This is a genomic window from Microvirga yunnanensis (genome assembly GCF_025460875.1).
Genome location: NZ_JAMXFI010000005.1, coordinates 1 through 57127, shown reverse-complemented (window position 1 = coordinate 57127; position 57127 = coordinate 1). Strand labels below are relative to the sequence as shown.

The 57127-nt window shown below is 66.6% G+C and carries 53 protein-coding genes and 1 tRNA gene (1 of these 54 cut by a window edge); 17 read left to right on the top strand and 37 right to left on the bottom strand.

The features are described 5' to 3' along the window. From NF876_RS04050 to NF876_RS04030, 5 genes are all read right to left on the bottom strand, one after another. Positions 1-1807 carry the 5' portion of a DUF3141 domain-containing protein gene (locus NF876_RS04050; RefSeq protein WP_262267564.1) on the bottom strand. Its footprint begins 626 nt before the window's first position, so 1807 of the gene's 2433 nt are visible here — the first part of the coding sequence; the start codon lies at positions 1805-1807; its stop codon lies off the left edge, out of view. Between the two features lie 35 nt (positions 1808-1842). Next, a complete protein-coding gene (locus NF876_RS04045) occupies positions 1843-2355 on the bottom strand; it encodes a hypothetical protein (RefSeq protein WP_262267563.1) in 513 nt (170 codons plus the stop codon). Between the two features lie 16 nt (positions 2356-2371). Then, positions 2372-3580 carry an acetate/propionate family kinase gene (locus NF876_RS04040; RefSeq protein WP_262267562.1) on the bottom strand — a complete coding sequence of 403 codons (1209 nt, stop codon included), beginning with the start codon at positions 3578-3580 and terminating at the stop codon, positions 2372-2374. A 3-nt stretch (positions 3581-3583) separates the two neighbouring features. Then, positions 3584-4561 (bottom strand): phosphate acetyltransferase, encoded by a 978-nt coding sequence (locus NF876_RS04035; RefSeq protein WP_262267561.1) that lies wholly within the window; start codon positions 4559-4561, stop codon positions 3584-3586. Between the two features lie 263 nt (positions 4562-4824). Further along, positions 4825-5274 carry a helix-turn-helix domain-containing protein gene (locus tag NF876_RS04030; RefSeq protein WP_262267560.1) on the bottom strand — a complete coding sequence of 150 codons (450 nt, stop codon included), beginning with the start codon at positions 5272-5274 and terminating at the stop codon, positions 4825-4827. A 494-nt stretch (positions 5275-5768) separates the two neighbouring features. On the opposite strand from NF876_RS04030, the gene NF876_RS04025 reads away from it, so the two are divergent. From NF876_RS04025 to NF876_RS04005, 5 genes are all read left to right on the top strand, one after another. Next, positions 5769-7415 carry an L-serine ammonia-lyase gene (locus NF876_RS04025; protein ID WP_262267559.1) on the top strand — a complete coding sequence of 549 codons (1647 nt, stop codon included), beginning with the start codon at positions 5769-5771 and terminating at the stop codon, positions 7413-7415. Between the two features lie 75 nt (positions 7416-7490). Continuing rightward, complete coding sequence (gene pflB, locus NF876_RS04020) at positions 7491-9827, top strand: formate C-acetyltransferase (RefSeq protein ID WP_262267558.1); 2337 nt, start codon at positions 7491-7493, stop codon at positions 9825-9827. 11 nt (positions 9828-9838) lie between these two features. After that, entirely contained in the window at positions 9839-10660 is an 822-nt protein-coding gene (gene pflA / locus NF876_RS04015; protein WP_262267557.1) for a pyruvate formate-lyase-activating protein, read from the top strand. A 9-nt stretch (positions 10661-10669) separates the two neighbouring features. Further along, a complete protein-coding gene (locus tag NF876_RS04010; protein ID WP_262267556.1) occupies positions 10670-12238 on the top strand; it encodes an aspartate:alanine exchanger family transporter in 1569 nt (522 codons plus the stop codon). Between the two features lie 148 nt (positions 12239-12386). Further along, positions 12387-13823 (top strand): porin, encoded by a 1437-nt coding sequence (locus NF876_RS04005; RefSeq protein ID WP_262267555.1) that lies wholly within the window; start codon positions 12387-12389, stop codon positions 13821-13823. 58 nt (positions 13824-13881) lie between these two features. Here NF876_RS04005 and NF876_RS04000 read toward each other — a convergent pair whose 3' ends face one another. Together NF876_RS04000 and NF876_RS03995 are read right to left on the bottom strand one after the other, a co-directional pair. Beyond that, positions 13882-16731, bottom strand: a complete 2850-nt coding sequence (locus NF876_RS04000; protein ID WP_262267554.1) for an SH3 domain-containing protein — start codon at positions 16729-16731, stop codon at positions 13882-13884. 198 nt (positions 16732-16929) lie between these two features. Further along, positions 16930-18015, bottom strand: coding sequence for an AraC family transcriptional regulator (locus NF876_RS03995; protein ID WP_315974999.1), 1086 nt, complete (start codon positions 18013-18015; stop codon positions 16930-16932). 374 nt (positions 18016-18389) lie between these two features. Between NF876_RS03995 and trhA the strand changes: the two genes are divergently transcribed. Next, the gene (gene trhA / locus NF876_RS03990; RefSeq protein WP_262267553.1) at positions 18390-19040 is read left to right on the top strand and encodes a PAQR family membrane homeostasis protein TrhA; all 651 of its coding nucleotides are present in this window, start codon (positions 18390-18392) and stop codon (positions 19038-19040) included. 66 nt (positions 19041-19106) lie between these two features. Here trhA and NF876_RS03985 read toward each other — a convergent pair whose 3' ends face one another. The 15 genes from NF876_RS03985 to NF876_RS03910 all read right to left on the bottom strand — a co-directional run bounded on the left by NF876_RS03985 (position 19107) and on the right by NF876_RS03910 (position 33326). Beyond that, positions 19107-19430, bottom strand: coding sequence for a hypothetical protein (locus NF876_RS03985; RefSeq protein WP_262267552.1), 324 nt, complete (start codon positions 19428-19430; stop codon positions 19107-19109). A gap of 48 nt (positions 19431-19478) precedes the next feature. Then, positions 19479-19910, bottom strand: coding sequence for a response regulator (locus tag NF876_RS03980; protein ID WP_262267551.1), 432 nt, complete (start codon positions 19908-19910; stop codon positions 19479-19481). A 158-nt stretch (positions 19911-20068) separates the two neighbouring features. Then, a complete protein-coding gene (locus NF876_RS03975) occupies positions 20069-21193 on the bottom strand; it encodes an alpha/beta fold hydrolase (RefSeq protein ID WP_315974998.1) in 1125 nt (374 codons plus the stop codon). Between the two features lie 488 nt (positions 21194-21681). Beyond that, positions 21682-22020 (bottom strand): hypothetical protein, encoded by a 339-nt coding sequence (locus NF876_RS03970; RefSeq protein WP_262267550.1) that lies wholly within the window; start codon positions 22018-22020, stop codon positions 21682-21684. Between the two features lie 101 nt (positions 22021-22121). Further along, on the bottom strand, positions 22122-23321 hold the full coding sequence (locus NF876_RS03965; RefSeq protein WP_262267549.1) for a cystathionine beta-lyase: 1200 nt from the start codon (positions 23319-23321) through the stop codon (positions 22122-22124). A gap of 143 nt (positions 23322-23464) precedes the next feature. After that, complete coding sequence (locus NF876_RS03960; protein WP_262267548.1) at positions 23465-24520, bottom strand: LLM class flavin-dependent oxidoreductase; 1056 nt, start codon at positions 24518-24520, stop codon at positions 23465-23467. Positions 24521-24541: 21 nt separating this feature from the next. Continuing rightward, complete coding sequence (locus tag NF876_RS03955; protein WP_262267547.1) at positions 24542-25510, bottom strand: ABC transporter substrate-binding protein; 969 nt, start codon at positions 25508-25510, stop codon at positions 24542-24544. A 55-nt stretch (positions 25511-25565) separates the two neighbouring features. Then, positions 25566-26480, bottom strand: coding sequence for an ABC transporter substrate-binding protein (locus tag NF876_RS03950; RefSeq protein ID WP_262267546.1), 915 nt, complete (start codon positions 26478-26480; stop codon positions 25566-25568). 20 nt (positions 26481-26500) lie between these two features. Then, entirely contained in the window at positions 26501-28297 is a 1797-nt protein-coding gene (locus NF876_RS43090) for an amino acid ABC transporter permease/ATP-binding protein (protein ID WP_315974997.1), read from the bottom strand. A gap of 27 nt (positions 28298-28324) precedes the next feature. Then, positions 28325-28864: a GNAT family N-acetyltransferase gene (locus NF876_RS03935; RefSeq protein WP_262267545.1), complete on the bottom strand. Its 540-nt coding sequence runs from the start codon at positions 28862-28864 to the stop codon at positions 28325-28327. 15 nt (positions 28865-28879) lie between these two features. Next, on the bottom strand, positions 28880-30076 hold the full coding sequence (locus tag NF876_RS03930) for a M20 aminoacylase family protein (RefSeq protein WP_373696619.1): 1197 nt from the start codon (positions 30074-30076) through the stop codon (positions 28880-28882). Then, positions 30073-31416, bottom strand: a complete 1344-nt coding sequence (locus NF876_RS03925) for an LLM class flavin-dependent oxidoreductase (RefSeq protein WP_262267544.1) — start codon at positions 31414-31416, stop codon at positions 30073-30075. Before NF876_RS03925 ends, NF876_RS03930 begins: the two co-directional genes overlap by 4 nt. An 18-nt stretch (positions 31417-31434) precedes the next feature. Next, entirely contained in the window at positions 31435-32430 is a 996-nt protein-coding gene (locus NF876_RS03920) for an MsnO8 family LLM class oxidoreductase (RefSeq protein WP_262267543.1), read from the bottom strand. Further along, entirely contained in the window at positions 32427-33026 is a 600-nt protein-coding gene (locus NF876_RS03915; RefSeq protein ID WP_262267542.1) for an NAD(P)H-dependent oxidoreductase, read from the bottom strand. Before NF876_RS03915 ends, NF876_RS03920 begins: the two co-directional genes overlap by 4 nt. A 15-nt stretch (positions 33027-33041) precedes the next feature. Then, the gene (locus tag NF876_RS03910; RefSeq protein WP_262267541.1) at positions 33042-33326 is read right to left on the bottom strand and encodes a hypothetical protein; all 285 of its coding nucleotides are present in this window, start codon (positions 33324-33326) and stop codon (positions 33042-33044) included. A gap of 496 nt (positions 33327-33822) precedes the next feature. Here NF876_RS03910 and NF876_RS03905 point away from each other — a divergent pair, with 496 nt between their 5' ends. Next, the gene (locus tag NF876_RS03905) at positions 33823-34338 is read left to right on the top strand and encodes a hypothetical protein (protein ID WP_262267540.1); all 516 of its coding nucleotides are present in this window, start codon (positions 33823-33825) and stop codon (positions 34336-34338) included. Between the two features lie 17 nt (positions 34339-34355). Here the strand turns inward: NF876_RS03905 and NF876_RS03900 are convergent, their stop codons facing one another. Beyond that, entirely contained in the window at positions 34356-36686 is a 2331-nt protein-coding gene (locus tag NF876_RS03900; protein ID WP_262267539.1) for a putative bifunctional diguanylate cyclase/phosphodiesterase, read from the bottom strand. A 745-nt stretch (positions 36687-37431) separates the two neighbouring features. Here NF876_RS03900 and NF876_RS03895 point away from each other — a divergent pair. After that, positions 37432-38631, top strand: a complete 1200-nt coding sequence (locus NF876_RS03895; protein WP_262267649.1) for an alpha/beta hydrolase — start codon at positions 37432-37434, stop codon at positions 38629-38631. 10 nt (positions 38632-38641) lie between these two features. Here the strand turns inward: NF876_RS03895 and NF876_RS03890 are convergent, their stop codons facing one another. Then, entirely contained in the window at positions 38642-39037 is a 396-nt protein-coding gene (locus NF876_RS03890; protein WP_262267538.1) for a DUF6455 family protein, read from the bottom strand. A 240-nt stretch (positions 39038-39277) separates the two neighbouring features. Between NF876_RS03890 and NF876_RS03885 the strand changes: the two genes are divergently transcribed. Next, the gene (locus NF876_RS03885) at positions 39278-40219 is read left to right on the top strand and encodes a carbohydrate kinase family protein (RefSeq protein WP_262267537.1); all 942 of its coding nucleotides are present in this window, start codon (positions 39278-39280) and stop codon (positions 40217-40219) included. Further along, positions 40216-41139, top strand: coding sequence for a pseudouridine-5'-phosphate glycosidase (locus tag NF876_RS03880; protein ID WP_262267536.1), 924 nt, complete (start codon positions 40216-40218; stop codon positions 41137-41139). The genes NF876_RS03885 and NF876_RS03880 overlap by 4 nt, the downstream gene beginning before the upstream one ends. A gap of 5 nt (positions 41140-41144) precedes the next feature. Here NF876_RS03880 and NF876_RS03875 read toward each other — a convergent pair whose 3' ends face one another. Together NF876_RS03875 and NF876_RS03870 are read right to left on the bottom strand one after the other, a co-directional pair. Next, positions 41145-42056 carry a histone deacetylase family protein gene (locus tag NF876_RS03875; RefSeq protein WP_262267535.1) on the bottom strand — a complete coding sequence of 304 codons (912 nt, stop codon included), beginning with the start codon at positions 42054-42056 and terminating at the stop codon, positions 41145-41147. A 27-nt stretch (positions 42057-42083) separates the two neighbouring features. Then, positions 42084-42974, bottom strand: a complete 891-nt coding sequence (locus NF876_RS03870) for an MYG1 family protein (protein ID WP_262267534.1) — start codon at positions 42972-42974, stop codon at positions 42084-42086. Between the two features lie 372 nt (positions 42975-43346). Here NF876_RS03870 and NF876_RS03865 point away from each other — a divergent pair, with 372 nt between their 5' ends. The 4 genes from NF876_RS03865 to NF876_RS03850 all read left to right on the top strand — a co-directional run bounded on the left by NF876_RS03865 (position 43347) and on the right by NF876_RS03850 (position 45623). Beyond that, on the top strand, positions 43347-43559 hold the full coding sequence (locus NF876_RS03865) for a heavy-metal-associated domain-containing protein (RefSeq protein WP_262267533.1): 213 nt from the start codon (positions 43347-43349) through the stop codon (positions 43557-43559). Between the two features lie 96 nt (positions 43560-43655). Next, positions 43656-44048: a CopM family metallochaperone gene (copM, locus tag NF876_RS03860; RefSeq protein ID WP_262267532.1), complete on the top strand. Its 393-nt coding sequence runs from the start codon at positions 43656-43658 to the stop codon at positions 44046-44048. A gap of 135 nt (positions 44049-44183) precedes the next feature. Further along, positions 44184-44486 carry a hypothetical protein gene (locus NF876_RS03855; protein WP_262267531.1) on the top strand — a complete coding sequence of 101 codons (303 nt, stop codon included), beginning with the start codon at positions 44184-44186 and terminating at the stop codon, positions 44484-44486. A 129-nt stretch (positions 44487-44615) separates the two neighbouring features. Next, positions 44616-45623, top strand: coding sequence for a ribonuclease Z (locus NF876_RS03850; RefSeq protein ID WP_262267530.1), 1008 nt, complete (start codon positions 44616-44618; stop codon positions 45621-45623). Here the strand turns inward: NF876_RS03850 and NF876_RS03845 are convergent. Next, positions 45620-46081, bottom strand: coding sequence for a DUF2726 domain-containing protein (locus tag NF876_RS03845; RefSeq protein ID WP_262267529.1), 462 nt, complete (start codon positions 46079-46081; stop codon positions 45620-45622). The two genes, NF876_RS03850 and NF876_RS03845, sit on opposite strands and share 4 nt — an antisense overlap. 146 nt (positions 46082-46227) lie before the next feature. Between NF876_RS03845 and NF876_RS03840 the strand changes: the two genes are divergently transcribed. Together NF876_RS03840 and NF876_RS03835 are read left to right on the top strand one after the other, a co-directional pair. Then, complete coding sequence (locus NF876_RS03840) at positions 46228-46935, top strand: L,D-transpeptidase (protein WP_262267528.1); 708 nt, start codon at positions 46228-46230, stop codon at positions 46933-46935. An 81-nt stretch (positions 46936-47016) separates the two neighbouring features. Next, entirely contained in the window at positions 47017-48273 is a 1257-nt protein-coding gene (locus tag NF876_RS03835; protein WP_262267527.1) for a peptidoglycan L,D-endopeptidase MepK, read from the top strand. Here the strand turns inward: NF876_RS03835 and NF876_RS03830 are convergent. From NF876_RS03830 to NF876_RS03790, 9 genes are all read right to left on the bottom strand, one after another. Next, complete coding sequence (locus NF876_RS03830) at positions 48254-48685, bottom strand: RNA polymerase sigma factor region1.1 domain-containing protein (protein WP_262267526.1); 432 nt, start codon at positions 48683-48685, stop codon at positions 48254-48256. The two genes, NF876_RS03835 and NF876_RS03830, sit on opposite strands and share 20 nt — an antisense overlap. A gap of 166 nt (positions 48686-48851) precedes the next feature. Beyond that, entirely contained in the window at positions 48852-49109 is a 258-nt protein-coding gene (locus NF876_RS03825) for a hypothetical protein (protein WP_262267525.1), read from the bottom strand. Positions 49110-49319: 210 nt separating this feature from the next. After that, a tRNA-Asp gene (locus tag NF876_RS03820) sits at positions 49320-49396 on the bottom strand. 317 nt (positions 49397-49713) lie between these two features. Beyond that, the gene (locus tag NF876_RS03815) at positions 49714-49938 is read right to left on the bottom strand and encodes a hypothetical protein (protein ID WP_262267524.1); all 225 of its coding nucleotides are present in this window, start codon (positions 49936-49938) and stop codon (positions 49714-49716) included. Between the two features lie 35 nt (positions 49939-49973). Then, positions 49974-50477 carry a peptide deformylase gene (locus NF876_RS03810; RefSeq protein WP_262267523.1) on the bottom strand — a complete coding sequence of 168 codons (504 nt, stop codon included), beginning with the start codon at positions 50475-50477 and terminating at the stop codon, positions 49974-49976. A 38-nt stretch (positions 50478-50515) separates the two neighbouring features. Continuing rightward, positions 50516-50911, bottom strand: a complete 396-nt coding sequence (locus tag NF876_RS03805; protein ID WP_262267522.1) for a VOC family protein — start codon at positions 50909-50911, stop codon at positions 50516-50518. Positions 50912-51402: 491 nt separating this feature from the next. After that, positions 51403-52443, bottom strand: a complete 1041-nt coding sequence (locus NF876_RS03800; RefSeq protein WP_262267521.1) for a hypothetical protein — start codon at positions 52441-52443, stop codon at positions 51403-51405. After that, the gene (locus tag NF876_RS03795) at positions 52443-55334 is read right to left on the bottom strand and encodes a penicillin-binding protein 1A (RefSeq protein ID WP_262267520.1); all 2892 of its coding nucleotides are present in this window, start codon (positions 55332-55334) and stop codon (positions 52443-52445) included. Before NF876_RS03795 ends, NF876_RS03800 begins: the two co-directional genes overlap by 1 nt. A 207-nt stretch (positions 55335-55541) precedes the next feature. Next, the gene (locus NF876_RS03790; RefSeq protein WP_262267519.1) at positions 55542-56300 is read right to left on the bottom strand and encodes an SDR family oxidoreductase; all 759 of its coding nucleotides are present in this window, start codon (positions 56298-56300) and stop codon (positions 55542-55544) included. A gap of 180 nt (positions 56301-56480) precedes the next feature. Between NF876_RS03790 and NF876_RS03785 the strand changes: the two genes are divergently transcribed. Further along, a complete protein-coding gene (locus tag NF876_RS03785) occupies positions 56481-56900 on the top strand; it encodes a DUF1236 domain-containing protein (RefSeq protein ID WP_262267518.1) in 420 nt (139 codons plus the stop codon). A 73-nt stretch (positions 56901-56973) separates the two neighbouring features. Here NF876_RS03785 and NF876_RS03780 read toward each other — a convergent pair. Further along, positions 56974-57127, bottom strand: a 154-nt coding sequence (locus NF876_RS03780; protein ID WP_262267648.1) for a DNA translocase FtsK, incomplete at its 5' end; no start/stop codon positions are given.

The following is a 57127-nucleotide window of genomic DNA, read 5'->3' as shown; positions in this document are numbered from 1 at the left end:
TGGCGTCGCGCAGGTCGCGATAGAGGTCCCAGGAGGCGGAGGTCGTGGCGGCCGTCCAGCGCTCCATGTTTGCCATCGGCCCTTCGTTGTCCCGTGGGGCCCGGTTCGCCCTGGCCATGTCGGCCATGCCCTTGAGGGGCCACAGGAAGGGATTGAGGTCCGACACCGCCCAGCGTTGCGCCCGTTGCGGGTGCAGCGCCCGCCTGACGGCCGCTCCCGTGGGCGTCACCACGGCGGATACGGCGGGATGGACGACGGTTTCGTAGGTCGACGCGAGCATCTCGGAGGTTGCTTCGACGGCCTGGAACGGCATCTCGTCCTTGCGGCCGTATTTTTGCAGGACCTGAAGGTCCTCGACCCGACGCTCGGTGAGCAGCACGTCGTAGCGCACGCTCCCGTCCACCTTCTGCTCCTCGACCTGCATGCCGTAGAGGCCGGGCGGCAGATGCTCGATGTACTCGATCAGGTCGACGATCTGGGTGTGCTCGCGCTTGGCCACCGCGCCGGAGACGAAGATGCCCAGATGGCCGACGCTCTTGTGCATCAGGCCCACGATGACCTGCCCGTTCGCCTTGAGGGCCTCCGTCGTCGGATAGAGGTCGGCGACCCAGTTGAAGGCCTGTTGCGGCGGCGTGATGTTGTCGCCGAGGGACGCGAAGACGATGATCGGCGACTGGATCGCCCGCAGATCGAATGCCCGTCCCTCGGACCACTCGGCGTCTCCGTCGGCGAGGTTGTTGCCGACGAACAGGTTCTCGACGATCCACCTGATCTCGTCCCGACCCATCAGGAAGAACCCGCCCCACCAGCGCTCGAACTCCAGGAAGCGCTCCGGCTCGGTGTCGATCTTGGAGAAGAGGGTGTAGTACTTGTCGAAGTAGGTGTTGGCCGGGTTGAGATACTCGAAGTTCTCGACCAGATGGGCCCCGTCGAACTGACCTGCTCCGAGATCGCTGGCCAACAGCGCGGGCCAGGTGCCTCCGAGCATTCCGCCGGCATAGCGCATCGGGTTCTCGCCGTCATTGCCGGCCCAATAGGACATCGGCGCCCCGTTGATCACGATCGGGCCGACCAGATCGGGCTCCAATGCCCCGACCAGCATGGAGGCCCATCCACCCTGGCAGTTGCCGATCACCACCGGCCTGCGGGTCTTGGGATGGCGCTCGCCGACCATGCGGAGGAACTCGGCCTCGGCGCGGGACACGTCCGCGAGGGTCTGCCCCGGCATCGGTTCGGGAAAGAAGATCACGAAGTAGACCGGATGGCCCGCCTTGAGCGCCACGCCGACCTGCGAGTCCTGCTTGAAGCCGCCGATCCCCGGCCCATGGCCGGCCCGGGGATCGATGATGACGAAGGGGCGGCGCTCCGGGTCCGTGGTGACGCCGTCCGGCGGGACGATGCGCACGAGGGCGTAGTTGACGGGCCGCTCGAACGTCCTGGCATCGGCGATCATCTCCCACTCGAAGTCGAGGAGCGGCGGCTTGCCGGCCTTCTCGTGCTCGAGCCAGTTGTTGCCGCGCTGGCGCAGGGTATCCCAGAACAGGATGGAGCGCTGCGTGAAGTCGAGCCAATAGGAGCCGGCATCGCGCCAGACGTCCAGAGGTGTCGCCGCACGGGCCGTACCTTGCCGCAAGGGTTCGCCGGCGACCGCCAGGGCGTCGAGGTAGTGCCGCCATGCGTTCGCGCACCGCTCGAGGTAGACCTGGGCGACCGTGGCCTGTGCCCGGGCGATCGTCTCCACACGCGCCGGGGCCGGATCGTCATCACGCCCGGTCCGGGGTTCGACCTGCTGTTTTCCTGTTCGCATCATCGCCGTCCGTACGAGAGGGTCTCAGGCGGATGTCACCGCTTGGTTTCGCCCCATTTGAGGAAGAAGCCGACATCGCCCGGCATTCCGCCCGGCCAATCGATGATCAACGCGCTCAGCTTGAAACCGGCGTCGCGGAGCTGGTCGCGCCAGAGCTCATAGGCCTGGCGCGGCCGCCCGGTGAGCGTTTCGGGCCAGGCGGGATCGCCGTTGTTGATCGCCCGCCCATGGTCCGAGCACAGGGCATTGGGGAACCGCATGACCATCAGTTCCGTCTGGCCGCGCTCAGCCGCAGCGCGCAGCTTCGCCTTCAGCGGCACGAGGATGTCCCTCAACTGCTCGGTCGTCAGTTCCAGCGGCTCGGACATCCGTTTGATCAGATCCTGGCGCGCCTTCTCGGCCCGATCCATGCCGTCCATGGACTTTGACGCCTTCGCCATCTTCATCTCGGTCATGTAGTTGCGCAGGTCCGCGGCCGACATGAACGTCTCGTCCCCAAGCTGGTCCTGGGTCTTGCCGTCGTCCGGCTTGGTTTTCAGCGTTTCCATGACTCAATCTCCCTGTTCATGATGCAAGCTGCTCCCGGGTCGCGCCGAGCACGCGAGCCGTCTGCCGTGCGATCACCAGTTCCTCGTTGGTGGGAATGACCCACGCGGCCGGCCCGGTGCCGAATGTGATCTGGGGGCCCCCGGCCCTGTTGGCCGCCTCGTGAAGGCTGAACCCAGCCCAGGACAGGCCGGCGATCACCTCGGCGCGGGTCGCCACGTCGTTTTCGCCGATGCCGGCCGTGAAGACGAGCCCGTCGATGCCGCCGAGCGCCGCCACGAGCGATCCGATCTCGCGGGTGATGCGATAGACGAAAAGGTCGATGGCGCGCCTGGCAGCCGGATCGCCTGCAGCCCTGGAGCGAAGAACCCGCATGTCGTTCGAAATGCCGGACACCCCGAGGAGGCCGGACTTGGTGTAGAGCATGCGCTCCGCGTCCTCAGGGGATAGCTTCATCTCGCGGAGCATGAAAAAGACGACGCCCGCATCGATGGCGCCGCAGCGGGTGCCCATCGGCAGGCCGTCGAGCGCGGAGAACCCCATGGTGGTCGCGATGCTGACCCCGCCCTTGAGCGCGCACAGGCTCGCCCCGTTGCCGAGATGGGCGACGACCACCTTTCCGCCGGCAATACGTGGATCGTAATCACCGAGGATGGACGCGATGTAGTCGTAGGACAATCCGTGGAAGCCGTAGCGCCGCACCCCGAGGTCGCGCATCTCCCGCGGCAGGGCGAACAGGCTCGCGATGTCGGACTGGGTCTGGTGGAAGGCCGTGTCGAAGCAGGCAACCTGCGGCAATCCGGGCAGCCGGCGGCGAACGATCCGGATCGGCTCCAGATTGTGGGGCTGGTGCAGCGGAGCCAGCGGCACCAGAGCCTCGAGCGACTCGATGACGGAATCGTCGACCTGCACCGGAGCGGAGAAGGACTGCCCGCCATGCACCACCCGGTGTCCGATGGCGGCAAGCTTTCGTCCCTCCTGGTGGGAGCGCAGCCACGACACGAGATGCATCAGGGCCTCCTCGTGCCCGATCCGGTCGCCGGAACTCCAGGTCATCTCGTCGAGGGCTGTCCCGTCCGTGTCCTTGACGACGAAGTGTGCCGATCCCCCGAGCCCCTCATAGAGGCCCTTCCAGACCAGCCTCGGCTCTGCTTCGTCCACCATGTCGAAGACCTGGAACTTGAGGCTCGAGGATCCCGCATTGAGGACGATGAGGACGGGGATCATGGCTCAGACCTCCGGGATGGCGAGCTTTGCGCGCTGCGCGTCCGCGACCAGCGAAGCGACCGCGCAGGACGCCAGTCGGGTGATCGTCGAGTCCGCCCGGCTGGTGAGGATGACCGGCACGCGGGCGCCGAGCACGATGCCGGCCGCATCGGCGTCGGCCAGGAAGGACAGACTCTTGGCCAGCATGTTGCCCGCCTCGAGATCCGGCACCACGAGGACGTTGGCCTGCCCTGCGACGGGCGACTCGATCTTCTTGATCTTGGCCGCGCCGAGGTCGATGGCGTTATCGAGGGCGAGCGGCCCGTCGAGAATGCCGCCGGTGATCTGCCCGCGGTCAGCCATCTTGCACAACGCCGCGGCCTCGATGGTGGAGGGCACCTTCGGGTTCACGGTCTCCATGGCCGACAGGATCGCGACGCGCACGGGATCGACCCGGAGGGCCCGGGCGAGGTCGATGGCGTTCTGCACGATGTGAACCTTGTCCTCCAGGGTCGGGGCGATGTTCACCGCGGCGTCGGTGATGATCAGCGCGGTCTCATGGGTCGGAACGTCCATGACGAAGCAGTGGCTGATCCGGCGGGCGGTGCGCAGGCCCCCTTCGCGACGCACGATGGCGCCCATGAGCTCGTCCGTATGCAGGCTGCCCTTCATCAGGGCTTCAGCCTGCCCGGATCTCACAAGGTCGACGGCCGCTTCTGCGGCGGCGTGACTGTGCTGGGCATCGACGATGCGCATCGCGGACACGTCCTTGCCGAGCGCCGCCGCGGTGGCCGTGATCCTGGCCTGAGGCCCGACGAGGATCGGCTCGATGAGGCCGAGATCCGTCGCCTCGAACACGGCCCCCAGGGAGGCCGCATCGCAGGGGTGCGCCACCGCGACCTTCAGCTTCGGAAGGGACTGGGCGACCGCCACCAGCCGGTCGTACTTGTCGTGCCGCCGCCGATCCTGGGACATGTCTTGGGATTGAACCGCAACCGTCATGCTGGCCTCCGCGCTCTGCTCCCGCTAGAGCCTCGGACGTGAAAAGTGGACACCACTTTTGGGATTCATCCGAGGTTCCCTCTCTTGACCGGCGCATCGGATGACGCGGCCCTCCGGGTCCGCACGATGCGCTAGACGGTCGCCTCAGGTTGCCGGAGGTGTGAGTATGGCGGCTCCATTCCCGGCTGCTTGACCTGTTGGGCCATCGTGTTGACAGTTTTGGACTGCGGTCCCGAAATGACCGGCCGTCACGTACGGCCATGTCAGGTGGGATCGCCCGTGCGGCGGCTCGAAGGAACGCCGGAATCCCGGTGGCGCCGCTTGTGGATCCGGGGCGCTTTGCGAAGACCTGGGTGATCGCTGCGCCATGCCGAAGGCGTGTGTCCCGACCAGCGCCGGAAGGCGCGCGTGAACGCGCTCAGTTCGGAGTATCTCAAGACTGCCGCGATCTGGCTCAGCGGCATGTCGGTATTTTCAAGAAGATCGCAGGCGATCTCGAAGCGGATCTCGTTCGCCACCTGCCGGAAGGCGAGGCCCTGATTGCGCAGGTGCCGGCTCAAGGTGCGCCGATGCATGGAAAAGAGACGGGCGACGCTCACCGCGGAGCAGGTGTCCCGGAACAGTTCGATCCGAAGCACCCGGCGAAGATCGTCGGTCAGGGAGTCGAGTCCAGAGGCCGAGGGCGCTTCGTCCGCCCGGCGGGTGAACGACATCTCCATCGCTCCTTCCCCTTTCCTGCACCGTTCAGCGCCGCGCGCAATCCACAGAGCACGGGCGAGATCCCATCTGGGCATTCTTGGACGCTACGTTACGGGAATGGCCGCGTTCCGCCCTGCCGGGTCGACGACGCGGAAGCATTCTAGGCCAAGGGGAGCGGGATGCTTGACCGGTCTGGACAATCTCTTGACAGTTTATGCCGCAGGCCGTCCGCGACGGCGGCATCCCGCTTCAAGCCGGGGCACCTGCCCGCACGCGCGTCGGTTCGGCCGCCGCATGATCGAGACTCCAGCTTGACTGAAGTCCGGCCTGTCCCGTCGATCGGGCATTGCACTTCTCAAAGTGTCAAGCGAATGTCCCTTTCGGTCAAGCACCGCCGCCCGGGCATCCTAAGATCATGCTCAAGGGAAGGATATCCTTCCGGCAAGAACGGAAGCGGAGACGCCCGCAGGCCCGTGGCGCCTCCAAATTCCGAACAGGAGGACGCGCCATGACTCGCTCCAGCCAGGACGACGAGCTGCTTTCCACACCGTCCGAACCCGTCAGCCCTCCCGCGGGCATCGACCGCCGGACCTTCTTCGTCCGCCATGCCGCGATCGGCGCCGCGGCCGTGATGACCGGCACCACCTGGGCGCCCGAGGCCCGAGCCCAGCAGGCCGCGACGGAAGCCGCCGCGCAGCAGGCCAAGCGGGAAGCGGCTGGCGGCGACGCCGGCCTCAAGATGAGTTCGGCACTGTCACCGGATCTCGACGTCGTCAAGTCGTCGAAGGGGCCGGTCATGACGGTGGCGGACGAGTTCTACAAGGTCGGCCCCGGTCCTTCGAGCTCCCATACCATCGGGCCGATGCGGATCACCTACGACTTCTACCAGCGCGTCGCGAAGCTCCCCGCGGACCAGCTCTCGCAGGCCACCGGCCTCAAGGTCCATCTCTTCGGCAGCCTGAGCGCCACGGGCAAGGGCCATGGCACCGAGCGCGCCGCCCTCGCCGGCCTGGTGGGCAAGGAGCCGGCGACGGTCGACCCGCGCTTCCTCGACGAGATGATCGCCAAGCCCGACCAGACCTATCCCGTGAAGGTCGGGAACAAGACGTTCAACCTGTCGCTCGCCGACATCGTCTATGATGCGACCAAGGGCGACTTCCCGCACCCGAACACCATGACGGCCCGCCTCATGGCCGGCGACAAGGTCCTGTACGAGCAGGAGTACTATTCGGTCGGCGGCGGCTTCATCGAGTGGAAGGGCTACGAGCCGCCCAAGAAGGGGGCGCCGAAATACCCCTATGCGACCATGAAGGAGCTGCGGCAGCACGCGGAGGCCAACGACCTCTCGGTCGCCGACGTCATGATGGCGAACGAGATCGCCGTGTCCGGCAGGAACGAGGAAGAGATCAACGCCTTCCTGGACAAGATCGCCAACGCGATGATCGCCACGGTGAAGACCGGCCTGTCCTACAAGGACGACGTTCTGCCCGGGCCGATCAAGCTCCACTCCAAGGCCGCCACGGTCTACGAGCGGGCGATGGACGACACCTACATGAGCGACAGGGCCATCGGTCTGGTCTCGGCCTTCGCCCTGGCGGCGTCCGAGGAGAATGCCCGCGGCCATCTGGTCATCACGGCGCCGACCGGCGGGTCGGCGGGCGTGATGCCGGCCATCGTCTATGCGCTGACGCAGAGCGGCCGGGCGGTGCCGATGGACAAGATCCGCCAAGGTCTTCTGGCCGGCCTGGCGGTCGGCTACCTGTGCAAGCACAACGCCACGCTGGCCGCCGCGGAAGGCGGCTGCCAGGCCGAGATCGGCGTCGCGTCCGCGATGGCCGCCGCGCTGATCACGCAGGTCCTGAACCAGCCGCCGCGGGTGATCGAGAATGCCGCCGAGTCGGCCCTCGAGCATCACCTCGGCATGACGTGCGACCCCGTCGCGGGCTATGTGCAGGTCCCTTGCATCGAACGCTGCGCCTTCGGGGCGGTGAAGGCCTGGGCGGCCGCCATGATCGCCACCAACGAGATCGCGAGCCGGCACCGGGTCGATCTCGACACGACGATCAAGACGCTGTCCGACACCGCCAAGGACATGAACCCGAAGTACAAGGAAACGAGCGAGGCCGGCCTCGCCCAGAACCTGGTGCTCTGCTGAGGCGCCCGGCGGCGCGTGCGAGCCGCGTGAGCGTACCGAACGATGCCGCCATAGGCATCGTGGAAGGAGACCGTCATGGCCGATGAAGCTGTTGCTGCGCAAGGATCCGCCGATACGCTGAAGCACCCCGTCGGAGAGCCGCAAGCCCCACGGGGCCGGGGCGGCGCCTCTCCGGACGACGCGGCTTCGGTGCACGGGTGGGCCGGCTTCGCGCCCGGGCGCTGGCAGACCACCGTCGATGTCCGCGACTTCATCCAGCGCAACGTCACGCCCTATGATGGTAACGAGACTTTCCTGTCCGGTCCCAGCGAACGGACGAAGGCCGTCTGGGCGAAGCTGCAACCATACTTCCAGGAGGAGATCCGCAAGGGCGTCATCGACGTCGATGCCAAGACCCCATCCTCGATGACGGCTCACGCGCCGGGCTATATCGACCGCGACAACGAGGTCGTCGTCGGCCTGCAGACCGACGCGCCGTTCAAACGCGCCATCATGCCCTATGGCGGCCTGCGCATGGTCGAAGCCGGACTGAAGGCGGCCGGCTTCGAGCCGGATCCCATCGTGCACGAGACCTTCACCAAGTACCGCAAGACCCACAACGACGGCGTCTTCGATGCCTATACGCCGGAGATCATGGCCTGCCGCCGCAGCCACATCATCACCGGCCTGCCCGATGCCTATGGCCGCGGCCGGATCATCGGCGACTATCGCCGGGTCGCTCTCTACGGCACCGACAAACTGCTGGCGGCCAAGCGTGGCGAGCGGGCGCTTCTCGACGCCAAGTGGCCGACCGACGACGTCATCCGCGACCGCGAGGAGCTGGCGGAGCAGATGCGGGCCCTGGCCGATCTCGCAGCCATGGCGAAGGGCTACGGCTGCGACGTCACGCGGCCCGCGGCCGATGCCCGCGAGGCTGTGCAATGGACGTATTTCGGCTATCTCGGCGCCATCAAGGAGGCCAATGGCGCGGCCATGTCCATCGGCCGCATCTCGTCCTTCCTCGACATCTACATCGAACGCGACCTGAAGAGCGGCGCCCTCGATGAAGCGGGCGCCCAGGAACTCATCGACCAGCTCGTCCAGAAGCTGCGCATCGTCCGCTTCCTGCGCACGCCCGATTACGACGCCCTGTTCTCGGGCGACCCGTACTGGGCCACCGAATGCGTCGGCGGCATGGACCTCAACGGCCGTCCCCTGGTCACCCGGACCAGCTTCCGCATGCTGCATACCCTGACGAATCTCGGTCCGGCGCCGGAGCCCAACATGACCGTGCTCTGGTCGAAGCAGTTGCCCGACGGCTTCAAGCGCTACTGCATCAAGGTTTCGGCCGAGACCTCGTCGATCCAGTACGAGAACGACGATCTCATGCGCCCCTATTGGGGAGACGATTACGGCATCGCCTGCTGCGTCTCGGCCATGCGCATCGGCAACCAGATGCAGTTCTTCGGGGCGCGGGTGAACCTCGCCAAGTGCCTGCTCTACGCCATCAACGGCGGGCGGGACGAGGTCAGCGGCGAACAGATCGGCCCGGCATCGACGCCCGTGACCGGCGACGTCCTGGACTACGACGACGTCATGGCGAAGTTCGACGGCATGATGGAATGGCTGGCGCGGACCTATGTCCATGCCATGAACTGCATCCACTACATGCATGACAAGTACTATTACGAGCGCCTGGAAATGGCGCTGCACGACCAGCAGATCCTGCGCACGATGGCCTTCGGCATCGCCGGCCTGTCGGTGGTGGCCGACAGCCTGTCGGCGATCAAGCATGCCGAGGTCAGGCCCGTCCGGCGCGAGGACGGCCTGATCGTCGACTACGAGATCACCGGCGCCTATCCGCAATACGGCAACAACGACGACCGCGTCGACGCCATCGCGGCCGATCTCGTTTCCGCCTTCATGAAGAAGATCCGCAAGCATCCGACCTACCGCAACGCGGTTCACACCCAGTCGGTGCTGACGATCACGAGCAATGTCGTCTACGGCCGGCATACCGGCAATACGCCGGATGGCCGCAAGGCCGGCGAGCCGTTCGCCCCGGGCGCCAATCCGATGCACGGCCGCGACAGCCACGGCTGGCTGGCCTCCTGCCTGTCGGTGGCGAAACTCCCCTATGCGGATGCGCAGGACGGCATCAGCTACACGGTGTCCATCACGCCGAGCCTCAACCGTCTCGACCAGGGCGAGAAGATCAAGCAGGCCGTGAAGGTGCTCGACACCTATTGCGGTCAGGGCGGGTTCCACATGAACCTCAACGTCCTCAACCGCGACACCCTGCTCGACGCCATGGAGCATCCCGACAAGTACCCGCAACTGACCATTCGGGTGTCCGGCTACGCGGTCAACTTCGTGCGTCTCACCCGGGAGCAGCAGATGGACGTGATCAGCCGGACCTTCCACGGTGAGTGAGGCTTGACGCCATGGCCGACGAGCCCTGGGCCCATAGTCGCTACGACCTGCAGCAGGCACGATCTCCGGATGCGCCGGAGACGGAAGGCTTCAACGATCCCAGGGGCGAATTCGGGTGGATCCATTCCTACGAGACCGGGTCCACCCTCGACGGGCCTGGAATCCGGGTCGTGGTGTTCATGAGCGGCTGCCTGCTGCGCTGTCTCTATTGCCACAATCCGGACACGTGGCATCTCAAGGACGGGACGCAGGTGTCGTTCGAGCGCGCCAGGACCGCGCTTCAGGCCTATGCCGCGCCGCTGCGCGCCATGGACGGAGGCCTGACGATCTCGGGCGGCGAGCCGCTGGTTCAACTCCACTTCACCCAGCGGCTCTTCGCGGCCGCCAAGGGGATGGGCCTGCACACGGCCCTCGACACGTCGGGTTTCCTCGGCGCGCGGGCCGACGACGCGTACCTGCGCCAGGTCGATCTCGTGCTGCTCGACATCAAGTCCTGGGACCCGCAGACCTATCGCCGCGCCGTGGGCCAGGACGTCAGGCCGACCTTGCAGTTTGCGGAGCGGCTGGCGGCCCTCGGCAAGCCGGTCTGGGTCCGGTTCGTGCTCGTTCCCGGTCTGACCGACGATCCCGCCAATGTCGAGGGCATCGCCCGCTTCGTCGCGCCGATGAAGAACGTCGAGTGGGTCGAGGTCCTCCCGTTCCACCAGATGGGCGCGTTCAAGTGGAAGGCCATGGGCCTGACCTACGAGCTGTCCGACACGCCCTCCCCGTCGCCCGCGCTGGTGGAACGGGTCCTAGGCCAATTCCGGGATGCGGGCTGTCGCGCAAGATGAGAGGACACGATGCTCGATCTCGTTCGCACCCTGCTCGAGGCCTCGCCCCTGCTGGCGCTGTTCCTCGCCATTGCGGCCGGCTACGCGCTCGGACAGATCTCGTTCGCCGGCGTCTCCTTCGGGGCCGGCGCGGTGCTGTTCACCGGTCTGATCATCGGGGCGATCGCCCCGAAGGCGGCGCCTCCCGGACTGGTCGGCACGCTCGGCCTCGTCATGTTCGTCTACGGCGTCGGCATTCAGTTCGGTCCCCAGTTCTTCTCGAGCCTGAAAGGCCCCGGCCTCAAGTACATTGCCCTCGCGACCGTATCCGTGGTCGCCTCGCTCCTGATGGCCATGGCGCTGGCAGGCCCCCTCGGCATCTCGATGGGAACGGCCGCCGGATTGTTCGCCGGCTCCGGCACCAGCACGCCGACCCTGCAGGCCGCCCTGGCGGCGGCGGGCAACCAGGATCCCGCCATCGGCTACTCGGTTTCCTATCCCTTCGGCGTCGTCGGCCCGATCATCCTGATGACCGTCATGGCCGCCTGGGTCAAACCCACGTTCAAGGCCCCGTCCCAGAGCGTCCGGGTGGCCGAGCTGACCCTCGAGTCCACATGCGAGGATCGGACGGTCGAGGAGGTCTCCGCAACCCTCCCATCGGACCTGAAGATCGTGGCGGTCCGACAGCATCACGTGAATGCGCCGCCGGTCGCCGGAACGAGACTGCACGAAGGCGACGGATTGCTTCTGGTCGGCAACCCGGCCAGCATCGAGCGGGCGAAGGCGGCCATGGGACACGAGGAGCCCGGGCGCATCAGCCGTGACCGGGCCAACTACGACGTGGCGCGGGTCTATGTGTCGAAGCCGGCCTTCGTGGGCAAAGGCGTCCACGAGATCCCGCTTCCGGATTTTCCCGTGGTCATCTCGCATGTCCGCCGGGGCGACGCCGACATCATGGCGTCGTCCGACCTGACGCTCGAGTTCGGCGACCTCCTGGTGGCGGCGGTCCCGTCGAACCGGAAGGCGGATCTCCAGCGTCACTTCGGCGACAGCATCAAGGGCAACGCCGAACTGTCCTTCGTGTCGATCGGCGTCGGCATCGCGCTCGGCCTCCTGCTCGGCATGATTCCCGTGCCGCTGCCGGGTGGCGGCACCTTCAGCCTCGGCGTCGCGGGCGGTCCCCTGGTCATGGCGCTGGTCCTCGGCTGGCTCGGCCGAACCGGCCCGCTGGGCTGGCGGATCCCGGTCGTCGCCAATCTCGTCCTGCGCAACCTCGGTCTCTCGATATTCATCGGTGCGGTCGCCATCGGGGCGGGCACTCCTTTCGTCCAGACCGTTGCCTCCAGCGGCATCCAGATCCTGCTCGGCGGCGCTGCCGTCCTTCTCACCCTGGTGCTGATCACCCTGGTGGCGGGCTACCTCCTGGGCATTCCTTTCGATGACCTGCTCGGCGTGTGCGCGGGATCGACGGGCAATCCCGCCATCCTGGTCGCGGCGGGACGCCTTGCGCCGACGGAGCGGACGGATCTCGGCTACGCGATCTGCTTCCCGAGCATGACCATCGTCAAGATCATCGCCGTCCAGGTGCTGCTGAGCTGATCCGAGCGCCCCGCATGATGCGGGCCGGCAACACCAAGCCGGATTTGCGCGCCGCCCTGGGCGAGCCCGTCCGGGTCTGCTTGACCGTTCCGCGCCCGTCTGCACAATCCTTCATCACACGGCTGGGCGTAGTCTTGGAGCTTGTATCATGGCGTCTGTGCGAACCCTGTTGCTTGGAACTGCGGCGATCATGTCCGGCGGAGCACAGGCCGCCGACCTGCCGGCCAAGAGCGCGGCTCCCGTCGAGTACGTGCGGATCTGCTCGACGCACGGCAACGGCTTCTTCTCCATACCGGGCACCGAGACCTGCCTGCGCGTCGGCGGCCGCGTGCGCGCCGAATACGCCTATTTCGAGCCGACCGACCGGGAGGACGATTCCATCGGGTTTCGCGGCCGCGGCCGCATCAACCTCGATGCCCGCACCGCCACCGCCTACGGCATGCTGCGCACCTACATCCGCTTCGAGCTGACCCACAACACCGGCGTCTATGGCGGCGACAGCGCCATCGTGAAGCAGGCCTTCGTCCAGTTCGGCGGCCTGACCGCCGGTCGGGCGGTGTCGTTCTTCACGAGCCCGGACCTGCCGGCCCCGAACTTCGGCGATCTGCGCTTCGACGATCCGGCGAACGCCGAGGTGAACCTTCTGGCCTACACGTTCTCCTTCGGCAACGGCCTCTCGGCCACCCTGTCGCTCGAGGACGGAACCGAGCGCAGCATCAACAACGAGCTCGATTTCCCGCTGTTCGGCGCCGGTGCGACCGTCCCGGTCTTCGCGCCGATCGCCTCGACCTATGCGGGCGAGATCGTGCCGGATGTGGTGGCCAACATCCGCTACAGGGGCACCTGGGGCGAAGTGCAGCTGTCGGGCGCCCTGCACCAGATCCGCGACGTGGCGGCGGGTCTCACGACGGTCGGCGGCGTGACCACGCCCGTGATCAACCCGATCACGGGACTGCCCAATCCGACCCATGCGGATACGGATTATGGGTTCGCCCTGGCGGCTCTCGGCTATGTCAACGTGCCCGCCCTCGGGGTTGGCGATACCGTGTGGATGATGGCCACCTACACGGATGGCGCGATCGGCTATCTCAACACCGGACAGACCAGCGCGATCAGCAACGGCTTCGTCAGCGCCGGCTCCCTGGCGATGCCCTTCACGGATGCCTTCGTGGATATCTTCACGGGCGAGTACAAGACCAACAAGGCCTATGCGATCGCCGGCGGCCTCAACCACAACTGGAGCCCGACCTGGCAGACGAACGTGTTCGGCTCCTGGATGCGCTTCGATGCCCCGGGCATCGCCCAGTACACGGTGCCCACGACGGTCGCGACGCTGGCCAACGGGACGGCCGGCACCACCACGGGTCTCGTTGATTTCGACGAGTACCGCGTGGGGGCCAATGTCATCTGGACGCCTGTGAAGGATTTCCTCATCGGCGTCGAGGCGCTCTACATCCGCGTCGTCCCGCAGGACCGCGTGGCCGTTCCGCTGACCACGGCGTCCGGCGACCCGACCGGAACGTTCCGGTCGACCGGGTCGGAGGACACCTGGGAAGGGCGCATTCGCGTTCAGCGCGACTTCTGACCGGTTGATGGGAAGAAGCTGTCGCGAGGACAGGCGAGCGGCCTGTCCTCGCGATCCTTCAGCGGCGGCCGCCTCCGCGGAAGCCTCCTCCGCCACGCCCGCCTCCTCCGAAGCCTCCGCGACCGCCTCCAAAGCCGCCCCCCGGTCCCATGCTCCGCGGCGGACCGAACGACGGCGAGCGGGAGAACTGCGCCGGAGGACGGGAGAACTGGCGGCTCGCCATCTGCCGCTGGTTGCCGATGTGCCGCGCCTGGGCATCGCGCATGACATTCGCGGGGAGCTGCTGGCGCGGAGCCGGACGCTGAGCGGCAGGACGCTGGGCCGGACGTTGCTGCTGCGCCTGCCGTTGCCCGGTCGCCGGTCGCTGCTGTGAGGCCGGCCGCTGCGGCGCAGAAGGTCGATCCGCCGCCGCACGGCGCTGTTGGGACGCTTCGCGTTGCTGGGGAGCCTGGCGTTGTGTCTGCGTCTGGCGCTGTTGCGTTGCCGGACGCTGCTGGGCCGTCGGGCGTTGCTGTGCCCGCTCGCGAACGGCATCGCGGTCGGCTGCGTCCCGCCGGACCTGCTTACCGCCACTCAGGCGCTGGCCCAATGCGGCACCCGCCGCCCCGGCCGCTCCCGCGCCGGCAAGACCCCTGAGGGCCTCACTGCCGCCGCGTTCCTGCAAGCGCTCGCGCCCCTCCGCCGACAAGCCCTCGCGTCCTTCGCCGCGCTGGAGCAGATCCCGGGGTTCCGGCCGTCCCACGTCCTGCCAGCCGCCGTCGAAACGCTGCCAGCCGTCACCCGTGTTGCGGTACACGTTGCCGTCGCGACCGGCATAGATGTCACCGCGGCGGCCCTCGCGGATGAAGCCCTGGCCGTTGGACGTGTTCCAGCGCAGCGACGAGCCGCCCGCCGCGTTCTCGCGCGCCGTCAGCCGCGCCCATTCGGAGCCGCGCTTCACCCCGGCGGACTTCCACGCGCCATAGACGTTGCGCCCCCCGGCCGCGAAGGCTCCGCCGTCCGTGCGCGGATTGTACGCGCCGACGAACCCGGCCGACCCGCGGGGTCCCCAGGCCGCGCCGGCCCGGGCATAGGTGCCGGATGCCGGATTCCAGGCTCTCGCCCCCGCAATCCCGCGATAGGGTCCATAGGCGTAGCCATAGCGGCCGTACATGCCGCGCACCGGATTGTAATAAGCCCCGAGGCCCCAGGTGGCGGGGCGCGGATAATAGATCGGGTAGCCGTAGCCCGGCCCGTTGTACCAGTAGCCCGGATAGCCCCAGCCCGTGCCATAGACATAGGTGCCCCAGGCCAGGAAGTTGAACAGGTATCCCATGGTGTAGCCGTACCAGACCGCGTCGGGCTCGGTGTCGTACACGCGCACATAGGTCACGTTGTAGACGGGCGAGGATGGCGGGATCTGGTAGATCGCCTCTGGCACCTCGCGAGCCAATTGCCACGGTCCGTTCGGGCTGTCGGCCACGAACCACACGCCGTCCTGCACCAGGAAGTAGCGGTCTCCGACCCGGATCACGGTGTCGGTCGTGTTCGTCGCATAGGACAGGCCGGTCGATTCAATCGGCGCGAATTGTGCGTCGCCCGTATAGGCGATTGTTGGCCCGATCGAGCCGGCCTCGACCCGCGCCGTGGTGGGAATGCTGGCCTTGAGCCGCGCTTCCGCGCTTTCGGATGTGCCCGGCACGGACGAGCGCACGGCATAATAGGGCGCATCCTCCGGAATCTTGCGGAAGTCGTCGGGCAGGTCCGGCGTCGCGAAGGTCCATGGCCCGTCGAGCGTCGCGGCGCGGAACCAGCGGCCGGACAGGAGCACGTACCAGTGCCTGTCGGTCCTGTGGAAGAAGACGTCGGATTCGGTGTTGGACGCCCACTGGAGCGCCGTCCCGGGCACCGCCTCGAGTTTGGGCTCGCCCTCGAACAGAATCAGCTCGGAAGGCTTCTCGGTGGGGATCACCGTCGGAGCGCGGCCGCCCCGATAGGGCTCGGGCGGCATGGCGCCGCGCGCATCCGACCAGTTGCCGTCGTCGGGCAGATCCTTGAGCGGCGCCGGCAGTTCCGCCACAGGCGTCCACGGACCTGCAAACGCGTTCGCGGTCAGCCAATGCGTGTCGTCGCGCAGGAACAGGGTGCCGCCGTCGTCGATGCGGAAGAGGTCCCAGTTCGAGTTGACCAGGAAGGACAGACCCGTCTTGCCCTTCACCGGCGCGTAGGATGGCTCCCCGTCGGACTGCAAGAGAACCGCCGGGGTCTTCGACACGAAGATCGGCGGCGGGTCGGCCTTGAGCCCCTGCACGTCGGTCATGCGCTTCTGCTCGGCGAGGCTCGCCGTTATGCGTGCTTCCGATACGGTGATCGGGCCGGTGGGCAGGAGCTTGCCGGTCTCGACCGCAAGGGCCTTCAGATCCTCGCGGTCGAGACCCGAGAAGTTCAGCTCTGTGACCGCCACATCCGTGATGACGACCTCGTCGGAATCGTCGTCATAGGACGTTCCGCCCTTCAGCCCGATCACGCCGAACACCGGATTGGCATCCGGCGTCTTCAGGTACTCGGCCGCCACCAGCGCCTCGATCGTCTTGAAATCGGTCCATTCCGTGAACTGCGGCTGATACAGGATCATGCGCCCCTGGCCGGTCTCGTAGGTCCGCGGCCAGCCCTCGGCCTCCTTTGTCTCCTCGACGTAGCGGCCGCTGACGAAGCCGGTTCGACCGCCGACGGTGACGGCGCACCAGCTGCCCGAATCCCCGCAATCGCCGATGTCGACCGCGGTGCCTTCCGGAAGCGTGCGAATGGAGGAGTATTGCGTTCCCGGACCCGAGCGGAAATTGACGCTGCTTGTGGTAATGCCCGGAGCCGCGAGACCTGGGGCCGCGGCCACGATGGGGACGAGCGCGAACGCGATGATCTTTTTCATGGATCGTATCTCCCTCCCGAACGCCATCCTTCGCCAGGCCCGGAAGGTCCCGATCTTGGTTGCTGCCTTCGGCATGAAATGAGCGCGAACGGGTCCTTCGGGAGCGTGTGATCGTCCCAGGTCCCTGCCCTTCGAGCCGGCCACACCGGCCGGCACTCCGCGGGCGGCGCGGAACGGCCCGAAGCTACCGGCGGCGCATCAGCCAGAATGGCCATCGCCGCGCCAGGCGGTTGGGGTCTGGCCCGACCAGCGCCGGAAGGCCCGGGTGAAGGCGCTGGCCTCGGAATAGCCGAGGGCGGCGGCGATCTGGGACAGCGGCACCTGCGTGTCGGTCAGCAATTGCCGGGCGATCTCGAACCGGATCTCGTTGGTGATCGCCCGGTAGCCCATGCCGCTGTCCTTCAGGCGGCGGCTCAGGGTGCGGCGATGCATGGCCAGGAGATGCGCGATGTCGTCGGCCGAGCAGTGATTGCTGGTCAGCCGGGTCCGCAGCAGCCGCCGGATGTCGTCGGAGAAGGCGGAGTCCGGAGCCCCCTTCATCTGCTGGATCCGCTGCTCCAGCATCGCTCGCAGGACCGGATCGGCTCCGGCGACCCGGATCTCCAGGTCACGGGCCGGGAAGACGATCGTGGCGCTCTCCTGGTTGAACCGGACGGGCGCACGGAAGTGACGGCGGAAAGGCTCCTGGTCCGCCGGTGCGGCCCGGGGCAGGAGGACCTCGGTCGGGTTCCAGTCGGACCCGCACAGGGCCCGCAGGGCATTGACCGCCACCGCCAGCGACCCGTCCGAGATCTGGCCGGCGCTCTTGGCCTCGGGCTGATAGACCGAGAAGGTGAACAGGGCCGTGTCTCCGACGATCGTGAGCGACGGCACGGCGCCCCGGTTCTGGATGCTCAGGTTGGCGACGAGCGCGCGCATGGCATCGCCCACCGTCTCCGATTGCTGCATCAGGCGGCCGACCAGCCCGAGCGACAGGATCGTGGCGCGCTGTCCGACGAGCAGCCCGAAATGCGGGCAGTTCGTGCGGGCCACGCTGAGGGAGAGCAGCCGGCCCAGGGCGGCGTGCGGGATCACGTTCGCCCCATCGTCGAACAGGCGCGGGTCGAGCCCGGCCTCGCGGATGAGCGGATCGGGATCAAGGCCGAACTCGCGCAACGTCGGTTCGATTTCCCTGGCCACCCCAAGGTGGATATAGCCCGGAGGAATCGTCCGCCCGCCGGGTGACGCATCCTGGGAGCCCGGCATGTGGATGCCGGAAGACGGAAACACGGCTTTTCCGGACATCGTGCGCTCCTTCGCAGGGTCCACGAAACGCTCCGGCACCGCACGGCGAACGAAGCCGGCCCCATCACTTTGGTCTGCGGCATATTAACATAGATTAACGTTAGGTCACCAGCGCGCCGGCCACTTGGAGCATCGGATGGATCCCAAAAGTGCAAGTCCACTTTCGGGTCCGATGCTTGAGCGGGTGCAATCCCCCTGGGAGGCCGCTGCCGGCCAAGGGGGCTCGGGAGAAGGCAGGGCGGCAAGGCTGTCGCAGGCCCTGGCTCGGGAGTCCGCCAGCACTACAATCCTGGCGTGACGATCCGCCCGCCGGGCCGGGCCATGCACGAACGTCCTGCTCTGCGGGCATGGTCCGCACCAGTCTTCCGAGGATGATGGCTTTGAAATGGGACTATGACGTGAAGGAGATCATCGCCGATGGCATCGTGCATGTCATCGGCGTGACGATCGGGGCTGTCTCGATCGCGGCTCTTCTCGTCGTGGCGGCTCCCGCCGTCGGAGCCTGGGAGTTCACGTCCCTCCTGATCTACGGCATCGGTCTTCTGACGGTGCTCACCGTCTCGGCGCTCTATAATCTCTGGCCGGTCTCGCCCATCAAATGGACGCTGCGGCGGTTCGACCATTCGGCCATTTACCTCCTGATCGCCGGCACCTACACACCGTTCATCACCCAGATGAAGGCAAGCGCCGAATCCCTGGTGCTGCTGGCCGGCATATGGCTCACCTCCATGGTCGGGATCACGCTCAAGCTCCGGTTCCCGGGGCGTTTCGACCGCCTTTCGGTCCTGCTCTACCTGCTCCTGGGCTGGAGCGGCGTCATGGCTTACGAGTCGGTGTTCGGCACCCTCCCCGCCTCGACCCTCTGGCTTCTCGCCATCGGGGGCATCCTCTACACGGCCGGCGTGGTGTTCCATCTGTGGGAGAGCCTGCGCTTTCAGAACGCGATCTGGCACGCCTTCGTCCTCGTCGCGGCCGGCTTCCATTATGGCGCCGTGCTCGACTGCCTGGTGCTCGCGCGGGCCTGACGGGACGCCCGCCGCGGCGCGGGCCGCGGTCAGGGCGTCGGCCCTGTCGCCACCGCGGGTCCGTCCCTATTGCTCGGTGAAGAAGGTCAGGACCACCTTGCCCTTGTCGCTGACGAGGCACACGAAGCGGTTCGGCTTGTCGCTCTTCTCGCGCTGGAGGTAAGCCTCGCCCATGACCACCATGCGGATCGGCGTATCTTCGACCCGCGTGGCGGCCTTGGAGATGGCCAGCGACTCCATGTCGAAGGTCAGGTGCTCGAGGGTGGGCGATCGCTCCTTGAGGGCTGCCAGTCCCGAGAGGCGACAGGCCTCGACCTCCGCGGGCGCCTGAGCGAGAGCGGACGTGGTCATCAGAATGGATCCGGCGAGAACGGCGAGACCTCGGCGCATGGATGTTTCCTTCCTGGATGTCGATGTGAGCGAATGAGGGCGTAACGGTTACGGAGCAGCTTTTCCCTGCGCGGCGCGATGCACTTCGCCGACCATCTGGGACAGGCGGTACGGCTTGGGGAGGAAGCGCGCGCCGGCCGGGATGCGGTCGCCGTGGCACCGTCGCGAGCGCCCCGAGGCGAGGATGACCGGAAGGCCAGGCTGTGCCTTGAGCGCCCTGTGGGCGAGGTCGCAACCGTCGCGCCCACCCAGGTCGATGTCCGTGAACAGGACGTCGACCATCTCCTGGCCGAGGATGACCTCCGCCTCTTCGGCGCTGGCGGCGGTCAGCACCATGAACCCGGCATCCTCCAAGGCTCCCGCCGCCGCGGCGCCGATCATCAGATCATCTTCAACCACGAGAATGCAGGTTGGACCTGCCTCGTAGCCTGTGTACTCGGGTTGGGAGGCTCTCGACCAGCGTGTTGGGATCAGGTTCATGCGACGCCCTTCCTGTGGGAGTTCGGCTGGCTAACTCCGAACCGGAAGGCCGCGTTCACGAGGGTCTGGGACTTCCGCTCGACATGGTGAGCGCGCGGTTAACGGCCGCTGTCGCGGGGCGAAGCCCGGCCGTGCGGACGGAAGCGATCCTTGCCGGATCAGAAGGCCCACATCCGGGCCGAGCGCTGCGCCGTGCGATCGATCGCGTCGGCGACGGCCCCCGGGGCCAGGTGATGGATCATGTGCCCCAGGCCCGGAAGGGCGATGAACTCGCTGTGCGGCAGCTCCCGGTGCAGACGTGCCGATTGGCGGCCCACATCGGCGATCTGGTCGTCGGCGCCGGTGATGATCGCGAGGGGCACCCTCAGCTCGGCATAATGCCGCTCCAGGTCCATCGCCGACGGCGTCATCAGGGCGGCATCCTCGGCGGCCGCGCGAAGCTGCCCGGGCCGCAGCATCAGCGCCTTCGGGAACTCGCGCTCGAAGCGCTCCGGCACCGACGCCGGCTGGAACACCCGCTTGATCATGCCGGGCAGGATCGCTCGTGCCACCGGCGGCGAGACGGTGTAGCGCATGACGTCGCCGATCAGGGGAATGGCCGGCGGCGAGAGCAGGAACGTGTCCGCCCGCAGGGTCGGATAGTAGTAGCCCGATCCCAGGACGAGACCACGAACGAGCTCGGGGGATTCCAGCGCGAGCGCCACCGCGACCAGGGTGCCCCAGGAATGTCCGTAGACCACCGCCTGCTCGACCCCCAGTCGGGCCAGGGCGCTCCTGAACAGCCGGGCATGGGCCCGGGGCGTCCAGAGCCGGCGCGGCCGCGCGCTGTAGCCGTAGCCGGGGCGGTCGATGACGATGACCCGGTACCGGTCCGCCAGACGGTCCACGAGGCCGCTGACGGTGAAATCCTGGATCATGGTGCCGTTGCCGTGGATCAGCACCAGCGGGCTGCCCCGCCCACGGTCGATGTAGTGCAGGCGCACGCCGTCCACCTCGAGGAAGCGGCCGATCGGCGGGTATCGACGCTCGGCCTCCCGGGCCTGCCAGCGGTTGTAGAGGGCCGCGGCTGCCAGGGCGGCAGCGCTCGCAAGGGCCGGCGCGAGCCAGCGCGGCGCCGTGCCGACGGCCCCTGTGCTCCACCGGCCGGCATCATCCGGCTCCCGAACCGGCCGATAAGCCACGGGAGCGCGATCGCGCACCAGGTCGGGCATCACGCCATCACCGCCCTCATGGCCATGTCGGCCGGATGAGTTCAGGTCGGCTGCTGTCTCCACGATGCGCATCCGCAATCTCCGCTCTGCTCGCAGTCGGGGAACGCCCGGGCCGGGAAAGGGTTGCTGCGCCGCAGAAAGGGCCGGCTCGAGCATCGGACCCACTTTTGGGTCCGATGCTCCCCTCTTGGCCGGCGCACCGTTCGGGCCCCTGTCTTGATCGCCCGGCCGAGCCACCACCCCGTCATCACCGGGCTTGTCCAATCCACCACCACGTCATCACCGGCCTTGTGCCGGTGATCCCGATTGTTCGAGGCGCGGCGCTCTTCCGATCGGGATGGCCGGCACAAGGCCGGCCATGACGTGGGGAGGGTGTCATCATCCGCTCACACCACCCTCTCACGTCATCACTGGGCTCGTCCCGGTGATCCCGATTGTCCGATGCTCCACTCTTGGCCGGCGCACCGTTGAGGGCGAAAAACCGGGTCCAATGTTCGCACGGTGCGCTCATGCGGCTTGGCTTCAGGCCAAAGCGGGATGGGAGGCTGGTCAGCCCGCTCTTACCAAGCCTGCCGATGGACCTGGACTGGCCGGCGACCGATGCCGCCCTCCGGTGTCGCGAGCATGCCGCGGTCGATCGCCTGCTCCAGGACCGTCGTGACGGCATCCTGCTCTCCGACGCGCACATGGTCCTCGAACGCCGAAGCCGCCGGAACAGTGAGGGTCCGGATATCGAACCGGAAGGGATCGGACGCGTATGCGCCATCGGGCGAGGTGGTGAAGATGTGGGATGAAGGCTGGTAGGTGACAGGATCGTCGAACTGGTACGTGCGATAGACCTTGATGCCTTCGTACTCCAGAAACACGTCACGATCAGTGTGGTGCGTCGAACGGGTCATCACGGTTGCCCCTTGCTTATTGTTGAGTTTGTGTGGACCTGTTGAGCCCCGATAGGGGCGGAAATGGGGCGCCTTCCGATCCGGGCGGGACGCCGGAGGGTCTATCCTCCCGACACTCGGCGCATGGCGTCAAATCCCCTCGCAAGATCGGCCTTGAGGTCGACAACATCCTCGAGGCCAATCTGCAGGCGAATGACCGGGCCCTCGCCCGGCCCGCGCAGAACGGTGCGCTCGCCTAGGTCCACGTGGAGCGCCAGGCTCTGAAATCCGCCCCATGAATACCCGAGGCCGAATAGCTCGAGGCCATTCAGAAAGGACCGGGCCTTCGCGTGGACGTCATGCGTCCCTCCGGTGGCCAGAACAAAGGAGAAAACCCCCGCCGCACCCTTGAAATCCCGCTTCCAGAGATGGTGCCCAGGGAAGCTCGGAAGAGCCGGGTGGAGCACACGCACGACGTCGTCGCAGGCCTCGAGCCATTCCGCGATCGCCAGGGCGCTCGCCTGATGACGCTCGAGGCGCACGCCCATCGTCCGCAGGCCGCGGAGAACCTGATACGCATCGTCCGGAGCGCCGCATAGCCCGAGCGCGCCGTTCGCCTGCTTCAGTCGCCTCCAGGCGGCGGCATTCGCGGAAGCCGTCCCCATCAGAATGTCGGCATGGCCGGCCGGATACTTGGTCGATGCCTGGATCGAAACGTCAACGCCGTAATCCAGCGGACGGAAGTTCAGGGGCGTCGCCCAGGTATTGTCCATGGTCACGATGGCCCCGTGCCGGTGAGCGACCGTCGCGATGGCCGGGATATCCTGCATCTCGAACGTGTTCGAACCCGGCGACTCCGTATGGACAAGCCTCGTGTTCGGCTTGAACAGCGCCTCGATACCGGCGCCGAGCGAGGGATCGTAATACTCGACCTCCACGCCGAACCCGGCCAGCATCGTGTCGCAGAAATGGCGGACATTGCCGTAGACGGTATCGACGATCAGCGCATGATCGCCGGCCGAGAGATAGGCCAGAAGCGTCACCGTGACGGCCGCGAGACCCGACGGCAGGAGGATGGTGCCCGCCGCACCCTCGAGTTCGTTGATGGCATGACAGAGAGCATCGGTGGTTGGCGTTCCACGCGTTCCATAGGTGTATTTCTGCCCATGCGTTTCCATCGTCCGGGCGTCGGGGAAGAGCACCGTCGAGGCCCTGACGATCGGCGGGTTGACGAAGCCGTGATAATCGAAGGGGCTGTAACCGGCACGGCTGAGCCGCGTGTTCGGGCCGAGGCCCACCGGATGATCGTCTTTGTCGTTCATCGATTCCATGCTGTTCTATCGGTACCCGGGAGTGGGTGGAGCGGGACAGGGATCGAAACCCGCGAAGGACCACGGCGGGCCGCCCGCTCTGTCGATGGCCCGGCCTCTGCTCGGGAATTCACGACGGCCTCGAGCGGCACCGGTCAGGACACCGCATGAAGCGCCGGGCTCGGCTGAACGGCGGGCGGCCCGGCCCATCCGAGTTCCGGCGCGATCAGGGTGACGAAGTCGGACAGGATCTGCCGGTACTCGTCCTGCTCGAACTCGTAGGGAAGCTCGAGCCGGAACTCGCTGACGAGCGGCACGATCGGATCGTTGGAGAGCCGCTCGAGAATCTCCTCCGACGTCCCCACGAGATCGCGTGCGAACAATGTCCTGCGTTCGCCCTGCGGCGAGAGCGTCCGGACGGAACGACCGGCTGCGTACTCCGCGTAGCGCCGACGGCTCACCGGATCGGCGCCGTCGGTCGGGACGACCACGCGGCCGAGCGCGACGCGCCTCGATCCCGGGGAGGCGCGCCGGAACGTCTCGATCAGGCGGGCCTGCGCGACGAAGAAATCGTCCGTTCCCTCACCGGAGATGACATTTCCCGTCAGGAGATTGACGCCCGTGCGCCCAGCCCATTCGGCTGAATGCCGCGAGCCGCCCCCATACCAGATCCGATCGATCAGCCTGCGGGCATGTGGTTGCAGACGCGGGCGCCGGGGCCCGAACGGTGTCCCGATCCGCGTCTCGTCATCCCCGAGATGGCCACCCCGCAGGTTGTCCATGAAGCGTGTCACCCGCGCATGGGAGAAATCGTTGGCTTGCCAGTCCCCATCGAAAACCAGGGGCGCCATCAGATCGGCGTGCGGAGGTCGCCCGGCGCTGATGCCGACATTCAGCCGTCCTTTCGACAGGACATCCACCGTCGACAGGTCTTCCGCAAGCCGAAAGGGGCTCTCATAGCCGATCGGGATCACGGCGCTTCCGAGCTGCATGCGGGATGTCCGCTGCGTCGCCGCCGCGAGGAACGTGCTTGCGGACGAAACTCCCGGCTCCAGATGCCGTTGACGGACCCAGGCGCTGTCGAAGCCCAGATGCTCGCCATACTGGAAAAGCTGGAGCGTCTGCTCCAGCCCATGCCATGGATCGTCGTCCGGGTAGTTGCCGGGCGCGAGGAAACCGATATGGCCGATGGATGGAAGGCGAGTGTTCATGCTGGCTGTCCCATCCGTCGATCAGAACTTCGGCAGGCCCGGCGGGTTGGTTTCCGAGCGTGGCAGGGCCTCGTCCTCCAGGGCCCAGCGGGCGAGCGCCTTTCCGTACTTGCCATTGGCGATCAGGGTGTTGGTCGCGAGCGTCAGCGCATCCACGAGGCCGCTGCCCTTGCGCGTGGCGATGGCTACATCGGATTTGTTCGGCCAGCCGGCGCTCAGCGTTCCCGCTCGGCGAATATTGCGGTCCCGAGCCGCGATGAAGACGAGCTGCGCGTGAGGCTGCACGATGACATCGGCACGACCGGACGCAAGGGCGACAAGCTGCGTCGGCTGATCATCATAGTATTGCAGTTCGAGCGGCTTCAATCCGCCGGCGACGTTCTGCTTGCTCCATTCCAGGAGGATCCGCTCCTGGTTGGTGCCGGCTCCGACGATGATCCGCAATCCGGCAGCGTCCTTCGGCTCCTTGATCGAGCCAATGGCACTGTCGCTCCTGACGTAGAAGCCGTGCAGGCCCTGACGATAGGTCGAGAAATCGAATTTTTCCTTGCGCTGCTCGGTCACGCCGACATTGGAGATGACCGCGTCGTATTTGCCCGACGCGAGCCCCAGGGGCCAATCGGCCCAGGCCACCGGAACGAGATCGAGCTTGAGTCCGAGGCTGTCTGCGATCAGCTGCGCGAAGTCGGCATCCGCGCCCACGACCGTCTTGGCATCCGTCGCGTAGGTTGCGAGCGGCGGCCCGCTTGGGCTGATGGCGACGGTGAACGTTCCCGATGCGACGAACTTGAAACCCTGCGGGATCGCCCTGACGGCGTTCTCGTCTCGCTCTGCCCTGATGCGGCCGGCCTGCTCCGGGCCCAGGTCGAACGCGGCTTGGGCGAACGCGGCTTGGTCGAACGCGGCTTGGGCGAGCGCGGCTGTGACGGTCAGGGCCGACAGGGCTCCTGCGGCCAGCAGCGATGCGACGGCTCTGCGTCTTGATATCATGATGGTCCCTCGCTTGTACGGTCTGATAGAGTGATGCCTGGTGCTGCTGGCGGGCTCAGGTCTTCGGCAATCCGGGCGGGTTCGTCTGCGACCTTTCGATGGCCTCCGGCACCAGGTTCCAGCGTGCGAGCACCTTGGCGTAGTTGCCGTTCTGGATCTGCGTGTTGATCGCCTGCGTGATGGCCTCGGCAAGACCTGCTCCCTTGCGGGTTGTTACGGCGATCTCGGCAACGAGCGGCCACCCGCCGCTGAACGTGCCGACGAGCTTCGTCTTGCCGTCCTTGGCGGCTTCGAAAGCAGACAAGGCGTTGGGGCCGAGATAGGCGTCGGCGCGCCCCGACTGGATCGCCAGTCCCCGCACGACGTCGTCGTCGTAGTATTGGATGTCCACCGGCTTGAGCCCCTGCGCCACGTTCTGCTGGTTCCATCGCAGCAGGATCTGCTCCTGGTTGGTGCTGGCCCCCACGATCACCCGCAGACCGGCGACGTCCTTGGGCTCCTTGATGCTGAGGGTGCTGTCCGCCTTCGCGTAGAATCCGAGCTCGTCCTTGCGATAGGTCGAGAAGTCGAACTTCTCCTTGCGCTGCTCGGTCACCGTCACGTTCGAGATGACCGCGTCGTATTTGCCCGACGCGAGGCCGAGGGGCCAATCCGCCCAGGCGACAGGGATGATGTCCAGCGTCAGGCCCAGGCTGTCGGCGACCAGTCGCGCGATGTCGGGATCGGATCCGATCACGGTCTTGGTATCCGTCGCGTAGGCACTGAAGGGGAGCCGGCCGGCTGCGATGGCCACCGTGAACACGCCCTCCTTGGCGAGTTTGGCATTCGGCGAAAGGAGACGGATCGCGGCCTCGTTCCGTTCCGCCCGCGGCCGCCCCGGCTGCTCGGGACTGAGATCGATGGATTGAGCGGAAGCCATTGCTCCGGAAAGGCTCAGCGCAAGGGCTGCAAGCAACGTTCTGACGATCATGATGTTTTCCCTGGGTTGTCTCAGAGGACCTTGGCGAGGAACTCGCGGGTGCGGTGATGCTGCGAGGCGTTGAAGACCTGCTCGGGCGTCCCGACTTCGAGAATCCGCCCCTGCTCCATGAAGACGACCTGATCGGCGACCTCACGGGCAAATCCGATCTCGTGCGTCACGATGACGAGCGTCGTGCCGGAGCGCGCGAGTTCCTTGATGACGGCGAGCACCTCGCCGACAAGTTCAGGGTCGAGGGCGGAGGTCGGCTCGTCGAAGAGCAGAACCTTCGGCCTCATGGCCAGAGCTCTGGCGATGGCGACGCGCTGCTGCTGCCCGCCGGACAATTGGCGCGGATAGGCCTCGGCCTTGTCGCGCAATCCGACGCGGGCGAGGAGTTCGTGAGCCTCGGCCACCGCTTCGTCCCGCGTGCGGCCACGAACGCTGATCGGTGCCTCAATGACGTTCTCGAGGGCGGTGAGATGGGGGAACAGGTTGAAGTTCTGGAACACCATGCCGACATCGACGCGGCGCTGCAGGATCTCGCGTTCCTTCAGTTCGTACAGGGTGTCGCCCTCCCGCCGGTAGCCGATCAGTTCTCCGTCGATGGCGATGAAGCCGTCGTCGACCCGCTCCAGGTGGTTGATCGCCCGCAGCAATGTCGACTTGCCGGAGCCGGACTGCCCCAGGATGACCGTGACGCTGCCGGCCGGAATGTGGAGGCTGATCCCGTCGAGAACCTTGAGCGCGCCGAAGCTCTTGCTGACGCCCTCGATGCTCACCTCGCCGCCTGCTGCCACAAGGGCCGCCAGGCTGGCGGAAGACGCTCGCTGCGCACCGGAGGCGGCCGAATGGGGAGCAGCCTGCGCGGCTGCCGCAGCGGGCCTCGGACGCGAGAACCGGTTAAGGGCCGCCGTCACGAGCGACGGTGGCGGATTGCGGAGCGCGCCCTTGGAGTAGTGTCTCTCGATATGGTGCTGGATGAACGACAGAACGCTCAGGATCACCAGGTACCAGACCGTCGCCACCATCAGCAGAGGAATGACCTCCAGGTTGCGTCGGTAGATGATCTGGATCGTATAGAACAGTTCCGGCAGCGCCAGGATGTACACCATCGACGTGCCCTTGGCCAAACCGATGATCTCATTGAACCCGGTCGGCAGGATCGCCCGCATGGCCTGCGGCAGAACGATCCGCGTCGCCTGGCGTGACTTCGGCAGTCCGAGCGCCGCGGCCGCCTCGAGCTGGCCCTGGTCGACCGACAGGATGCCGCCACGGATGATCTCGGAGCAGAATGCCGCCTGATTGAGGGTGAGGCCAATCACGGCGGCGGCGAACGGCGTGAGCAGCTGGGTCGTCTGGTACGAGAAGAACGAAATGTCGGTGAACGGGACGCCGAGCGTGATCGTCTCGTAGAGATAACCGAGATTGTTGAGGATCAGCAGCAGGACGATCAGGGGGATCGACCGCAGGAGCCAGACATATCCCCACGAGAGGGAGGCCAGGAGCGGCGATCCGGACACCCTTGCAAGGGCCAGGCCCGTGCCGAGGAGAAAGCCGAATGTGGCACCCAGCGCCGTCAGCAGGAGCGTTCGCCCGAGACCCGCCAGAACGGGCTCGGCGAAGAACCATTCCGCGAAGACGTCCCAGCCCCAGCGCGGGTTGGAGAACACCGAGTTCAGGATCGCGAAGATCACGACGAGGGACAGGACCGTCCCGACCGTGCGGGCCGGGTATTTCGCCGGGACGATCCGGAGATGGGCCTTGCCGCCGAGGGGGATTCCTCCGGGCGCGACATCGACTTGCCTAAAGGCTGGTACCAGGGTCATGAATGTGCCTCCGTGTCGGACCGGGCTTCAGGCCACGGATGTTGCGGCTGGCGCGCGTTGACGCCGGCTCGCGAGAGTGACCACCTTCGGCACCAGCTCCTTCTCGAACGGCAGGATCTTGTAGATCTCGGGATCCAGAGTGACGTCGAAGCGCGGCGTGTAGCCCATGGTCAGGTACAGTCCCTTCGCCTCAGGCTGGCGAAATCCCGTCGTCAGGAAGATGCGGGTGTAGCCCTGGCGGAGCGCCTGGGCTTCCAGCTCCTCCACGACACGCCGCGCCAGGCCCTGCCGGCGGGCCTTCTCGTGCGTCCAGATTCGCTTCAGTTCCGCGGTGTGCTCGTCGTAGCGCTTGAACGCGCCACCCGCGATGGCGGTCCCGTTGCGCAGAAGCAGGACGAAGTTTCCCTCCGGGGGAGCAAACAGGGCCGCCGGATACCGGCGCATCTCCGCACCCGGCTCGTCGCCGAAATAGGTGCCGTAGCGCGTGGCGTATTCCCGAGTGAGAGCTTCAATGAGCGGGCGGGATCGCTCGTCGTCCGGGGAGGTGTAAAGGAAGGTGTCCGTCATGAGATCGCTCCGGATTCACTGGAGGAAAGCGCCGGCAAGTCCGGCCCAATAGGCGGCTGCCGGTGCCAGGATGGCGTCGTTGAAGTCGTATCGCGGGCTGTGCAGGGCGGCGCTCTCGCCGTTGCCGACGAACAGGAATGCCCCGGGCCTTTCTTCGAGGAAGAAGGCGAAGTCCTCGCTCGCGGTCCGCGGCCGGAAGGCTTCGGCGATTCTCTCCGGGCCGAACTGGGCCAGGGCGACCCCGTGCGCCAGCCGGGTCTCGCGCGGATGGTTCACGACGGGCGGGAACCCGCGCCGGTAATCGACCTCGGCCCGCGCGCCGAAGCTCTCGGCCTGCGCCCTGGCGAGAGCCGGGACGCGGCTCTCCAGGATCCTGCGGACCGCCGGCGTGAAGCTGCGCAGGGTCAGCTTCATGTCCACGCTGTCGGGAATGATGTTGGACGCCGTGCCGCCATGGATCGACCCGACCGTGACGACCGCCGCCTCCAGCGGGTCGACGCCGCGCGAAACGACACTCTGAAGCGCCGTGATCAAGGAGGCTGCCGCGACCACCGGGTCCACGGTCTCGTGCGGGGAAGCCCCATGGCCGCCCTGTCCGATCACGGTGACACGAGCCTGATCCACGGCCGCCATCGCCGGACCCTCGATGAAGCCGAACTGTCCCGCGCCGAGCCCCGGCCAGTTGTGCAGCCCGAACACCGCGTCGCAGGGAAAGCGCCCGAACAATCCGTCGGCGATCGTGCGCCGCGCGCCGGCGCCGATCTCCTCGGCGGGCTGAAAGATCAGGTGAAGCTCGCCGGAGAACGCGATGTCGTCCGCCACGGCCTTCGCGGCCGCGAGGAGTATCGCCGTGTGCCCGTCGTGACCGCAGGCATGCATGATTCCTTCATGCCTGCTGGCATAGGGCAGTCCCGTCGCCTCCTCGACCGGCAGGGCATCCATGTCGGCCCGGATCCCGAGGCGCTTCCCGCCGGATCCCCGCCGGAGCGATCCGACGAGGCCCGTTCCGGCCAAGCCCCGCGCCACCTCGTATCCCCAGGAGGCGAGATGATCGGCGACGAGCTCACTCGTGCGCCGCTCCTTGAAGGCAAGCTCCGGGTGGCGGTGAAGATCGCGCCGGATCGCCACGAAGGGATCGAGTTCCACACCCTCCCCCATTGCGGCCTCCGTGCCGGATGCGGGAGGCGCCTCTTGATCGGCCAGCAGGGTCATGACGCCACCGCTTCGTGCCGCGCCGCGCCCTCGGCGGCGTAGCGGCTCTCGCGAAACGGCAGCCCGAGATGATCGCGCAGGGTCCGCCCCGTGAGCGTGCGATCGTAGACGCCCCGCTCTTCCAGGATGGGGATGACGTGACGGACAAAGTCGTCGAAGCCCTCGGCAATGACCGGAAAGCCGAGGATGAACCCGTCGGCCGCCTTCTCGTCCACCCGACGGATGATTTCGTCCGCGATCCGGTCGGGCGTGCCGATGAAGTCCGTCCGAGGCGTGGCGGCATCCAGCGCGACCTCTCGCAAGGTGAGCGCCTTGGCGCGCGCCTCCGCCTTGATGCGGTCCGTGGTCGACCGGAAACTGTTGCGGCCGATGTCGCCGAGATCCGGGAATGGCCCGTCGAGCGGGTAGGCGCTGAAGTCGTGGTGATCGAAATAGCGCCCGAGATAGAGGAGAGCCTCGTCGATGGTGACGAGATCACGGATCGCCCGGTACTTGGCTTCGGCCTCCGCCTCCGTCGCTCCGACGACAGGTCCGATTCCCGGAAACACCAGCACATCGTCGGCCTGCCGGCCATGCGCCACCGCGCTCGCCCGCACCTGGCGCCGGAACAGCTTGGCGTCCTCCAGATTCGTGCCGTTCGTGAAAACCGCATCCGCGTGCCGCCCGGCGAGGCCGATGCCGGCGTCGGACGATCCGGCCTGAAAGATCACGGGCTGCCCCTGCGGCGAGCGCGCGATGTTGAGCGGCCCCTCCACCGAGAAGAAGCGGCCCTTGTGGCCGAGCGTGTGAAGCTTCGCCCGGTCGAAGAACACGCCGGTGGCGCGGTCCCGCACGAAGGCGTCGTCGTCCCAGGAATCCCACAATCCCTTGGCGACATCGAGATACTCGTTGGCGATCTCGTAGCGAAGGGCATGCTCGGGGTGCGGGCGGCCGTAGTTCAGGCCGGAGCCCTCCAGCGGCGATGTCACGGCGTTCCAACCGGCGCGGCCCTGGCTGATCAGATCGAGGGATGCGAATTGCCGGGCAATCGTGAACGGATCGCTGTAGGAGGTCGAGACCGTGCCGACGAGACCGATCCGCGAGGTCACGGCCGCGAGAGCCGACAGCACGGAGATTGGCTCGAACCGATTGAGGAAGTGCGGGATCGACTTCTCGTTGATGTAGAGCCCGTCCGCCACGAAGGCGAAGGCGATGCCGTTCTCTTCCGCCTTGAGGGCCGTCGCACGGTAGAAGTCGAAGTTGACGCTCGCATCGGCGGGGCCGCTCGGGTGCCGCCATGCATTCATGTGTCCGCCGGGTCCCTGCAGCATGATGCCGAGTCTGATGTGCTTGCGCGACATGGAGTTCTCCTTGTGAAATCAGGCAGCCGCCGCAGGGGCGCCGATGGCCAGAAGCTCGATGGAGTTGAACCGCTCCGCCGGGCTTGCGACGGGCGTGTCGAGGATGAATTCGCGGATCCCGAACTCGCGGGAGAGTTGATCGAGCTCCCGGTGCACCTGCGCCGGAGTGCCGGCGACCACGCGCGGACGCCGCTCCTCGATGCGGTAGGATGCGGCGCCCGCCTGGCGGGCGAACTCCGCGGCCTGCTCCTCGGTGCCGAGATTCACGCTCTGCCCGGTATCCAGTTCGACCCGCACGATCTTCAGGTCGGCCACCTGGCGCTCGGCCTCCGCCGACGTGCGCGCCGCCAGGGTGGCGAGAGCCAGAACGGGCGCCTGACCGCCGCTCGCCTGCCGGTAGGTTCCCAGGATCTCGGTCATCGCCTTGCGGTCGCCGTTCAGGTGGCCGGCAAAGACGAAGGCCCAACCGTGCTTCGCCGCGAGAAGCGCGCTCTCCTGGCTCGCGCCGAGCAGGAACCGTTCGGGCGCGAAGGTCGGGGTGGGCTTCGCAGCGGCGCCATGAAGGGGATGCCCCTCCGGCGGCCCCTCTGTCAGGAAGAGTTCGAGAAGCGCAAGCTCGTCGGCGAAGTCGGACGCGGAGCGTCCATTCGCCAGAGCCTTCGTAGTCTGCGGGAAGCCGCCCGGGGCCTTGCCGACGCCGAGGTCGACGCGGCCGGGTGCCAGGGCGGCCAGCAGATTGAAACTCTCGGCCACCTTGTAGGGACTGTAATGCTGCAGGAGCACGCCGCCCGATCCGACGCGGATCCGCGTCGTCTGCGCGAGAACAAAGGCGGCGAGGAGTTCCGGCGCGGAACTGCCGAGGCCAGGGAAACCGTGATGCTCTGCGACCCAGAACCGGTGATATCCGAGCGCCTCCGCGCGGCGCGCGAAATCGACGGTCCGCGCGAGCGCGGCTTCGGCGATGTCGCCGGCGGCGAGAGGGCTCTTGTCGAGCAGGCCAAGGCGATAGGTCATTGGACGGCCCAGGCGGAGCGGCGCAGGATTTCCGCGCCGCGCGAATGCGTCGCGAGAAGACCCGCGAGTTCGTCGGCTGCGGCGCACAATCGCGAACGGATGCCCGCATCCGTCACGACATACCCGGCGCCGTCCTCCGCCGCTTCGAAGTCGGCATCCGACGCATAGACGGCCGTCGGAAGGGTCAGGGCGGCAAAGAAGCCGAAGAGAGGCCGGAGCGCATGCTCGACGACGAGCGCGTGACGGGCCCCTCCACCCGTCGCGGTCAACGCGACCGGCTTGCCGGCCAATTGCTCGGGAGCGATGAAGTCGATCAGGTGCTTGAAAAGACCCGTATAGGCGCCCTTGTAGACCGGCGTTCCGACGATGAGCGCGTCCGCACCCTCGATTTCATCGACGATGCGGGCCGCCGGCAGCGGCAGCTCGCTGCGCGCCAGCGCGGAGCCGAAGCCCGGGCCGGCATCGAGAATGTCGTAGCTCTTCAGCTCGATCGACGCCCGGCGCCCCACCTCTGCACCGAGCGCCTCGGCGAGGCCACGGCTGCGCGAAGGGCGGCGGATGTTTCCGGAAATGATGACGACGCGAGGCCGGCTCATGGGGCAATCTCCTTGTCAGACGGGCAGTAGGAACGGGCCTGGAACGGCGAACGGCCGATCGGCGGATGGGTCCGCCGGCGGAGGGCGAGGCGCGCGAGATTCGGGCGGGATGCTCCGGCGCCACCGGTCGTGGACGGCCCCGGCGATCTGCCTGAGGCTGCGGAACCGGCGCCCATCGAGGGCATCGAAGACGCCCCCGGACGAGAAGAAGCGAAATCCGCCTTCTTCCGGAACCGCGATGCCGGCGGTCACGCCGTCGACCTCGATCACGCGGGCTGTGCCGTTGGTGGTGCTGTTCATGGCAAAGGTCTCCTGTCGCCGGCCGGATGGCCAGCGGGGTCGCGCTCAGACGTGGGAAGCTGCGTCATCTCGGCTTCAACAGCCGCAACATCCGGGCAGGAGCCGACGACAGGAGAGAAGTTGCTTTCGGGAGGATGGAGCAGGCACGACCGGGCATCCTTTGCGTTAGGCTGAGGACCACGGGGCGATACAGGCTCCGTGGCGCTTTAGCGTTTGATCACGCGGCGCAAGCTGCACACCGTCAAATCACCGCGGCGGCCCCAGCGAGGATCTCGTTCGAACCGCACGGTCAGGGTGCTGTCCTTCAGCGGAACTGTCAACGAGAATGTTCTTTTTAACGAACGAGATATCGAGGTACTTTTGCCTATTCATTCTCACCAAGCGAGAACGCACTTCTCTACGGAGCATTTTCTTACCCAGCGGCTCTAATACGAAGAAAAACGTTCTTCGAGGAGAACGAGTCGGCTGCATCGCGGACAGGTCAGGAGCAGAGTCGATGGTCTTGCGGGGCCGGTCCGGCAACGTGGTGCGCACCCCTTCTCGCCCGCCGCGCCGCCGCCTGATGCATCGCCCTGTCCGCTCGAACCGCCCGTTCGTCGACCGGCCCGGCGCCACGGCGTTGCGCCTCGCCCCGCTCCTTGCGGCCGTCTTCGCGGCGAGCGCCGGGGCCCAGACTCTGTCGCCGCGCCAGCATCCGTTCTGGGCGCTCGACGTGGTCGTGGAGGTGATGGAGCCCTACGAATGGCATTCCTTCGGCCGGCTGCGATCCGTCATGACCGGCCTCGCGCAGGCCGGGCATGCCTGTACGGCCGAAGCCTACGAACGGGGCGTCGTGATCGCCTGCAGGACCGGCGAGGAGCGGCTGCTGATCGACCTTGCCGCGGCACCGACGCGGCGTCCGGAGGCGCTCGTCGTCGAGGAGATCAGGCCGAAGGGACCGGACGGAACGCCCTTGCCCGCCCATGAGCACATCGCGTTCATGAACGCCCTGCTGGGCCGGACGGCCCGATAAGCGGCATGGCGCGGCCGCTACGCAACGGCGCGGGACGCCTCGTCCCGCTTCCTCGCCTGCGGCTTCGGCGCGTCCGCGATGAAGGACGCAATGGCCTCGCGGGACATGGGCTTGGCGATGAGGTAGCCCTGGGCCTGGGAGGCGCCGGCGAGACGCAGGGCATTGAGCTGCTCGTCCGTCTCGACGCCTTCGGCCGTCGTGCTCATGTTCAGGTCCTTGGCGAGGCCGATGGTCGCCTTGATGATCGCACGGCTGTCCGCGGAGGTCAGCATGTTGCGCACGAAGGACTGATCGATCTTGATCTTGTCGAACGGGAAGCTGCTGAGATAGCTCATCGACGCGTAGCCGGTGCCGAAATCATCGAGCGCGATGGAGACGCCGAGCGCCTTCAGCTTCCTGAGCGCCGCCGTGGCTTCCTCGGTGAGCTTGACGGATTCCGTGATCTCCAGGACGAGGCGGTGCGGCGGCAGGCCGGAGATTTCCAGGGCGGCGCGGACGCTGGCCACGACATCCCGGCTGCGGAACTGGACAGGCGAGAGGTTGATCGCGACCATCAGCGGCTGCGGCCAGGTCATGGCCGTCGTGCACGCCTCCTCGAGAATCCAGTCACCCATCGGGCCGATGAGGCCTGATTCCTCGGCCGTGGGGATGAACTGCAGCGGCGAGATCATGCCCTTGGTCGGGTGCTTCCAGCGCGCCAGCGCCTCGCAACCCCACATCTGGTTGGTCGCGAGGTCGAGGATCGGCTGGTAGAACAGGTCGAGCTCCTTGTTCTCCAGAGCGGCCTTGAGCGCGCCCTCGAGGGCGCGGCGTTCCGCGCGCGCGTCCTTGATGCCGGAATCGAAGATCCGGTAGCTGCTGGTGGAATCGGACTTCGCCGCATAGAGCGCGATGTCCGCGGCCTTCAGGATCTCGTTGGAACTCCTGCCGTCGGTCGACGCGATGGCGATGCCGATGGAGAGCCCGACTTCGATTTCCGTGCTGCCGGCCGTGCACGGGATCCGCATGGCCGACTGGATGGCCGTGGCGAGATCGATGGCCTGCTGGCGGTTGCGGAGCGGCCGCTGAATGATCGCGAACTCGTCGCCGCCGATGCGCGCGATGAGGTCGGTCTTCCTCAAGCGCTCGCGCAGGCGCCGCGCCACGGCCTGGACGATCTCGTCGCCGACCGCGTGGCCGAAGCTGTCGTTGATGTCCTTGAAGCGGTTGAGATCGACGAGATGCAGCGCGAAGTCCGTGCTCGAGCGCTGGGAGGCGAGGAACGTCCGCTTGAGGTCCTCGACGAACTGGAGCCGGTTGGGAAGCTTGGTCAGCACGTCGTGCCGCGACAGGTAGCTTTCGCTCGCCGCGCGCAGGATGCCGGTCCGCACATGCCGCAGGCCGAGCAGGGTGGCGGCCTCGATCCCGATGTCCATCAGATAGGCGAAGAATGCCACCACCCGGCTCTCGAGGCGCCGTCCGGCCATCAGCTCCGCGACCGTCCTGCTGACCGCGAGGCCGGCCGGATAATGGGCGAGCGGATGGAGAGCCATGACGCGCTCCTTCCGGTCGATCCAGCTGACGTCTCGGATGAGGGTCGGGATGTTCTTTCCAATCAGGCGCTGCAGTGGGGTGTTGGGCCTCCACACGCGTCGGCCGAGCGCCCTCTCGGAGACCGGACAATGCGCCAGGATGATGCCGTCGCGGCGATAGAGCGTGATCGCCTGGGAATGCGTGCGAAGGTGATCCTTGAAGATCTGCTCGAAATGCCCGATGTCGATCGTGGCCACGACGAGGCCGAGAAAATTGCCGTCGGTGTCCAGGATCTTGCGGGCGAGCGAGAGAACCTTCTTGTCCATCGCCCGGATTCGCATCGGCTCGCCGAGATAGAGGGTCAGGGCCGGCTCGGTGGCGAGCGCCCGGTAATAGGACGTGTCCTTCACATAGATCGGATCGGTCATGGGGCGCGGCGTCGAGGAGCCGACGATCCTTCCACGGGCATTGACGAGGTCGATCCGGACGAGCTGGGGCAGCGAGTGGCACGCGCCGACCAAGGTGGCCTTGGTCGTCTGCGCGGCGGCGAAGCCGTCGAATTCGTGCGCCTGAAGGCAGGCTTGCGGAATGCGGCTGACCACGTCGCGCAGAACGTTCTCGGTGGATTGGAAGACGCCGTCCGTCCGCTCCTGGAGCGCGAGAGCGAGATTCGTCAGATCGGCCTCGGCCTGGGCGAGGTCGTCGTTGTAGCCGCGCACGAAAAGGAAGATCGCGCCGAGGATCCCGGCCACCGCCGCCACGATGCTGAGAGAGATGATCACATAATCCGGCACAACGGGCTTCGATTCATTCCACGCGACGCTCTCGGTCACCATCCGGCACGATTTGTCGTTATTCCGTTAATGCCGTCAGGAATTCTGTCCGTTCGGTGAAAAAAGCAAAGCTTCGATCCGAACGGACGCCCGTCCCTCGCGGCCGGCACCGCTCCGCGTTCCGAGCCGCCCCGTCATCACCGGGCCCGTCCCGGCCATCCCGCGGCCGTTCCCGCGACTCCGCCCGTCGGCCATCTTCGCCCGTCATGGCCACCCTCCGCCTGTTGGTCCACCCTCCCCCGTCATGGCCGGCCTTGTGCCGGCCATCCCGATCTTTTAGGGCGCGGCGGTTCACCGGATCGGGATCACCGGGACAAGCCCGGTGATGACGTGCGAGGGTGACCATCGCCTTGGCGCGACCCTTCCCACGACCCACCCACGACATGGCCGGCCGGCGATCACCCGCCTCTCGCCGGCCATCGCGATACGGAAAAGCTCAGCGCTCCACCGTATCGAGATCACAGGCACAAGGCCGGTGAGGACGGGAGCGGGACTCGGCCCGGATCAGTCGCGCCTGCTGTTTCGGCGCTCGACAAGCACGCCGACCTGATGAAGATAGGGCTCGGGCGGAACAAGCGGGAAAGCGGGGCGAATGCGACGATCGGGACACGATGACGGCGTCATGGCCTCGACCCTGGAGGGCGGCCCCGCATGGGGGGCCGGTCCGGTTCCGGCGGATGGCGCGTCGCCCGGGACGGGCGTGCGGCGGGCCAATCCGCGCCCTCTCGCCTCCTGCGCCCGCCGCTTCATGGCCCTCGCGGTCGCTCTCGGCCTGGGCGGATGCGCCAGCAACAAGGGCGCCCTCCTGCCCGTGGCCGCGACAGTGCCGGGCGCGAGCACGGTGGACATGCTGGTCGCCACCACCCGGATGCGGGCCAGCGACCCGCAGGACTTCTTCTCGGGCGGCCGCGGCCCCGAATTGTCCTTCGCCGAGTTCACGGTCTCCATCCCGCCCGCGGCCAACCGCACGCCGGGCGAGGTGCAATGGCCGCAGCGGATCCCGGGCAATCCCGCGACCGATTTCGTGACCCTCAAGGCCGATCTTGTCGACCGGAAGCAGGCGACGGCCTGGTTCCACCGCACGGTTCGGACCGTGCCGCAGCGGCGCGTGCTGGTGTTCATCCACGGCTTCAACAACCGCTTCGACGATGCGGTCTTCCGCTTCGCCCAGATCGTGCACGATGCCGGCACGCCCGTCGTTCCCGTGCTGTTCACCTGGCCGTCCCGCGGCAGCATCCTGGCCTACGGCTACGACCGCGAGAGCAACACCTATTCCCGCAACGCGCTGGAGACCACCCTGCGGACCCTCGCGGCCGATCCGGCCGTCGGGGAGATCTCGATCCTGGCCCATTCCATGGGCAACTGGGTCACCCTGGAGGCCCTGCGCCAGATGGCGATCCGGGACGGGCGCGTCGCCCCCAAGATCCGCAACGTGCTGCTGGCCGCCCCGGACGTGGACGTCGACCTGTTCCGCGAGGCCGTCGTGGACATGGGGAAAACCCGCCCGGGCTTCACCCTCTTCGTCTCGCAGGACGACCGGGCCCTGGCGATCTCGCGGCGCCTCTGGGGCGATGCGGTGCGGCTCGGGGCGATCGATCCCGATCAGGAGCCCTATCGCAGCGAGCTCGAGACGTCCGGCATCACCGTCCTGAACCTGTCGAAGCTCAGGACGGGCGATCCCCTGAACCACTCGAAGTTCGCCGAAAGCCCGGAGGTCGTGCGCATCATCGGGCGCGAGCTGGCCGAGGGCCAGACCCTGACCGACTCCCGCGTCGGCGTCGGCGACCGGATCATCCAGGTCACGGCGGGCGCCGCGGCCGCCGTCGGCACCGCGGCAGGCCTCGCGGTCTCGGCCCCGGTGGCCGTGGTCGACCCGCGAACGCGCGAGAATTTCCAGGGGCACGTGGAGGGGCTCGGCCAGGCGGTCCAAGGCACGCTCACGCCTTGAGGATCTCGGCTCAGGGTCGCGTCGATTGGGACGCAGCGTCCTCCTGCAGCTCCACCAGCGTCGCGGCATTGGGGCAGTACGAGTCGTAGCGGGCGGGCGCTCGCTCGTGCTCGAGATCCTGCCGGCAGCGGACCGCCGCCGTGCATCCCGAGCAGGTCAGGCTCATGTCGCGCATCAAGGCCGCGTGGATGCGCCTGATCCGGTCGGGATCGAGCGACAGAGCCTCCATGAGGCGCGGCAGTTCCTCCGCCGCGCCGGGACCGCGCGCGGCGAGGATCGGCAGCATGTCGGCCGAAACTCCGATGTCGCGGGCCAGCGCGTCGCCCTGGTCCCGGTCGAGGGCCTCGAGTTCATGCCGCTGCTTCCAGGTCTCCCACCATCGCTTGATCGCCGCTCCCGGATCCATGACCGCCTCCATGCTGCCCGAAGCCTACCGGATCGACCCGTTCCGGCATTGATCCAGCGCAATTCGCCCCGACCATTGCGAAGGGCGGCTTGGAAGGGCCGCTTGGAAGGGCCGCTTGGAAGGGCCGCTTGGAAGTGCGGCCTGGAGGCGCAAGGAAGCCCCGGTCCCATTGCGGCCCGGGCGCCCTTTCGGCATACCGTTCGGGCAGCAAGAGGATGAGTCGACGCCATGGAGCCGGGAATGAGCAGGGTCGTCTGCATCGGCGGAGCGGCCGTGGACCGCAAGTACCGCGCCTTGGCCACCATCCGTCCCGGCACGTCGAATCCGGTCGTGGCGGAGCGCTCGTTCGGCGGCGTCGCGCGCAATGTCGCCGAGACCATCGCCAGGCTCGGAACCCAGGCCGCGCTGGTGTCGATCGTGGGCGACGACGACAACGGGCACGGCCTGCTCGAAGACCTCGAGCGCCTCGGCATCGACACCCGGCGCGTGACCGTCTCCGACGCACACGCGACCGCCGAATACGTGGCCGTGCTGCAACCCGACGGGGAGCTGGCAGTCGGACTTGCCCATATGGCGATCTTCGACACCCTGACGCCGGCCCTGCTGCACGAGGCCGAGCCCGAACTCGGATCAGCCTGGATCTTCGCCGACTGCAACCTGCCTGCCGAGACCCTGAGCGATCTCATCGGGCTTGCACGGCAAAGAGCCCTCATGCTCGCCCTCGATGCGGTCTCGACACCGAAGGTGATCCGCCTGCCGCCGGATCTGAGCGGAGTCGGCGTGTTCTTCCTCAATCTCGACGAAGCGCGGGTCTATCTCAACCGCCCTGAGGTGGCGCCGGAATCCGCGGCGGAAGCCCTGCTCGCCCGGGGAGCGGAACAGGTCGTCCTGACCCTCGGGGGCAAGGGCCTCGTCGCGGCGGATTCTTTCGGGATCCGGAAGGTTCCTGCGATCAAGGCCGGGATCGTCGACGCCACGGGAGCGGGGGATGCGCTGATCGCCGCGACGCTCGTGGCCATGCTCAAGGATGCGCCCTTGGACCAAGCGGCGCGGCTCGGAGCGGTCGCCGCGGCCCTGACGGTCGAAAGCCCGGTGAGCGTGCGGCCGGATCTGTCGTTCGCCTTGCTGGAATCCACGTTGTCGCTTAGAGCCGGTTCGGATGTGGAACGGGAGCCCTCATGACGCACGATACCGCCAAGCGCTTTCTCGACATCGCTCCCGAGGTGCAGGCCACGCTGGCCGCGGGCGGAGCGGTCGTCGCGCTCGAGTCCACCATCATTACCCATGGGATGCCCCATCCGCAGAACGTGGCCACGGCCCGCGACGTGGAGGCGGTGGTACGCGACAACGGCGCCGTCCCGGCCACCATCGCGATCATCGACGGGCGCATCAAGATCGGCCTGTCGGACGCGGAGCTCGAATGGCTCGGCACGGCCGGGGACGTGATGAAGCTGAGCCGCGCCGATCTTCCCTATGCGGTCTCGTCGGGACGGCATGGCGCCACCACCGTGGCCGCGACCATGATCTGCGCAGGGCTCGCCGGCATCCGGGTCTTCGCCACCGGCGGCATCGGCGGGGTTCACCAGGGCGTCGAGGATACCATGGACATCTCGGCCGATCTGGACGAGTTGGCCCGAACGCCCGTGGCGGTGGTCTGCGCCGGCGCGAAGGCCATTCTCGATCTTCCGCGGACCCTCGAATATCTCGAAACCCGCGGCGTGCCCGTGATCGGCTACCGGACGGACCGCTTCCCGGCCTTCTGGAGCCGGACCAGCCCCCTGCCCGTTCCCCTGCGGGTCGATTCTCCGGACGCCATGGCGGATCTCATCCGCACCAAGGAGGCCCTCGGTCTCGAGGGCGGCGTCCTCGTGGCCAACCCGGTTCCGGACGCCGATGAAATTCCGGCAAGCGAGATGAAGAGCTTCATCGACGCGGCCATCGCGGAAGCAAAGGACCGCGGCGTGACCGGCAAGGCCGTGACGCCGTTCCTTCTGTCTCACCTGTTCGAGGTGACGGGCGGTCGAAGCCTCGCCACGAACATCGCGCTGGTGAAGAACAACGCGGCACTGGCCGCGCAGCTTGCCTCAGCCCTGACGCGCTGACCGCATTATTCCTTCTCGCTCCAGGCCGCCATCGCCTCGAACACGATGGCGTGCCGGCGAGCCAGGAGGTCGATGTCGGCGGAATAGCCTCCGCCGATCACGGCGACGAGCGGGATCCGGCGGCTGCGCGCCTGCTCAATCACATAGGCGTCGCGCCGGCGCAGCCCATCGTCGGAAAGGCAGAGCCGGCCGAGCTTGTCGTCCCGGTGCGGGTCGACCCCCGCGTTGAAGAACACGAGGTCCGGCTCGATGGCATCGAGCAGGCGCGGCAGATGGGCGTGAAGAGCCTGCAGATAGGCCTCGTCCTCGAGGGCATCGGGCAGCCCGATATCGAGGTCGCTGGGAATCTTGCGCACGGGATAGTTCTTCTCCGCATGCATCGAGAAGGTGAAGAGATCCGGTTCGTCGCGCAGGCAATCGGCCGTGCCGTCGCCCTGATGCACGTCGAGATCGACGACGAGCGCGGTTTTGATCGCGCCCTCGGCATGGAGCGCCTTCGCCGCGATGGCGACATCGTTGAAGACGCAGAAGCCCGCACCCGTCTCCCGCTGCCCATGATGGCTGCCGCCGGCCGTCGTCCCTGAAAGCCCGTGCTGGAGCGCCAGCCTCCCGGCAAGCAGTGTCCCGCCGGCGGATGCACGGGCACGGCGCACCACGCTCTCGCTCACGGGAAGGCCGATCCGCCGCTCGATCTCCCGGGGAACGGAGCAGGACAGGACCTGATCCACATAGGCGCGGTCATGCGCCAGGGCGATCAGGTCGGCCGGGGCCTCCTCCGGTTCGACGAAGCCGTGCCGGGCAAGCCCCATATCCGCGACCACCTCGGCGAGACGCCCGTATTTTCGCATGGGAAACCGATGACCGTCCGGCAGGGCGGCCTGGTAGGCGGGATGAGAAACGATCGGCACCTGCTTCATGTCCCGCCCCTTCCGGATCAAGCCCGTCTATTGGCCGGCCGCGATCGCCTTCTCGGCCAGCCTGACGGCGGATTCCTGCGACCGCGCCCCGCAGATGAACCCGCCAGGATGGCAGAAGACGCCGTCGGCGATCCCGGCGGTGCGGGAAAATTCCTCTTCCTGCAAGCCCCGCCACGCCTCCGGCAAGGACAGTCTCTGGCCGAAGGAATTAGGCTCCGGCGGAACGGTCCGGCAATACCAGGATGTGGCGTCCTCATTCGGGTATATGATGAAGAGAAGATCGCGCAACCCCCCCTCGAAGACGGCCTTCTCCCAAGGCAGCTTTCGATTGAGAACGATGATCCGGGGGTCCTGCGTCCTCCGGGCGGCGGAGAGCACGGAGGACTGCGCCTGCGCTTCCGCATGCGCCTGCTGGCAAGCCCGGGCCAGGATCCCTCTGGCGAAATCGGCCGCCTCGAGGAACGCATCGTCATAGGATTGGTCGCTGGCCCAGGTGGGATTGAAGGCTTCGATCAGGAGCGACAGGTGACCCTGACTGACCGACGCGACGCCGTTGTCGGCCTGGTCGATGGCAAGAACGAAGCCGGTATCGATGTCCTTCCAGACCACGTCCAGCAGGTCCTCATCGATCCCCGGAGCCAGGTTCGGCAGGGCATTGCGCCCGAAGTCGCGCCAGATCAGGCCCACGGAGCTGTAAGGCGTCCCATCGGGCCGGCGCGGCAGATCCCGCATGTGGTGATCGTAGCGTCCGCGCGCGATATCGTAGACGCCGCCGACATCGAAGACGAGGTCCGCGGCGTCGATCAAGGCCGTGTCTCGGGTCCGGGTGAAATCGAAAATCCCCAGGGCTTCCCGCAAAATCGAGAAGGCGAAGACATCGTCGGCATGGAATGTGCCGCTATGGGTGACAACCTTCATCTGACTCGTCCCGACCACCGTCGGCTGCTCCTGACCAGTTCTGCATCTCGATCCGCGATAACAGAGCTACTCGAAGAAGATAAGCTGCTGCAATCACATCCTTTATGCTGACGGGAAGATAGCCCGAATAACCGCCTTGGCGCATCGTGCGGACCCAGAGGGCCGCGTCGAACGATGCGCCAGCCAAGAGGGGAGCATCGGATGAGACGGACCCAGCGGGCCGCGCCAGCGACCCGAAGGGCCACGCCAGTGAATACCGGGTCCACTTTTCGCTGACGCGGCCCTCTGGGTCCGTCCGATGCGCTAGGCGGCTTGACCTTGCCATCGTGGAAAGGTCCAAGAGTGTCGGGATCTCGAGAAAGGATCACGACCATGCATCGCTTTCACGTGCCCGACATCCAGTGCGGCGGTTGCCTGAGGAGCATCAGGCAGGCTCTTCAAGCACTCGATCCGCAAGCCCAGGTTGAGGCCGACCTGGAAAGCCGCGTCGTCGCGGTCGCCACGGGCCGCGAGGAAGCTGCGATCCTGGCGGCGTTGCACAGGGCCGGCTACGCCGCCAGGCCTCTCTCGCAACAGCATGCCTGACGCCCGAACGATCACGGAGCACCCTGGGCCCTCGCGCGCCCCAGGACCGGGCGCTGCACCCCTCCCACGCGTTCCCATTTTTCGCGAGCAATACCGATGAAAACCTATTCTCTTGTCCTGACTGCCCTGCTCATCGCCCTGCCCGCGGGTGCGCGGGCGCAGGGCGCACATGGAAGCCACCATGGAGGCCACGCAGGGCATTCCGCCACAGCACCAGCGCAGGCCGCAGAGGCGCCCTCCACCCAAGGCTACCGCCAGGCGAACGAGACCATGCACCGGAACATGGATATCCCGTTCAGCGGTGACCCGGACGTCGATTTCGTGCGCGGCATGATTCCCCATCACCAGGGCGCCATCGACATGGCGAAGGTGGCGCTTCAGCACGCCAAGGACGAGCAGATCCGGAAATGGGCCGCCGACGTCATCCGGGAACAGGAGCGCGAGATCGCCGAAATGGAAGCCTGGCTGAAGACGAAGGGGGGCCGGTAGGCCCGTTTGGTTCCGTCGATGGACCGGGCCTCCACCCGGTCATCTTCATGTCGCTTCATGTGCATATCCCTGCCACGAACGTGCAGGGTCGTGCGTTAGTGGGTATCCCTTGCGGGCGAATGGAAAGGACGAATCATGTTCACGCTGACGATTAGCGACAAGCCTGTCGCCATTACCAATGCCGGAGAGGACGAGGCCCGCGATCTCCTCATGAGCGAAGACTTCAAGGACGATCTCAAGGTCCTGGAAAGCGAGGGAGCTCCCCTGTGGGACGGCTTCGCGACCCTCAACGTCCGGCCGGCGACCGATGAGGAGAAGACCGAGTTCGAAAACGCGGATTTCGATGAGGACGAGGACGACGATGACGAGGACGAAGGTCCCTACATCATGTTCCTGGTCGACGTGACCGATCCCGACGAAGTGGAGGATGAAGCCTGACCCGCTTCATCCGTTTGTCGGGCGCTCCCGCGTCGTGATCATTCCGGGCCGGGTCCGCTCCATGCGGACCCGGCCTTTCACTGCGGAACATGCCCGGATCGGGCCCGTTGGCACCGGATGAGCTGGCTTGTGCAACCCCGCCTCGTGAACGATCCGTTCAGCGATCCGGGCGTCTACCTGGATTTTCGTTACGGCCGCCGGGCGATCCTCTTCGATCTCGGCGACGTCAGCGCCCTCTCCTCCCGCGAACTGCTGCGCGTGAGCCACGTCTTCGTCTCTCACACGCATGTGGACCACATGGCCGGGTTCGACCGGCTGCTTCGGCTCTGCCTGCATCGTCCGCGCCCTCTGATCCTCATCGGACCGCCAGGCTTCGCCGCGCAGGTCGAACATCGGATCCGCGGCTTCACCTGGAACCTTCTGGATGAGAATTCGGTCGATTTCCGCCTCACCGCCATGGACTACGACGGCCGCCGGGTGACTCAGGCGGCGGAGTTCCAAGCCCGTGAAGCCTTCGCCCGGCGGGACGTCGAGCCACCCGTTTTCCCGGAGGGCGTCGCCTGGATGGAGGGCGAGTTCAGGATCGAGGCCGTCGCCCTCGATCACGGCATCCCGTCCCTCGCCTTCGCCCTGAGGGAGGTCCTTCAGGTGAATGTGTGGCGAGGCGTCCTGAACGAACTCGATCTCCCGCCGGGCCCCTGGCTCAACGAAGCCAAGCGGGCGATCCGCCTCGGCATGCCCGACGATCATCCCGTTGCCGTCCCTGGTCGAGGGAGCATTCGCCTTGCTGACCTGAAGGGTCAGGCGCTGCGCATCGCGCCGGGCCAGAGCGTCGCCTATGTCACCGACGCGGCGCCGCATCCCGAAAACCGCGAGAAAATCGTTCGGCTCGCCCGCCAGGCCGATCAGCTCTTCATCGAAGCGGTCTTCCTGGAGTGCGACCGTCCCCTGGCCGTCGCGTCTCTGCACTTGACCGCCCGGGACGCCGGATCGATCGCCCGGGAAGCGGAGGTCAGGTCGGTCACGCCGTTCCACCATTCGGCCCGTTATCTGTCCGAGCCGAACCTCCTGCGGGAGGAAGTGTTCGCGAGCTTGGGTGCGCACCAAGGGAGCACGATGCGGGCCTCGGGCCGCTAATCGGGCCGGAAAACCGCCGCCTGGATCTGCCTGGGATCGGGCCTGCGGCTCGAGCTGAAGCGGACCACGCGGTAGCCGCAGGATTTCAGGACCTTGTCGCGCTGCGCATCCCTGCGGGCGTCATGGGAGCGGTCGTCGAGTTCGACGACCGCCACGACCTCCAGGTCCCGAACGACGACCCAGTCGACGCGGGTGTTCGAAATTTTCTTGAAAGCCATCCAGAAGGCACGGCTGCCTTCCTTCGCGTCCGGACGGACGAGCGCCAGGATCGGGACCTGCGGCCAGACCTGACAATCGGGGCAGGCGGCGAGAAGGCGCTGATAGAACTCGCGCTCGTTGTCCGTCATGATCGCAGCACGCCGGTAGCGCGGCTTGCGGGTCCAGAGAAGAACCAGAACGAACAGGACGCCCAGCAGGCCTACGCCCGCGAGCCACGACCATGGGAGGTTCTCGATCATCACACCAAATTGCCCCTGCCCCGTACTCGCCCGAATGTGAACGGCCAGGCTTCACTCTGCCCGTGAAGCATAGCAGCTACCATGAAACCGAGACGGATGGTCCTGCGTCTTCTTATTGTCGAGTTAAGTCCGCCGGGGAGAGCACAATGGACCTCAGCCGCAGAACCTTCCTGCTTGGAGCCTCAGCCGCCGTCGTCGGCACCGGGCTGCCGATCGACCGCAGCCTCGCCCAGTCGATGCGGGACATGTCCGCCTACCAGCGCATGTACGCTCCCGTCGACGACCTTTACCCGGTACCGGGCATCGAACTGTCGAGGATCAACCCGGCCTACCTGCGGCGCGTCGTCGAGTACCAGACGGCCGAGGCGCCCGGGACCATCGTGGTGGACCCGCGTTCGCGCTACCTCTACCTCGTCATGCGCGACGGCATGGCCGTGCGCTACGGCGTGGGCGTCGGCCGGTCGGGGTTCAGTTGGTCCGGAACCGCTGTCATCAAGGACAAGCAGGAATGGCCGGACTGGTATCCCCCCAAGGAGATGTTCGGGCGACAGCCGGACCTCAAGGAGCAGATGGGGGAACTGCCCGGCGGTCCCGGCATGCCCGGCGGCCCCGGCAACCCGCTCGGCGCTCGGGCGCTGTACCTGTGGCAGGGCAACAAGGATACGCTCTACCGCATCCACGGCACCTTCGAGCCTTGGACCATCGGCACCAATGTTTCATCGGGATGCATCCGCATGATCAACCAGGACGTGATCGACCTGTACAACCACACGCCCGTGGGCACGAAGGTGGTCGTCTTGTCGTCGCCATCGGGACGCCCGAAGCGAAATCAGACGGCGGCCCTGCCCGATTAAGCGAAAAGGCACGGTTCGCGCCTATTTTTGCCATGGTTAACGATCACACGTCGCTTAAAGGGACGCGGGAACCAACGAACCATGGCGCGATTACTCGCCCGATCCGAGCGATCGGTTGGCGGATGCAGGTCAGCCCCTGCCTCCGAACGGAGCTACCGGCCTGTCAGGACGGGCGCATCCTGTCTGGCCCTCGGCCTCCTGGGCGCGGCGTCCTTTCTTCTCCTGGCGACGGCCCGCGTTCAGGATGCCGCCGCGTTCGGAGAGAACCGCACCCTCACCTTCTATCACACGCATACGCGGGAAAGCTTGACCGTCACCTTCCGCCGCAACGGGGAGTACGACTCGGGCGCTCTGCAGCAACTCAACTGGTTCCTCCGCGACTGGCGCGTGGAGAGGCCCGCGCAGATGGACCCACGCCTGTTCGACATCATTTGGGAAGTGTACCGGGAATCCGGCTCGTCACAGCCCATCAACATCATCTCCGCCTACCGGTCGCCGGAAACCAACGGCGCCTTGCGCCGTCGGTCGAGCGGGGTCGCCGAGCACAGCCAGCACATGCTCGGCAAGGCGATGGACATTCGTCTGCCCGACGTGGACACGGCCCGCCTGCGCGCCATCGCGATGAAGATGCAATACGGCGGCGTAGGCTATTATTCGTCCTCCGCCTTCGTCCATGTGGACACCGGCAACGTCCGGGCCTGGCCGCGCATGACGCAGCAGCAGCTGGTTCAGCTGTTCCCTGACGGGAAGACCCTGCACCTTCCCTCGAATGGCAAGCCGCTTCCGGGTTACGAGCTGGCGAAAGCCGAGATCCTTCCGCGCAACGCGGCCCTCGCCACCCAGGCGTCCGCCGGCGGCGGTCCTTCCATCGGCAATCTCTTCGCCAGTCTGTTCGGTCGCAAGAATGCCGCGCCGGCGCCGCAGCAGGAGACGCAGGCCTCCGGCCCGTCGACGATGGTGGCTTCGGCTGATCCGGACAGCGTCAAGGAACTCGCCGTGGCGGTTCCCCTGCCGCCGCAGCGCCCGCCGGAGATCAAGCTGGCGGCTGTCGCCATGGCGGCAACCGCAATGGGCGCGGGTGAGGCGACCGTTCCGCGGACAGCCGCGAGGGTCACGCCCGAGCTCGACGCCATCATCGGGTACGACGCGACCGCAGCGGCCAAGTCCCTCTTCGACCCGAGGACGGCGTTCCTCGACCTCGGCTTCACGTCGGACGCGCGGCATGACCTCAGCGTCACGCATTTCAGCGGACCCGCCGTCAAACCGCTTCCGGTCGTCGGCGGGCAGGCTCAGGCGGAACTTTTGACGGGTGGTGAGATCAGACGCCCAGCATCATGACGAGGCCGACCAGGAGCACCAGGACCAGGAGTCCCGAGATCGCGACGGCCCAGTGCGTGGCCCGCCCCCCGGGCTGTGCAGCTTTGGGGGCTTCAGACGCCGTCGGACTGGCCTTCTGAAGAGGCGCGTTCCGACGCTTCACCCGGGCGGCCGCGGCGCGATCCGGAAACGGAATGATCTCGGCGCTTCTGACGGGCGCCGGGTTGGGCTTGGGATTGGGCGATGCGAGACTGTCGTCGAGCTCGACCGGAACGCCGGTCTCTTCCAGATGAACCACGATGAGGGCAATCTCCTCCGCACTCATGGAGGCGATCGGAAGATTGGCCTCGAGATCCTGATTCGTGAGATGTCCCTGCTCCCGTCCGAGGGCGATCAAACGGTCTAAGGTGCTGCTGTCGAGCGCCGGCTGCATGAGGGCACGACCCTATTGTATCTGTTGGTCGGAGAAGCAGCTCGGGCTGCTTCGGGGACTTCGCCGAGCTAACGCAACAATAACTCCAGATGTTGCACCTGGAAAACGCCTGAAGTGCGATTTTAGTGGCGCTTTAGCCGTAAGTCGAATCTGCTGCGAAGTCTGGCTAGTTCTTCGTCGCCCCGGAGGCCTCCTGCAGCGCCTCCTTCTCCCGCCTGACCTGTTCCGACAACTGCTCGGCGATGGCAACGAGCTTGCTGGCGGTCTGGTCCTTGCCCTGGAGCTCCACATGACCGGCGAGCCCGACGGTCAGCAGCGACTCGAAGACCATGTCGGCCGGAATTCCCTTGCGGATCAAGTCGATGGCGACTTTCTGCCATTGGTCGGACAGCTGCACGCGAAGCTCGGGATTATCGTTGCTCATGCTCCAACCATACATGATCCTCCGCGGGCTGTCCCGTGGCTATCCCCGCTCGGGCGGCATTGTCACGGCGCCGACATGGAACGGCTCCGTGGCGCCTGTCGTCCCCGAAAGGTGGCCCTCTGGGTCCGTCCGATGCGCTGGCCGAGGGCTACGACACTCAGGTGCTTCTGCGCTGGGGTGGAGGCTGCTATCCCGGCAGCGGGAGGAGAGTGGCGCGGGCGACGGGGCTCGAACCCGCGACCTCCGGCGTGACAGGCCGGCACTCTAACCGACTGAGCTACGCCCGCGCATTTCCTCGCATCGCGCGCTCGCAGGAAGCGATTTTCGCGATGGAGGCGCGCAAGTACCGGTGAATGCGCGCAGTGTCAAATGGTGTTTGGGTTATCCCCAGGACGCCTTTTGCGGGAACAGGAACCAAGAGCATCGATCCCGATGCTCAAGCCTTTGAGCGGCGCATCGTCCGGGACCCTGTCTTGATCGCCCGGTCGATCCACCACCCCGTCATCACCGGGCTTGTCCCGGTGATCCCGATTGTCCGATGCTCCACTCTTGGCTGGCACACCGTTCGACGCGAAAAACCGGGTCCACTTTTTCGCACGGTGCTCTAGTCTCTCGTGCTGATCGAGAAGACCTCGTGCCCGGCGCCGTTCAGAACGCGCACGGCTTCCACCTCGGGATCGCGCGATTGCGGGCGTCGCGCCAGGGAAAACACCTTCAAGGCGCGTTCCTTGGCCTTTTCGAGGGAATCGACGCGCACCATGATTCGACGGATGATTCCCCCGCCCGCCTCTTCCGACGCGACGGTTTCGATACGATAGATCTCGAACAAGACTTTCAAACTCCACTCTCAGAGCAACTCCACCATCACGCTCTGATGCGCTGGAGCTTCTCGAACCGTTTGATCAGACGGTCCCGCTTCAATTTCGACAGACGGTCGATCCAGAAGACGCCGTCGAGCTGGTCGATTTCATGCTGGAGGCAGATCGCCATCAGCTCCTCCGCCTCCTCTTCCCGTTCCGAACCGTCGAGGCCCCTGTAGCGCACCCGCACCCGGGCGTGACGCTCGAGTTCATCGGTCACCCCCGGCATGGAGACGCTGCCCTCCACGTGCCGGATCCTCTCCGGAGAGGTCCACGTGATGTCCGGATCGATATAGATGTGCGGCGCCGGATCTGTTTCCAGCTGGATGACCACGAGCCGCGCGAGAACCCCCACATGCGGCGCCGTGATGCCGATGCCGGGGGCGGCCCGCATCGTGTCAGCGAGATCCCGGGCGAGCTCCCGCACCGCCTCGTCGACCGTGCCAACCGGTTGCGCCTTCTGGCGCAGCCGGGGATCGGGAAAGCGGACGATGGGACGGATGGCCACGGGACCTCTCTTGGAAGCGGAGCGACGGAAACCTTCGACTACTTGTAGCGCCCGCCGCGCTGCAGAACCTCGATCTTGTACCCGTCCGGATCCTGCACGAAGAAGAAGCGCGCCGGAGGCCTACCCTCGAGCCTCAGCTCCTTCAACGGGGTCGGAACGAGGCCGAGCGCCGCGAACCGGGCATGCTCCGCCTCCAGATCGTCCACGGAGAAGGCCAGGTGTCCATACCCGTCGCCGAGCGAATAGGGTTCCGTCCGGTCGTGATTGATCGTCAGCTCCAGTTCGAATTCTCCATCCTCGTTGCTCAGATAGACGAGCGTGAAGCTCTCGAACGCCAAGCGCTCCGCGACCTTCAATCCGAATGCCGTGTCGTAGAACGCCACGGAGCGCGGCTCGTCGAGCACCCGGATCATGGAGTGGATGGCTTTGGCCATGGAACGACACCTCTTCGGCATGAGTCGTCCGCTGGTTCGGCGGGTGCGACTGAGACAGGCAGGACGCTCAGGCAGATAACAGTGCAGGAAGGGGAACGGAAGGGCATCGTCGCATGATCGATCCCGACAGCCCAGGGCTCCAACAAAAAGCCTTCCCTGGGCGGGCCAGGGAAGGCAAGTTCGGGAGGAAGAAACGCTGACTGCTGGCCTCCAACAATGCCTGGGGCCGTTTGTTACCGGCCTGCGGCGTTCCACCACATCCTTTGCCGGTAATCCAAAGGATGAGTGAGCCGTCGGATCGTGGCGCAATCAAGGAAAATTGATGCCTGCCAAGCTTCGAATTCGACATTTCCCAAGGAACATTGATCAAGCTAAACGCTTGGTTTGGTACGGAGGCACCATTCCCCGCAACCCCTTGTCGCCTCCGCACACTTAGCAGCCCCGTTCAGCCTGCTTGGAACGGGGCTTTTTCATGGGCTGCGCGGGTCGGTTCAGCGTTCGAACTGCTCGGCAAGGGCGCGGATGCGGTTGCGGACATAGTCGGGAAGCCCGGCGCTGATGGAGTTGCCGGAATTGAACGAGCTCTTGCCCATGAGAACCTGGGCGGGGATCAGGTTCCGCAGCACGGGAACGTTCTCGAACTCCTTCTTACGTTCCAGAACGTCGGTCTCCACCGCAAGAGTCATGAACATGGTCGCCACGGTCTGGCCGGCATCGGCCGGCGAAGGCTGCAGGACCGTCAGCAGCTTGCCGAACTGCATGACCTGGTTGACGTAGAAGATCGTCTGCTCCAGCACCCCGGCGACGGGAGCATCCAGGCCGGTGAGCCTGGCAAAGCCGCCGCGGTCGATCTCGTCCCGGCCGAGGGTGCGGATTTCCGTCTGGAACTCCATGAACTCCGAGATCTTCTTGCCGCCCTCCTCCAACTTGTTGGCGAGCCTGATCCCGACCGGCAGCTTGCCCTCGAGCGGGTAGCGGGACTCGATACAGAGGCTGTCCTCGGCTTCGCACCAGCGGCGTCCGGGACGGCGGCTGTACGCGTATTGCGGATCGGCCTGCGGGGCAGCCTGGTCCGCCGTGATGCGGCGATGCTTGATGGAAGGGTCGATCTTCTCGAGCACGTCGAGATGGGTGTAGCGCCCGAGATCGATGGCATCGGGCGCCTTGTCGATCAGGAAGCGTGCCTCCACCACATACATGTGGAGCTTCTCGGTATAGAATTTCGCAATCCCATGGACCGAGACCCTGATGACCGGCTCGGCATAGTCCGGAAACGGGCTCAAGAGCTGCTTCTGGATGGGCCGCTCGCGGGCCCAGTCCTCGAACCGGATCAGCCCCGTGCCGGGATCGGCCAGCTTGTCGTCACGATGATCGCTGAACAGGATGGTCCTGGGCTTCAGCCTTGCCGGTGCGACCGCCGTTACGGACGGCACCTCGTCGATCTTGAACTCCTGAGCCCACAGGGCCCCGGCGGAGAACAAAAGGGCCGCGAAGGCGGCCATCATCCGTCCGAAAGGCTTCGTCGATGTCATCAGTAAACCTGTCCGTTACGCCAGAAGTAGTCCGGATCCACACGCCGGGGTCGCCGGGGAGCCTCGTCCTCCCACCACCAGCGGAACTCCCGCTCGGGCTCGGCCTGGCGGCGTGACGGAACGTTCTGCCGCAAGCTGTCGAGCCAGCCGGGGCCCTGCGCATAGGGCCCCTCTTCGGGGTAATCGGGCCCGCCATTCGCCTCCCCGTCGCTCCACGGATCGGGATGACGGAAGGCATAGACCTCCGATTGCGGCACGAGACGGAACTGCGTCTCGCTCAACCGGCCGAACCAGTTCAGCCGGAAATACTCCGTGAAGCCCCGCCCCTGCCCGTCGGTCAGCCGGTCGCCCGTGTTCAGGTCGATCGGCAGGGCGATGAGCTGCTTGGCCGCCTGAGGCGAAGGCGGGCTGAGCGGGGTCTTGGGCGCATGATGATCCCACGCGGCCTGGAGGATGGACTGGAAGATGGGAGCTGCGACCTTGCCGCCCGTCTGTCCGCGCCCGAGGGTCCGCCGCTTGCCGTCAGCATTGTCGTGCCCGACCCAGACCGCGATGGTGACGTCGTTGGTAAAGCCGACGAACCAGGCATCGTTCTCATCGTCGGACGTTCCGGTCTTTCCTGCGGCGTAAGGTGCAAGCGCCTTCAGGGAGCGGGCCGTTCCACGCTCCAGCACCCCCTGCAGCATCGACTTGAGCTGGAAGAAGGCGGCGGGATCGGCGGAACCGAGCCGGACCGGCGCACCGGCCTTCCGGCTGTAGACCGTGCGCCCGTTCTCCTCCACGGTCTCGATGGCATGGGGCACCGGCATGGCCCCCTCGTTGGCCACGGCCGCATAGAACGCCGCCAGATCGATCATCCGCACCGGCTGCGCACCGAGCACGAACGGATAATGCGGCGTGCATTCCAGATAGAGCTGCGCCTCGATGGCAAGCTCGCAGACCCGTTTCAGGCTCTGTTCCGGAGAGGATTCGATGCCGCCGTCGAGGAGGCGCGCGGTCACCAGGTTCTTCGAGTTCTCGAGGGCCCGGCGCAGGGTGACGATGCCGGAGCCCCCGCCGTCGAAGTTTTTCGGGCTCCAGGAAGCGCCGCCTCGGGCGTTGGCGTCGCCGCCCACGGGCGGCAGCGTCACCGGGGCATCCCAGATCAGCGTGTTGGGCTGCAGCCCCTTCGACAAGGCGGCGAGATAGGTCAGCGGTTTGAAGGCGGATCCTGGCTGCCGCTGCGCCTGCGTTGTCCGGTTGAGCTGGCTCAAAGGGTAGGAGAAGCCGCCGGCCATCGCGAGGATGCGGCCGGTCTTGTTCTCCAGGACGACCGCCCCGCCCTGCACTGCCGGCGGGGTTCGCAGATCGGCGCGAACGGCGCCCTTGCCTTTCTGCTCGATGACCTGGACGCGCACCACGTCATGGAGCTTGAGATCGCGACGGGCCGCCTCCCAGGCGTTCAGCGGCAGGACGCGCCCGTCCGCCAGACCGACGCGCAGGACGTTGGCGCCCGTCTTCCGGTCCTTCCCCTTCTCGATCACGACGGCCGCGGGCCATTGGACGTCGTAGAGCGGCAGGCGCACCGCCCCGAGCGCCCGCTTCCAGGCGGGCGCCGGATCCTGAACGCCTTCGAGCGCCTTGATGGCCCCGGCGAGGTTCGCCTCGGCCCCCTGGTAGCGCTGCCGCCCGATGCTCAGCTCATAGCGGGCGAGCCCCTCCTGCAAGGCCGCCTCGGTGGCCTGCTGCAGAGCCGGGTTGAGGGTGGTTCGCACCGTGTAACCGCCCGCGCTCAGGCTATCGATGTCGGCGAGCGTGCGGGCATCCCGACTGACATGATCGACGAAGTAGAAGCCCGACGTCCGCTTGATGCGCTCGAAGGGGACCCTCGACGGCAGGGCCGCGACGGCCTGCTGAACCTGATCGGCCTTCAGAAATCCGTCGTCCTGCATGCGGCTGAGCACGTAGGCCATGCGCTCCTGGGCACGGTCCGGCTTCGTGTCGGGATTGTAGTAGTTCGGTCCTTTCGCGAGACCCGCGAGCAGCGCCCCTTCCGAGACGGACAGCGCCTTGGCGCTCTTTCCGAAATAGCTCCGCGCCGCCATCTCGATGCCCCATGACGAGCGGCCGAGATAGATCGAGTTGAGATAGATCTCGAGGATCTCCGCCTTGCTGAGCACGCGCTCGATGCGCGAGGCGACGATCATCTCGCGCATCTTGCGATCGTAAGTCACATCGTCGCCGACGAGCAGGTTCTTCGCCACCTGCTGGGTGATCGTGGAGCCGCCCGCCGGACGGCCGGGATTGGCCAGATTGCCCACGAAGGCGCGGATCACGCCGCGCTCATCGACGCCCTTGTGCTGATAGAAGCGCTTGTCCTCGGCCGAGACGAAAGCCTGCTGGACGCTTTTCGGGATCTCGGACAGGGGAACCCAGACGCGCCGGTGGTCAGGCTCGTAGACCTCGGCGAACCGCTTGCCGTTTCCATCCAGGATGACGCTCACCCCGGGGAGCTTCAGGCCTTTCAGCTTTCCGGCGTCGGGGAGCCCGGCGACCGCCGCATTGTAGGTGGAGATCACCTCGGCGAGATCGACCGGCGGAGGCTCGACCTTCTCGTTCTTGCAGAACTGGCGATAGCTCGCGTGCAGGTCGTTGAAGCTCAAGCCCTGCAGCACCTTCATCTCGCCCGCGATGGCCTGGGGATCGTCCATCGCGGTGGCGATGAGGTCGTCGAGGTTGATGTCCTCGATGTCGAAGGCCCGGCGCATGTGGGCGCATCCGTCCTTGAGGAGCTGCGTGACCTGCTCCTGATCCCGCGCGGGATCGAAGCTCGTCCTGACCGTGTCCGGGTCGACGAGGACCTGGCTCAGGGTCAGGGCGGTCGCAAAGATCTTGACGAGGATCGCGCTCATTCCACCGCCGTCATCGGAAAAACACTCTCCCGCGCAAAGGGGCCGGCACGGCCGTTCAGGCCAAGCCGCACTGCCGGTTCCGATCCTGCCCGGGACAAGCTGAATGGGAACCGTACGGCGGGCCGGATATCGGCCGCGCCACCCCGGTCAGATGGGGCGGTCGAGCTTACTTCCCAGGTGAGCCCACCCCCTTCACGGCAATGTGTCTCACCCCCGGCCGACGAACGGCATCTTCGTCGCCATGACGGTCATGGTCAGCACGTTCGCGTCCAGCGGCAATCCGGCCATGTAGACCACGGCATCCGCCACATGCTTGGGGTCGATCCTCGGCTCCGGAGCGAGCGTTCCGTTGGGCTGGAGCACGCCTTCGGTCATGCGGGCCGTCATGTCGGTGGCGGCGTTCCCGATATCGATCTGCCCGCAGGCGATGTCGTAGGCCCGGCCGTCGAGGGATGTGGACTTCGTGAGGCCCAGGACGGCATGCTTGGTGGCCGTATAGGGAGCCGACAGCGGGCGCGGAGCGTAGGCCGAGACGGAACCGTTGTTGATGATCCGTCCGCCCCGTGGGGTCTGGTCCTTCATGATCCGGAAGGCCTCCTGCGTGCACAGGAATGTCCCGGTCAGGTTGGTCGCCACCACCTGTTGCCACTGCTCGAACGGAATGTCCTCGAGCGGAACCGCCGGAGCCCCCATTCCGGCATTGTTGACCAGAAGGTCGACCCGTCCGAAGGCCTGCCGGGTGGCGGCGAAGAGCGCCGCCACGGAGGCCGGATTCGTGACGTCGGTCGGAACCAGAAGCGTGGAGGCACCCGCCCCGGCGATCTCCCGTTGCGCGGCTTCCAGGGCTTCCCGGCGGCGCCCGGCCATCACGACGCTGTAGCCGGCCGTCAGGAGCCCTGCGCTGATCGCCCTGCCCACGCCCGTTCCGGCCCCGGTCACGATCGCAACCTTGGAACGTTCCGCCATCCTGTCCTCCCAACCCGTGCTTTGCGCCTGTCATGAGAGATGCATTTGAGGGCCGGAACGGCAAGGACAAAAGCCGCACCTGCACACACCTTTCGACCGGGGAGCGTGCCTGTTGGGCCAGGAAGGGAACCGGCCAAGCTTTCCCGCGTTCGCATGGTGCTAACCGGAAAGGAATCCGCCATGCGCAATCACGTCCTCCATTCGGCCGCCATCCTGACTCTTCTGGCTCTTCCCCTGGCCGCTTGCCAGAGCAGCACTGAAACCGGCGCCGCCACGGGCGCTGCGGGCGGAGCCGTGACCGGCGCGGTCATCGGCGGGCCTGTCGGGGCGGTGGTCGGCGGCGTCGCCGGGGCTGCCGTGGGAGGCGTTCTCTCGGCTGAGGAATCGACCAGGGTCCGCACCTATGTGGTGGCCCAGCGCCGCCCGACGATGCGGGTCACCGAGGAAGTGGTCGTCGGCCAGCCGCTGCCGCCGCGCGTGCGGCTCTACGATGTTCCCCCGAGCGTCGGCCTTCGGGACAATTACAGCTACACGATCGTGAACGACAGGACCGTGCTGGTCGATCCGCAGACCCGGACGGTCGTGCAGGTCATCCAGTAATCCGAAGGCACGCCCGAACAAGAAAAAGGCGGCTCGTGAGAGCCGCCTTTCGGTTTCGCCGCGGGATCGGGCATCAATCGTCCAGATCGAGATGGTTGATCAGAATCTCGCGTTTCCCGGCATGGTTTGCGGGGCCGACGATGCCCTCGTTTTCCATGCGCTCCATGAGCGAGGCGGCGCGGTTGTAGCCGATCTGGAGCCGGCGCTGGATGTAGCTCGTCGAGGCC

Coding starts and splice junctions, on each gene's coding strand:
- pflB (WP_262267558.1), top strand. CDS start 7,491: ATGGCCGATGAAGCTGTTGCTGCGCAAGGATCCGCCGATACGCTGAAG.
- NF876_RS03910 (WP_262267541.1), bottom strand. CDS start 33,326: ATGAACAGCACCACCAACGGCACAGCCCGCGTGATCGAGGTCGACGGC.
- NF876_RS03915 (WP_262267542.1), bottom strand. CDS start 33,026: ATGAGCCGGCCTCGCGTCGTCATCATTTCCGGAAACATCCGCCGCCCT.
- NF876_RS03855 (WP_262267531.1), top strand. CDS start 44,184: ATGTTCACGCTGACGATTAGCGACAAGCCTGTCGCCATTACCAATGCC.
- NF876_RS03900 (WP_262267539.1), bottom strand. CDS start 36,686: ATGGTGACCGAGAGCGTCGCGTGGAATGAATCGAAGCCCGTTGTGCCG.
- NF876_RS03960 (WP_262267548.1), bottom strand. CDS start 24,520: ATGAACACTCGCCTTCCATCCATCGGCCATATCGGTTTCCTCGCGCCC.
- NF876_RS03925 (WP_262267544.1), bottom strand. CDS start 31,416: ATGTCGCGCAAGCACATCAGACTCGGCATCATGCTGCAGGGACCCGGC.
- NF876_RS03935 (WP_262267545.1), bottom strand. CDS start 28,864: ATGACGGACACCTTCCTTTACACCTCCCCGGACGACGAGCGATCCCGC.
- NF876_RS04045 (WP_262267563.1), bottom strand. CDS start 2,355: ATGGAAACGCTGAAAACCAAGCCGGACGACGGCAAGACCCAGGACCAG.
- NF876_RS04010 (WP_262267556.1), top strand. CDS start 10,670: ATGCTCGATCTCGTTCGCACCCTGCTCGAGGCCTCGCCCCTGCTGGCG.
- NF876_RS03800 (WP_262267521.1), bottom strand. CDS start 52,443: ATGACATCGACGAAGCCTTTCGGACGGATGATGGCCGCCTTCGCGGCC.
- trhA (WP_262267553.1), top strand. CDS start 18,390: ATGGCTTTGAAATGGGACTATGACGTGAAGGAGATCATCGCCGATGGC.
- NF876_RS04025 (WP_262267559.1), top strand. CDS start 5,769: ATGACTCGCTCCAGCCAGGACGACGAGCTGCTTTCCACACCGTCCGAA.
- NF876_RS03895 (WP_262267649.1), top strand. CDS start 37,432: ATGGCCCTCGCGGTCGCTCTCGGCCTGGGCGGATGCGCCAGCAACAAG.
- NF876_RS03790 (WP_262267519.1), bottom strand. CDS start 56,300: ATGGCGGAACGTTCCAAGGTTGCGATCGTGACCGGGGCCGGAACGGGC.
- NF876_RS03970 (WP_262267550.1), bottom strand. CDS start 22,020: ATGACCCGTTCGACGCACCACACTGATCGTGACGTGTTTCTGGAGTAC.
- NF876_RS04000 (WP_262267554.1), bottom strand. CDS start 16,731: ATGAAAAAGATCATCGCGTTCGCGCTCGTCCCCATCGTGGCCGCGGCC.
- NF876_RS03890 (WP_262267538.1), bottom strand. CDS start 39,037: ATGGATCCGGGAGCGGCGATCAAGCGATGGTGGGAGACCTGGAAGCAG.
- NF876_RS03795 (WP_262267520.1), bottom strand. CDS start 55,334: ATGAGCGCGATCCTCGTCAAGATCTTTGCGACCGCCCTGACCCTGAGC.
- NF876_RS03875 (WP_262267535.1), bottom strand. CDS start 42,056: ATGAAGCAGGTGCCGATCGTTTCTCATCCCGCCTACCAGGCCGCCCTG.
- NF876_RS03930 (WP_373696619.1), bottom strand. CDS start 30,076: ATGACCCTGCTGGCCGATCAAGAGGCGCCTCCCGCATCCGGCACGGAG.
- NF876_RS03785 (WP_262267518.1), top strand. CDS start 56,481: ATGCGCAATCACGTCCTCCATTCGGCCGCCATCCTGACTCTTCTGGCT.
- NF876_RS03835 (WP_262267527.1), top strand. CDS start 47,017: ATGGCGCGATTACTCGCCCGATCCGAGCGATCGGTTGGCGGATGCAGG.
- NF876_RS03865 (WP_262267533.1), top strand. CDS start 43,347: ATGCATCGCTTTCACGTGCCCGACATCCAGTGCGGCGGTTGCCTGAGG.
- pflA (WP_262267557.1), top strand. CDS start 9,839: ATGGCCGACGAGCCCTGGGCCCATAGTCGCTACGACCTGCAGCAGGCA.
- NF876_RS03955 (WP_262267547.1), bottom strand. CDS start 25,510: ATGATATCAAGACGCAGAGCCGTCGCATCGCTGCTGGCCGCAGGAGCC.
- NF876_RS43090 (WP_315974997.1), bottom strand. CDS start 28,297: ATGACCCTGGTACCAGCCTTTAGGCAAGTCGATGTCGCGCCCGGAGGA.
- NF876_RS03840 (WP_262267528.1), top strand. CDS start 46,228: ATGGACCTCAGCCGCAGAACCTTCCTGCTTGGAGCCTCAGCCGCCGTC.
- NF876_RS04005 (WP_262267555.1), top strand. CDS start 12,387: ATGGCGTCTGTGCGAACCCTGTTGCTTGGAACTGCGGCGATCATGTCC.
- NF876_RS03980 (WP_262267551.1), bottom strand. CDS start 19,910: ATGAACCTGATCCCAACACGCTGGTCGAGAGCCTCCCAACCCGAGTAC.
- NF876_RS03870 (WP_262267534.1), bottom strand. CDS start 42,974: ATGAAGGTTGTCACCCATAGCGGCACATTCCATGCCGACGATGTCTTC.
- NF876_RS03985 (WP_262267552.1), bottom strand. CDS start 19,430: ATGCGCCGAGGTCTCGCCGTTCTCGCCGGATCCATTCTGATGACCACG.
- NF876_RS03950 (WP_262267546.1), bottom strand. CDS start 26,480: ATGATCGTCAGAACGTTGCTTGCAGCCCTTGCGCTGAGCCTTTCCGGA.
- NF876_RS03805 (WP_262267522.1), bottom strand. CDS start 50,911: ATGGCCAAAGCCATCCACTCCATGATCCGGGTGCTCGACGAGCCGCGC.
- NF876_RS03905 (WP_262267540.1), top strand. CDS start 33,823: ATGGTCTTGCGGGGCCGGTCCGGCAACGTGGTGCGCACCCCTTCTCGC.
- NF876_RS03845 (WP_262267529.1), bottom strand. CDS start 46,081: ATGATCGAGAACCTCCCATGGTCGTGGCTCGCGGGCGTAGGCCTGCTG.
- NF876_RS03975 (WP_315974998.1), bottom strand. CDS start 21,193: ATGCGCATCGTGGAGACAGCAGCCGACCTGAACTCATCCGGCCGACAT.
- NF876_RS03825 (WP_262267525.1), bottom strand. CDS start 49,109: ATGAGCAACGATAATCCCGAGCTTCGCGTGCAGCTGTCCGACCAATGG.
- NF876_RS04035 (WP_262267561.1), bottom strand. CDS start 4,561: ATGACGGTTGCGGTTCAATCCCAAGACATGTCCCAGGATCGGCGGCGG.
- NF876_RS04030 (WP_262267560.1), bottom strand. CDS start 5,274: ATGTCGTTCACCCGCCGGGCGGACGAAGCGCCCTCGGCCTCTGGACTC.
- NF876_RS03995 (WP_315974999.1), bottom strand. CDS start 18,015: ATGTCCGGAAAAGCCGTGTTTCCGTCTTCCGGCATCCACATGCCGGGC.
- NF876_RS03920 (WP_262267543.1), bottom strand. CDS start 32,430: ATGACCTATCGCCTTGGCCTGCTCGACAAGAGCCCTCTCGCCGCCGGC.
- NF876_RS03965 (WP_262267549.1), bottom strand. CDS start 23,321: ATGAACGACAAAGACGATCATCCGGTGGGCCTCGGCCCGAACACGCGG.
- NF876_RS04040 (WP_262267562.1), bottom strand. CDS start 3,580: ATGATCCCCGTCCTCATCGTCCTCAATGCGGGATCCTCGAGCCTCAAG.
- NF876_RS03830 (WP_262267526.1), bottom strand. CDS start 48,685: ATGCAGCCGGCGCTCGACAGCAGCACCTTAGACCGTTTGATCGCCCTC.
- copM (WP_262267532.1), top strand. CDS start 43,656: ATGAAAACCTATTCTCTTGTCCTGACTGCCCTGCTCATCGCCCTGCCC.
- NF876_RS03885 (WP_262267537.1), top strand. CDS start 39,278: ATGAGCAGGGTCGTCTGCATCGGCGGAGCGGCCGTGGACCGCAAGTAC.
- NF876_RS03880 (WP_262267536.1), top strand. CDS start 40,216: ATGACGCACGATACCGCCAAGCGCTTTCTCGACATCGCTCCCGAGGTG.